General features: G+C 69.4%; 32 protein-coding genes and 2 pseudogenes. 23 read left to right on the top strand and 11 right to left on the bottom strand.

Annotated features, from left to right (window positions below; genetic code table 11):
- Positions 1–61: 61 nt before the first annotated feature.
- From yjfF to FGD71_RS11435, 5 genes are all read right to left on the bottom strand, one after another.
- On the bottom strand, positions 62–1,084 hold the full coding sequence (gene yjfF, locus FGD71_RS11455; protein WP_119100297.1) for a galactofuranose ABC transporter, permease protein YjfF: 1,023 nt from the start codon (positions 1,082–1,084) through the stop codon (positions 62–64).
- The gene (locus FGD71_RS11450; protein ID WP_119100296.1) at positions 1,084–2,193 is read right to left on the bottom strand and encodes an ABC transporter permease; all 1,110 of its coding nucleotides are present in this window, start codon (positions 2,191–2,193) and stop codon (positions 1,084–1,086) included. The genes yjfF and FGD71_RS11450 overlap by 1 nt, the downstream gene beginning before the upstream one ends.
- Positions 2,190–3,728 carry a sugar ABC transporter ATP-binding protein gene (locus tag FGD71_RS11445; RefSeq protein WP_119100295.1) on the bottom strand — a complete coding sequence of 513 codons (1,539 nt, stop codon included), beginning with the start codon at positions 3,726–3,728 and terminating at the stop codon, positions 2,190–2,192. The genes FGD71_RS11450 and FGD71_RS11445 overlap by 4 nt, the downstream gene beginning before the upstream one ends.
- 95 nt (positions 3,729–3,823) lie before the next feature.
- Positions 3,824–4,831 (bottom strand): ABC transporter substrate-binding protein, encoded by a 1,008-nt coding sequence (locus FGD71_RS11440; RefSeq protein WP_119100294.1) that lies wholly within the window; start codon positions 4,829–4,831, stop codon positions 3,824–3,826.
- A gap of 140 nt (positions 4,832–4,971) precedes the next feature.
- Entirely contained in the window at positions 4,972–6,018 is a 1,047-nt protein-coding gene (locus tag FGD71_RS11435; RefSeq protein WP_119100293.1) for a LacI family DNA-binding transcriptional regulator, read from the bottom strand.
- Between the two features lie 1,059 nt (positions 6,019–7,077).
- Here FGD71_RS11435 and FGD71_RS11430 point away from each other — a divergent pair.
- From FGD71_RS11430 to FGD71_RS11400, 7 genes are all read left to right on the top strand, one after another.
- Positions 7,078–8,385: an ABC transporter substrate-binding protein gene (locus tag FGD71_RS11430; protein ID WP_240436530.1), complete on the top strand. Its 1,308-nt coding sequence runs from the start codon at positions 7,078–7,080 to the stop codon at positions 8,383–8,385.
- A 70-nt stretch (positions 8,386–8,455) separates the two neighbouring features.
- Complete coding sequence (locus FGD71_RS11425) at positions 8,456–9,406, top strand: carbohydrate ABC transporter permease (RefSeq protein ID WP_119100292.1); 951 nt, start codon at positions 8,456–8,458, stop codon at positions 9,404–9,406.
- Positions 9,406–10,239 (top strand): carbohydrate ABC transporter permease, encoded by an 834-nt coding sequence (locus tag FGD71_RS11420; RefSeq protein ID WP_119100291.1) that lies wholly within the window; start codon positions 9,406–9,408, stop codon positions 10,237–10,239. Before FGD71_RS11425 ends, FGD71_RS11420 begins: the two co-directional genes overlap by 1 nt.
- Before the next feature lie 39 nt (positions 10,240–10,278).
- Positions 10,279–11,466: an ABC transporter ATP-binding protein gene (locus FGD71_RS11415; RefSeq protein WP_119100290.1), complete on the top strand. Its 1,188-nt coding sequence runs from the start codon at positions 10,279–10,281 to the stop codon at positions 11,464–11,466.
- A gap of 104 nt (positions 11,467–11,570) precedes the next feature.
- A complete protein-coding gene (locus tag FGD71_RS11410) occupies positions 11,571–12,134 on the top strand; it encodes a TetR/AcrR family transcriptional regulator (protein WP_240436529.1) in 564 nt (187 codons plus the stop codon).
- The gene (locus FGD71_RS11405) at positions 12,131–13,750 is read left to right on the top strand and encodes a CocE/NonD family hydrolase (protein ID WP_119100289.1); all 1,620 of its coding nucleotides are present in this window, start codon (positions 12,131–12,133) and stop codon (positions 13,748–13,750) included. Before FGD71_RS11410 ends, FGD71_RS11405 begins: the two co-directional genes overlap by 4 nt.
- A gap of 10 nt (positions 13,751–13,760) precedes the next feature.
- Complete coding sequence (locus tag FGD71_RS11400; RefSeq protein ID WP_119100288.1) at positions 13,761–15,308, top strand: carboxylesterase/lipase family protein; 1,548 nt, start codon at positions 13,761–13,763, stop codon at positions 15,306–15,308.
- Positions 15,309–15,333: 25 nt separating this feature from the next.
- Here the strand turns inward: FGD71_RS11400 and FGD71_RS11395 are convergent, their stop codons facing one another.
- From FGD71_RS11395 to FGD71_RS11380, 5 genes and pseudogenes are all read right to left on the bottom strand, one after another.
- On the bottom strand, positions 15,334–17,301 hold the full coding sequence (locus FGD71_RS11395; RefSeq protein WP_119100287.1) for a glycoside hydrolase family 127 protein: 1,968 nt from the start codon (positions 17,299–17,301) through the stop codon (positions 15,334–15,336).
- A 51-nt stretch (positions 17,302–17,352) separates the two neighbouring features.
- Positions 17,353–17,605, bottom strand: a pseudogene (locus FGD71_RS48745) (enolase C-terminal domain-like protein); the annotation flags it as partial.
- 1 nt (position 17,606) lies between these two features.
- Positions 17,607–18,550 (bottom strand): annotated as a pseudogene (dgoD, locus tag FGD71_RS11390) (galactonate dehydratase); the annotation flags it as partial.
- 159 nt (positions 18,551–18,709) lie between these two features.
- Complete coding sequence (locus tag FGD71_RS11385) at positions 18,710–19,474, bottom strand: SDR family NAD(P)-dependent oxidoreductase (RefSeq protein ID WP_119100285.1); 765 nt, start codon at positions 19,472–19,474, stop codon at positions 18,710–18,712.
- Positions 19,471–20,511, bottom strand: a complete 1,041-nt coding sequence (locus tag FGD71_RS11380) for a LacI family DNA-binding transcriptional regulator (protein ID WP_119100284.1) — start codon at positions 20,509–20,511, stop codon at positions 19,471–19,473. Before FGD71_RS11380 ends, FGD71_RS11385 begins: the two co-directional genes overlap by 4 nt.
- Before the next feature lie 243 nt (positions 20,512–20,754).
- On the opposite strand from FGD71_RS11380, the gene FGD71_RS11375 reads away from it, so the two are divergent.
- The 10 genes from FGD71_RS11375 to FGD71_RS11330 all read left to right on the top strand — a co-directional run bounded on the left by FGD71_RS11375 (position 20,755) and on the right by FGD71_RS11330 (position 31,940).
- A complete protein-coding gene (locus FGD71_RS11375; RefSeq protein WP_119100283.1) occupies positions 20,755–21,426 on the top strand; it encodes a bifunctional 4-hydroxy-2-oxoglutarate aldolase/2-dehydro-3-deoxy-phosphogluconate aldolase in 672 nt (223 codons plus the stop codon).
- Between the two features lie 86 nt (positions 21,427–21,512).
- Positions 21,513–22,442, top strand: a complete 930-nt coding sequence (locus tag FGD71_RS11370; RefSeq protein ID WP_162931097.1) for a sugar kinase — start codon at positions 21,513–21,515, stop codon at positions 22,440–22,442.
- 15 nt (positions 22,443–22,457) lie between these two features.
- Positions 22,458–23,531 carry a lactonase family protein gene (locus FGD71_RS11365; RefSeq protein ID WP_119100281.1) on the top strand — a complete coding sequence of 358 codons (1,074 nt, stop codon included), beginning with the start codon at positions 22,458–22,460 and terminating at the stop codon, positions 23,529–23,531.
- Positions 23,532–23,618: 87 nt separating this feature from the next.
- On the top strand, positions 23,619–25,145 hold the full coding sequence (gene arfA, locus FGD71_RS11360; RefSeq protein WP_119100280.1) for an arabinosylfuranosidase ArfA: 1,527 nt from the start codon (positions 23,619–23,621) through the stop codon (positions 25,143–25,145).
- Positions 25,146–25,277: 132 nt separating this feature from the next.
- On the top strand, positions 25,278–26,147 hold the full coding sequence (locus tag FGD71_RS11355) for an SCO6745 family protein (protein WP_162931096.1): 870 nt from the start codon (positions 25,278–25,280) through the stop codon (positions 26,145–26,147).
- Positions 26,148–27,090: 943 nt separating this feature from the next.
- A complete protein-coding gene (locus FGD71_RS11350) occupies positions 27,091–28,176 on the top strand; it encodes an S-(hydroxymethyl)mycothiol dehydrogenase (protein ID WP_119100278.1) in 1,086 nt (361 codons plus the stop codon).
- Positions 28,173–28,808, top strand: coding sequence for an MBL fold metallo-hydrolase (locus tag FGD71_RS11345; RefSeq protein ID WP_119100277.1), 636 nt, complete (start codon positions 28,173–28,175; stop codon positions 28,806–28,808). The genes FGD71_RS11350 and FGD71_RS11345 overlap by 4 nt, the downstream gene beginning before the upstream one ends.
- Before the next feature lie 306 nt (positions 28,809–29,114).
- Complete coding sequence (locus FGD71_RS11340) at positions 29,115–29,477, top strand: bifunctional 3-phenylpropionate/cinnamic acid dioxygenase ferredoxin subunit (protein ID WP_119100276.1); 363 nt, start codon at positions 29,115–29,117, stop codon at positions 29,475–29,477.
- A complete protein-coding gene (locus FGD71_RS11335; protein WP_119100275.1) occupies positions 29,474–30,676 on the top strand; it encodes an NAD(P)/FAD-dependent oxidoreductase in 1,203 nt (400 codons plus the stop codon). The genes FGD71_RS11340 and FGD71_RS11335 overlap by 4 nt, the downstream gene beginning before the upstream one ends.
- 130 nt (positions 30,677–30,806) lie before the next feature.
- Positions 30,807–31,940, top strand: coding sequence for an aromatic ring-hydroxylating oxygenase subunit alpha (locus FGD71_RS11330; RefSeq protein ID WP_119100274.1), 1,134 nt, complete (start codon positions 30,807–30,809; stop codon positions 31,938–31,940).
- Positions 31,941–32,013: 73 nt separating this feature from the next.
- On the opposite strand, the gene FGD71_RS11325 is transcribed toward FGD71_RS11330, so the two are convergent.
- A complete protein-coding gene (locus FGD71_RS11325) occupies positions 32,014–32,760 on the bottom strand; it encodes an IclR family transcriptional regulator (RefSeq protein WP_119100273.1) in 747 nt (248 codons plus the stop codon).
- Positions 32,761–32,962: 202 nt separating this feature from the next.
- Between FGD71_RS11325 and betA the strand changes: the two genes are divergently transcribed.
- From betA to FGD71_RS11290, 6 genes are all read left to right on the top strand, one after another.
- Complete coding sequence (betA, locus tag FGD71_RS11320) at positions 32,963–34,630, top strand: choline dehydrogenase (protein WP_425329665.1); 1,668 nt, start codon at positions 32,963–32,965, stop codon at positions 34,628–34,630.
- Positions 34,631–34,633: 3 nt separating this feature from the next.
- A complete protein-coding gene (locus FGD71_RS11315; RefSeq protein WP_119100272.1) occupies positions 34,634–35,470 on the top strand; it encodes a methylenetetrahydrofolate reductase in 837 nt (278 codons plus the stop codon).
- A 579-nt stretch (positions 35,471–36,049) separates the two neighbouring features.
- Positions 36,050–37,519, top strand: a complete 1,470-nt coding sequence (locus tag FGD71_RS11305) for an aldehyde dehydrogenase family protein (RefSeq protein WP_119100271.1) — start codon at positions 36,050–36,052, stop codon at positions 37,517–37,519.
- A gap of 20 nt (positions 37,520–37,539) precedes the next feature.
- On the top strand, positions 37,540–38,628 hold the full coding sequence (locus FGD71_RS11300; RefSeq protein WP_119100270.1) for a quaternary amine ABC transporter ATP-binding protein: 1,089 nt from the start codon (positions 37,540–37,542) through the stop codon (positions 38,626–38,628).
- Complete coding sequence (locus tag FGD71_RS11295; RefSeq protein ID WP_119100269.1) at positions 38,628–40,628, top strand: ABC transporter permease; 2,001 nt, start codon at positions 38,628–38,630, stop codon at positions 40,626–40,628. Before FGD71_RS11300 ends, FGD71_RS11295 begins: the two co-directional genes overlap by 1 nt.
- A gap of 14 nt (positions 40,629–40,642) precedes the next feature.
- Positions 40,643–41,620: an ABC transporter substrate-binding protein gene (locus FGD71_RS11290; RefSeq protein WP_119100268.1), complete on the top strand. Its 978-nt coding sequence runs from the start codon at positions 40,643–40,645 to the stop codon at positions 41,618–41,620.
- Positions 41,621–41,671: the final 51 nt, after the last annotated feature.

Here is a 41,671-nt window from a genome sequence, read left to right as displayed (position 1 = left end):
CGACGGCCCGCCTCCGCACGCGCGGAGGCGGGCCGTCGGCGCCAGGGGGCGACCTGGCGGGTCAGGTTTTCTTCCGTGCCGTCATGGCGCGCTGGATCAGGATGAAGGCGCACAGCAGCACGCCGGTGGCGATCTTCGTCCACCAGGAGCTGAGCGTGCCCTCGAACTGGATGATGCTCTTGATCAGACCGAGCACCAGCACACCGAACAGGGTGCCCAGCACATAGCCGGAGCCGCCGGTCAGCAGCGTGCCGCCGATGACGACCGCGGCGATCGCGTCGAGTTCCATGCCGGTGGCGTGCAGCGGGTCACCGGACTGGATGTACAGGGTGAACAACAGGCCCGCCAGCGCCGAGCAGAAACCGCTCATGGTGTACACGGCGATCTTCGTGCCGCCCTGCGGAAGGCCCATCAGCAAGGCCGACTGTTCGTTGCCGCCGATGGCGTACACCCGGCGTCCGAAGCGGGTGTAGTGCAGGATGTAGAACGCCGCCGCGAGGACGACCAGCGCGACGATGGCTCCCACCGACAAGAACGCCCCGCCCAGCGACACCTGAGCCTGGGCCATGCTGCTCACCGAGGCGTCGCCGATGGAGATCGACTCCTTGCTGATGACCAGGCACAGGCCCCGGAAGAGGAACAGACCGGCGAGGGTCACGATGAAGGGCTGGATCTCGAAGTTGTGGATCACATAGCCCATCAGGAAGCCGCCGAAGGCACCCACGGCCAGTGCCATGGGGATCACGACCAGGATCGGCAGGCCCTGACGCTCCACCAGCCAAGCCGTGAACATGGTGGTGAAGCCGATCACGGAGCCCACGGACAGGTCGATCCCGCCCGACAGGATGACGAAGGTGGCACCGACGGCGGCGACCAGCAGATAGCCGTTGTCGATGAACAGGTTCATGAACACCTGTGTTTCGGCGAACCCGTAGTTCTGATACCGGCTCAGGCCCGCGATGTACATCGCGAGGAAGAGCAGGGCCGTTACCAGGACGGGCAGACGCCGGTCGCCGAGCAGGCGCGCGGCCTTGGACGGGGTACGGCTGTCCGGCGCCGTGGGGCTTTGGGTGGTCGTGCTCATCACGACACCTCCATCTTGGGAGCGGCCTCGGTCGCGGCGGCGGGCTCCGCCGGGGCCGCGGCCGGCTTACCGCCACCCTTCGCACCGAACTTGGCGCCGAGCTTGGTGCCGAAGACCTTGGCGCGGAACTTCGGGGACTGCAGCAGGCAGACGACGATGACGACGGCGGCCTTGAAGACCAGGTTGGTCTGGGTGGGCACACCAATGGTGTAGATCGTGGTGGTCAGGGTCTGGATGACCAGGGCGCCGACCACCGTGCCGCCGATGGAGAACCGGCCGCCCAGAAGCGAGGTACCACCGATCACCACGGCGAGGATCGCGTCGAGTTCGATCCACAGGCCGGCGTTGTTGCCGTCCGCGGCCGAGGTGTTGGAGCTGATCATCAGGCCCGCGATGCCCGCGCACAGCGCGCAGAACACGTACACCATGATCTTGATGCGCAGGGACCGGATACCCACCAGCCGGCTGGCCTCGGCGTTGCCGCCGACCGATTCGACCAGCAGGCCGAGCGCCGTGCGGCGGGTCAGTACCACGGTGACGGCGACGACGGCGGCCACCACGAAGATGGAGAAGGGCAGCGTCAGCCAGTAGCCGCCGCCGATCAGCTTGTACGGCTTGCTGTTGATGGTGATGATCTGGCCGTCGGTGATCAGCTGGGCGACACCGCGGCCGGCGACCATGATGATCAGCGTGGCGATGATCGGCTGGATGCCCATCCTGGCGACCAGGAAGCCGTTCCACAGGCCGCAGATGACCGCGGCCAGCAGTCCGATGCCCATGGCGAGCAGCACCGCCGAGAGGGCGCTCTGGTCGGCCTGGTCGCTGATGTACGAACAGGCCAGGGCTCCGGTGATGGCGACCACGGCACCGACGGACAGGTCGATGCCGCCGGTGGCGATGACCAGGGTCATGCCGACCGCCACCAGGATGAGCGGCGAGCCGAACAGCACGATCGAGACGAGACTGCCGTGGAGGTGGCCGTTCGTCATCCCGACCGAGAAGAAGTCAGGGGTGAAGGGAACGTTGACGAGCAGCAGGACGACCAGGACCGCTACCGGCCAGAAGAGGTTGTGGTGCGTCAGCGCTCGCCATCGGGAAGAGGTGGTCACTGGTGCTCTCCGCTCGCGATGGTCTCCAGGATCCGGCTGGGAGTGATCTCGGGCCCGTTGGCGATCTGCGCCACCAGCCGGCGGTCGCGCAGCACTCCGATGGTGTGACTGAGCCGGAGTACCTCCTCCAGCTCGGCCGCGATGTACAGCACGGACATGCCGTCCTCGGAGAGGGAGACCACGAGCTTCTGGATCTCGGCCTTCGCGCCGACGTCGATGCCGCGCGTGGGCTCGTCCAGGATCAGCAGCTTCGGCTGGGTGATCAGCCAGCGGGCGAGCAGTACCTTCTGCTGGTTGCCGCCGCTGAGCTGGCCGACACGGGCCTCAGGGTTGGCGGGACGGATGTCCAGCGCCTTGATGTACTTCGCGACGAGTTCGTCGCGCTGGGCGACCGGGATGGGCCGGGTCCAGCCGCGCGCCGCCTGCAGGGCGAGGATGATGTTCTCCCGCACCGTCAGATCGGGGACCAGACCCTCGGTCTTGCGGTTCTCCGAGCAGAACGCGACACCGGCGTCGATCCCGTCGTTCGGGGCGCTCATCGAGACCTGCTTGCCGCCGATGGACACCGTGCCGCTGTCCGGCTGGTCGGCGCCGAAGAGCAGCCGGGCGAGTTCGGTCCGGCCGGAGCCGAGCAGGCCGGCCAGTCCGAGGACCTCGCCCTTCTTGATCTCCAGATCGAAGGGGGCGATGCCGCCCGTCCTGCCGAGACCGTCCGCCTGGACCAAGGTCTCGCCGACGTCGGAGTGCAGCTGGTGCTCGTGGAGCCCCTCGAGCTGGTCCAGGGCCTTGCCGATCATGAGCTGGATCAGTCCGACCTGGTCGAGCTCGCTCACCATGTGCTCGCCGACGAGGGTGCCGTTGCGCAGGACCGTCATCCGGTCGCAGATCTCGTAGATCTGGTCGAGGAAGTGGGAGACGAACAGGATCGCGACTCCCTCGTCCCTCAACTGCCGCATCAGGCGGAACAGTTCGAGGACCTCGTCGCGGTCGAGGCTGGACGTCGGCTCGTCCAGGACCAGCACCTTGGTGCCCGATCCCTCGCCGTCACTGTCACCGGTGCCCACCGACCGCACGATCGCGACCAGTTGCTGCACGGCCAGCGGGTACGAGGACAGGGGAGCGGTGACGTCGATGTCGAGGCCGAGCCGGTCGACCAGCTCCGCCGCCTCCTTGCGCATCCGCTTCCACTGGATGCGGCCCGCGCGCGTGGGTTCACGTCCGATGAAGATGTTCTCCGCCACCGACAGGTTGGGGCAGAGATTGACCTCCTGGTAGACCGTGCTGATGCCGGCCTGCTGCGCCTGCAGCGGGCTGGCGATCCGCACGGACTTCCCGTCGAGGGTGATCGTGCCGCCGTCCAGGGAGTAGACCCCCGTCAGCACCTTGATGAGGGTGGACTTCCCCGCACCGTTCTCGCCCATCAGGGCGTGGATCTCGCCGGGGAAGAGCCGGAAGTCGACGCCCGACAGAGCCCGTACCCCCGGAAACTCTTTGACTATGCCCGCCATCTCCAGGACGGGCCGCGGCTCTGCCATGGCAGTGCTCCTCATGCAGTTGGTTCAGGCCCGCAGGGAGCCCCGGGACCGGGGGGCCGGTCGGCCGGGGGCTCCCTGCCAGTGGGTGCGGTCGGTCAGTACTTGCGGGTCGGGAGCGCTTCCTTGGCCTGGTCCTGCATGAAGTCGCTCTCCTTGGTCTTGATCCAGCGCTCGACCGTCTCGCCGTCCTTGACCTTCTTCACGACCTCCATCAGCTGGGGGCCGAGCAGCGGGTTGCACTCGACGATGGCGTTGATCTTGCCCTCGGACATGGCGACGAAGCCGTCCTTCACGCCGTCGACCGTGACGATCAGGATGTCCTTGCCGGGCTTCTTGCCGGCCGCCTCGATGGCCTGGATGGCGCCGATGCCCATGTCGTCGTTGTGCGCGAACAGCACGTCGATGTCCGGGTTGGACTGCAGGAAGGCCGCCATGACCTGCTTGCCGCCGGCGCGGGTGAAGTCACCGGTCTGGCTGACGACGATCTTCCAGTCGTCCTTGTGGTCCGCGTCCATGACCTCCTTGAAGCCCTTGGCGCGCTCGATCGCGGGAGCGGCGCCGGTGGTGCCCTCCAGCTGAGCGATCTTCACGGGGCCCTTGTGGCCGGCCTTCTCGAGGACCTTCTCCAGGATCTTGGCCGCGCGCCGGCCCTCGTCCGTGAAGTCGGAGCCGACCAGGGTCACGAACAGGGACTCGTCGGAGGTCTCGACGGAACGGTCGGTGAGGACGACCGGGATCTTCTTGGCCTTGGCCTCCTTCAGCACCGCGTCCCAGCCGGTGACGACCACCGGCGAGAAGGCTATGACGTCCACCTTCTGGGCGATGAAGCTGCGGATCGCGGAGATCTGGTTCTCCTGCTTCTGCTGCGCGTCGGAGAACTTGAGGGTGTACCCCGCCTCCTTGGCCGCTTCCTTCACCGAGTCGGTGTTGGCGGAACGCCAGCCGCTCTCCGAGCCGACCTGGGAGAAGCCCAGGGTGATCGCCTTGCTGCCGCCCTCGGAGGAGGAGCTGGAGGAGCTGTCGTCCTCCTTGGCGCAGGCCGCCAGGCCGCCCGCAGCCGCAACGCCGACCGCCGCAGTGAGGAAGTTCCGTCTGTTGAGCATGTTTCTTCTCCTTTGAAGAGCCGGTCCGGGGATGGACCCGCTGGTACTCGTTGGGACCGGCCGTACTACGTCCAGCCTGTCGATCATTGTTCGAAATGCCGGTCGCAAGGGTGCAGGGCATGCGACCGGTTGATGCCGCGTCAGCCGGGCGAGCCCCCCGGTTGAGGGGTGTACGGAAACGTACTGGCGCGGACGACCAGTTGGGGTTCGATGGCGATCCGGGGTGTCCCGGAGGGGGCCCGACCCTCGATGAGATCCAGCAACTGGGCGATGCCCTGCTGGCCCACCGCCGAGAAGTCCTGCCGGACGGTGGTGAGCGGCGGAGCGAAGAACTCCGACTCCGGGATGTCGTCGAAGCCGACCACCGCGACGTCCTGGGGAGTTCTGACGCCCGCTTCACGCAGGGCCCGCAACACCCCCAGTGCCATCTGGTCGTTGGCGACGAAGACCGCGGTCAGCCCCCGGCCCACCCAGCCGGCCAGTTCCTGGCCCGCCCGGTAGCCCGACAGCGGACTCCAGTCCCCCCGCAGCGACAACGGCGGCTCGATGCCCGCCGCTTCGAGCGTGGCCCGCCAGCCGGCTTCCCGGTCTGCTGCCTCCTGCCAGTCCTCGGGCCCGGCGAGATGCCAGACCTGGCGGTGGCCGGCGGCCAGCAGATGGCCGGTTGCCAGCCGCGCGCCCAGGTGTTGGTCCACAGCGACGCTGGGGATCTCCACACCGGACCCGCTGCCGACGGTCACCACCGGGAACGGGTGGCGGAGTTCGGCGAGGGCCTCGACCGCCGACCGCTGCGGGGCGATGGCGAGCACCCCCTCCACTCCGCCCTCGCTGAGGTGGTCCAGAGCCTCGGAGAGCTTCTCGACGGTCAGTTTGCGCAGGCTGACCGTGGAGACAAGGTACCCCTCGGCGCGTGCCGCCTCCTCCAGCGCGAACAGCGTGCTGGCCGGGCCGTAGAGGGTGGTGTCGGAAGCGACCACACCCAGGGTCCGGGTGCGCCGAGTGGCCAGGGCTCGCGCCGAGGAGTTGCGGCGGTAGCCCATCTCCTCGATCGCGCGCAGGACTTTGGTGCGGGTCTCCTCCCGCACGTGGGGGTGGTCCCCCAGCACTCGGGAAACCGTCTGGTGGGACACCCCTGCCAGTCGTGCGACGTCGGCCATGGTGGGCGGCCGAAGCTGTGGTTGTGCCATGGCCGCACCTCCTTGGCGGTCGTCGGCGGATGTGATGTGTGAGGTGGCTGGACGGCTCCACGTGCTCGAAGTCATGTCCCCCACCGCGATGACCGACTTGTGCGGGTTGCCGCCGGATGCCTCATGGCATCGGCCATGGAGGCGAGTTGCGGTGCTGTGGACACCATGGTCGTACCTCCCTGGATGTCACTCGGCTGTCGGCTCGTGAATGCGAAGGTCATTGTGAGCGCTAACAATTCATGGTGGTCAAGGGGTCCCGCAGCAGGAAGTCGTCACGTTTGAGTAACGCGACAAAGGCCTTGACGCGCTCGCGTCGCGGGCCTATTTTCGGACCGAAACTTCGAACCGTGTGCGAAATACCGGATGTGAGCGTCAGTGATGGATGGTGGTCGGCGGCCGACTCCACGAGGGGTTTCGATGTGCCGATCCCAACGCGTAGGCGCAGTAGCGCAGTTGCCCCTCACCGGCCCGCCTGGCCCGCCTGGCCCGGCCCGTGAGCATACTGAGGGGCCCGCGCGGTAGCTTGCGCCTCTGAAGGCCCTTCGCGCCACTGGCGCGACACGCCGATTCGCCCGCGATGTGTGCGCGGGCCCGCCACTGTCGGTCGCCGGCAGCAGGGCCGCTGTGGCGGCGCGACTCCATGGCTGCCGAGTCCACGTATCGGTTGTGCGGGCGGGCGGTCCGCCGCGGGTCGTCAGCCGTCGGCGCTCAGCCGTCAGCCGTCAGCCGTCTGTCGTCGGTCGGCGCGACGGTCGGACTGTAGAGCGGTTCGGTCCATCGGGATGAGCCCGGTCGTCGCCCCCGTCTACCCCTCGTCCCTCATCAAAGCCATGGCGCGGCAGCCGGCCCCGGCGCCCGCCGGTGCGTACTGATGCTGTAGCCCTTTCTGGCGCTCGGCGCTCGGCGCCCCGCGCCCCGCAGGCGAATGATCGAAATCGACGTTTCGTAGCCGTATGTCCTTGATGTCTACTTATGGAGTGTTTAGCGTTCTTTGCGCGGAGAGCGGACGCGGGGTCCGATGTCCCGTGCCCACCGGCCCGGAAGCGAGGTGTGGAGCGCGTGCACGCGAAGTCCGGCTTCCGGCCGGTTGCGGGGAAGCGTCGTCCCAAGGGGACGCGACGGCTGCGGATGCTGGCCGTACTGCCCCTGCTGGCGTCGATGCTCGCCGCGTGCGGCGACGACGAGGCCGCCGGCCGGCCCACCTTGAACTGGTACAACTTCCCCGACGACTCCGGCGCGCTCCAGAAGGCGGCCGACCGGTGCAGCCAGGCATCCAACGGCCGCTACACGATCAGCTACAACAAGCTCCCGCGCGCCGCCGACGGCCAGCGTCAGCAGATGGTCCGCAGGCTCGCAGCCGAGGACGACTCGCTCGACATCCTGGGTCTGGATGTCACCTGGGCCGCCGAGTTCGCCGAGGCGCGCTGGATCCGCGAGTGGACCGGAGCGGCGAAGGAGCAGGCCACCGAGGGCACCCTGCGCGTACCGCTGCAGACCTCCACGTGGAAGGACAAGCTGTACGCCGTCCCGTACAACACGAACACCCAGCTGCTGTGGTACCGGAAGGACCTGGTGCCCACCCCGCCCAAGACCTGGTCCGAGATGGTGGACATGGCCAGCGAGCTGGCTCGGCAGGGCAAGCCCCACTACGTGGAGATCCAGGGCGCTCAGTACGAGGGCCTGACCGTCTGGTTCAACACCATGATCAACAGCGCGGGCGGCTCCATCCTCAACCCGAGCGCGACCGAACCCTCCCTCGGCCCTCCTGCCGTAAGGGCCGCAGGACTCATGCGTGACCTGGCGAACTCTCCGGCCGCGGACCCCTCCCTGTCCAACCAGATGGAGGACCAGAACCGCCTCGCCATGGAGTCGGGGGTGGCCGCGTTCGAACTCAATTACCCGTTCGTCTATCCGTCGATGCAGGCGAACAACCCCGAGCTGTTCAAGAACTTCCGGTGGGCGCCGTACCCCCGGGTCGACGCGAACCAGGTGGCGCGGCCCACCATCGGCGGCATCAACCTGGCTGTGAGCGCGTACTCGCGCTACCCCGACCTGGCCTTCGAAGCGGCCCTGTGCCTGCGCAACCGGGAGAACCAGCTCACCGCCGCGGTCGAGGGCGGACTGCCGCCCACCCTGCGCAGCCTGTACGACGAGCCGTCGCTCATCAAGGCGTACCCGTTCGCCGAGGACGTGCTGGCCGCCCTGGAGTCGGCGAGCGTGCGCCCGCTCACTCCGGCGTACCAGAACATCTCGATCGCGATCTCGCACACGCTGTCCCCGCCGTCCGGGATCAAGCCGGAGAGCGCGGTCGACACCATCAGGGAACAGATCGACGAGGCTCTGCGATCCGAGGGCGTGATCCCGTGAACCACCACCTCCCGCACCACCCCGCCGGCCGGCGCCCCCGTGCGCGGGTCTCACTCCCGGGCGGTCCGAGATGAGCATGCAGGCGGAACCGGCCGGAGCCCCGCCGCCCCCGGAAGCGGAGCAGGCGCGGAAGGGGCGTGCGGCGTCGGCGGGCGCGCGGCAGGAGCGGCGGCTCGGCTGGCTGCTGTGCGCGCCGGCCGTCGTCGTCATGCTCGCGGTGACCGCGTACCCCATCGGGTACGCCATCTACCTCTCCCTTCAGCGGTACGACCTGCGCTTCCCGGCGGAGGCGAAGTGGGTGGGCCTGAGCAACTACGGGGCCGTACTGACCTCCCCGTTCTGGTGGGACGCCTTCTGGGTCACGCTGTTCGTCACCGGAGTGTCGGTCGCCATCGAGCTGGTCCTCGGCATGGCGATCGCCATGGTGATGCACCGGGCGATCTTCGGGCGCGGCACCGTCCGCACCATGGTCCTCATCCCGTACGGCATCGTCACCGTGGTCGCCGCCTTCTCCTGGCAGTACGCCTGGACGCCCGAGCTCGGATACCTGGCCGAGCTGCTGCCCAGCGGAGAGGCCCCGCTGACCGAGCAGTGGCCCGCCCTGTGGATCATCGTCCTCGCCGAGGTGTGGAAGACGACCCCGTTCATGGCCCTGCTGCTGCTCGCGGGTCTGGCGCTGGTCCCCGAGGAGACCCTGAAAGCGGCCATGGTGGACGGTGCCAGCGCCTGGCAGCGCTTCATCAGGGTCATCGTTCCGCTGATGAAGCCGGCCATCCTGGTGGCGCTGCTCTTCCGCACACTGGACGCGTTCCGGATCTTCGACAACATCTACATCCTGACCGCGGGCGCCCAGGACACCGGCTCCGTCTCCATCCTCGGCTACGACAACCTGTTCACCGCGCTGAACCTCGGCATCGGCTCGGCGATCTCGGTCCTGATCTTCATCTGTGTCGGGATCATCGCCTTCGCCTTCGTCAAACTGTTCGGCGCGGCCGCACCGGGCGCGGAGGTGAAGCGCTGATGGCCGCCGTAGGGAAGACGCACGCCACCCGGTGGACCGTCATCAACGTGCTGGTGGTGCTGTACGCCCTGTTCCCGGTGTGGTGGATCGCCGCGCTGTCGTTCAAGGACCCCAGCACCCTCACGGACGGCAACTACATCCCCAGGAAGTGGACCTGGGAGAACTACCGCGGCATCTTCGACACCTCCGAATTCACCCGCGCACTGATCAACTCGATCGGTATCGCCCTGATCGCCACGGCGATCGCGGTGGTGCTGGGCACCATGGCCGCCTACGCGGTGGCCAGACTGCGGTTCCCCGGCAAGCGGGTGCTCATCGGTATGTCGCTGCTGATCGCCATGTTCCCGCCGATCTCCCTTGTGTCACCGCTGTTCAACATCGAGCGGATCATCGGGATCTTCGACACCTGGGTCGGGCTGATCATCCCGTACATGACCTTCTCGCTGCCGCTGGCGATCTACACCCTGTCGGCGTTCTTCCGGGAGATCCCCTGGGACCTGGAGAAGGCCGCCAAGGTCGACGGGGCCACGCCCGCGCAGGCCTTCCGCATGGTCATCGCGCCACTGGCCGCGCCGGGCGTGTTCACCACGGCGATCCTCGTCTTCATCTTCTGCTGGAACGACTTCCTCTTCGCGATCTCGCTGACCTCCACCGAGGCCGCGCGGACCGTGCCCGCCGCGATCGCGTTCTTCACCGGGAGTTCGCAGTTCCAGCAGCCCACCGGGTCGATCGCCGCGGCAGCCGTGGTGATCACCATCCCGATCATCATTTTCGTTCTGTTCTTCCAGCGGCGAATCGTCGCCGGACTGACCTCCGGTGCGGTCAAGGGGTGACCGCACCCGGACGTCACGCAAGGCAAGGAGGCACCACCCATGGCTGAGATCATCCTTGAGGGAGTCACCAAGCGCTTTCCCGACGGAGCCCTCGCCGTGAAGGACGTGGACCTCGACATCGCCGATGGCGAGTTCGTGATCCTGGTCGGCCCGTCCGGATGCGGCAAGTCCACCACCCTGAACATGATCGCCGGGCTGGAGGACATCACCGACGGCACCCTGCGCATCGGTGACCGCGTCGTCAACGACCTCGCGCCCAAGGAGCGCGACGTCGCCATGGTGTTCCAGAGCTATGCCCTGTACCCGCACATGAGTGTCCGGGAGAACATGGGCTTCCCGCTGCGCCTGGCGGGAGTGGACAAGGCCACCATCAACACCAAGGTCGAGGAGGCCGCCCGAGTCCTCGATCTGACGGAGCACCTGGACCGCAAGCCCGCGCAGCTCTCGGGCGGTCAGCGCCAGCGGGTGGCCATGGGACGGGCGATCGTCCGCGATCCCAAGGCGTTCCTGATGGACGAGCCGCTGTCCAACCTGGACGCCAAACTCCGGGTGCAGATGCGCACCCAGATCTCCCGGCTGCAACGGCGCCTCGGTACGACGACCGTGTACGTCACCCACGACCAGACCGAGGCGATGACCCTCGGAGACCGGGTCGTGGTGATGCGGCAGGGGCTGGTCCAGCAGATCGGCACGCCCGCGCAGCTCTACGACCTGCCGCGCAACCTCTTCGTCGCGGGCTTCATCGGCTCCCCGGCGATGAACTTCGTGAACGCCACCCTGGAGGGGAACGTCCTGCGCTCGCCCCTGGGTGATCTGCCCGTCGACGACCGTACGCGGCAGTCGCTGGAACGGCAGAACGCGCCCCGTGAGCTCATCGTCGGCCTGCGGCCCGAGGCCTTCGGGGATGTGGCCCTGGCGCCCGACCGAGGCCGTGACGGCCCACTCCTGACCGTCACCGTCGACGTACTGGAGTCGCTGGGCTCCGATGTGTACGTGTACTTCACCGCGGAGGGCGGGCCCGCGACAACCGCCGAACTGGAGGAACTGGCCGCGGACTCGGGGGTGCGCGACACCGGCGCCGGGGGTGCCCAGCACATCGTGGCCCGCCTCGACGCCGCCACGCGTGCCCGCGAGGGCGAACCTCTGGAGCTGCGGGTCGACATGTCCAAGGCGCACGTCTTCGACCCGTCGACCGGAGCGAACCTCACGCACCCCGAGCGCGCCTGAGAATTCAGGAGCTCTGTTTGACACTTGTATAGTTATTAACAGCTGTATATCTTCGGCGTGTGCAACGCAATTCATCGCAGGAGCCCCGAACCCAGGACCGGAGGGTGCAGCGCTCACGCGCCGCGCTGATGGCGGCCGCCGTACGCCTGGTGTCCGAGCGCGGTACGACGGCTCTCCCCGTCACCGACCTCGCCGAGGCGGCGGACGTGAGCCGGCAGCTGGTCTACCTGCAGTTCGGTGACCGTGACGCGCTCCTCGTGGCGGCCGCGGCCGATCTGGTCGAGCGGGAGTTCCTTCCGCTGACCGGCGAGGGCAAGGACACCTTCCAGCAGGTGCTGGCCATGGCACAGCACTTCGCGGAGCACCGGCCCTTCTACCGCGCGATGCTCACCGGATCGTGCGCCTTCGCCATGACCAGGACGCTGAACAGCCTGTTCGGCTCCCTCAACCAGAAGGCCGTACGGCGGCTCTTCGGTGAGCTGGACCAGGAGACGGTGGCGGACCTGGCGGCGTTCGTCGCGGGCGGGACCGGCGCCGTCGTCAACGAATGGCTGATCGACGGCGACGATCCCCTGGATCCCGAGCAGTTGGCGCAACGTCTGCTGCGCCTCTGGGCGGTCTTCGCCGGCAGCTCTCACTCGCCCGCAGACGGAGGTCGCATCCCATGAGCGTGGGCAGTCATCTCATCCAGCGCATATTGCGCCTCCCTCCACCGTCGACGAGGGATCTGGTCGTCGAACGCGGACTGCGCGTGCCGATGCGCGACGGAGCCGTCCTGCTGGCCGACCGCTGGGCACCCAGAAAGGGGGCCCACGGCCTGCCGACCGCGCTTTTGCGCATCCCTTACGGCAGGGAAGGCATGATCGGCGCGCAGATGGTCAGGCCGCTGGCCGAGCGCGGTTACCAGGTCCTGATCCAGAGCACGCGCGGCACGTTCGGTTCCGGAGGCGACTTCGACCCGCTGCGGTGCGAGCGCGAGGACGGGCTGGACACCCTGGACTGGGTGGTCAAGCAGCCCTGGTTCGGCGCGTCACTGGTGCTGTACGGGGGCAGCTATCTCGGCTTCGCCCAGTGGGCGGTGGCCGACCAGCTGCCGCCCCAGGTCAAGGCGATGATCCCGTCGGTGTCCGAGTCGGCCTTCACCCTGGAGTTCCTCCGCAAGGACGGATACTCCCTGGAGGCAACATTCAACTGGGGCGTCCAGGTCGCCGGCCAGGAACGCCGGGGGGCGATGCTGCGTCAGCTGCTGGGGATGCGGCGGCAGCGGCGCGCCCTGCACACGCTGCCGCTCAACCAGGCCGACACCGCCGCCATGGGCCGCAAGTCGGACTACTTCCAGGACTGCCTGGCCCACGACGCCGACACGCCGTACTGGTCGGTCCTCGACCACAGCGAACGGGTGGCCGGCATCACCGTGCCGGTCAGCTCGATCGGTGGCTGGTACGACATCTTCCTGCCCGGCCAACTCCGCGATCATCAGGCACTGCAGGCGGCCGGCCGGCAGGCCCGGCTGACGGTGGGGCCCTGGGCGCACATCTCCATGGGCGTGGGGCGGACGGCGACCGGCGAGGCCCTCGACTTCGGGCTGGCCCACGCCCGGGGCGAGCAGCCGGCCGACCGTGCGCCGGTGCGCCTGTTCGTCATGGGGGAGGGGGCCTGGCGCGACTTCCCGTCCTGGCCGCCGCCGGGATACCCGGCCCAGCGCTTCCACCTCCTCTCCGGTGGCTCCCTGGCCGCCGCCCCGCCCGGCGAGTCGGCCCCGGACGGCTACCGCTACGACCCGGCCGATCCCACCCCGGCGGTCGGCGGAGTCCGCATGGCCATCGGCACCAAGGCGGGCGCCGTGGACAACACCGCGCTGGAAGCAAGGTCCGACGTCCTCACCTACACAACTCCCGTACTGGACAAGGACGTCGAGGTGATCGGCGAGGTGAGCGCGGAGGTCTGGTTCCGCTCCAGCCTGCCGTACGCGGATGTGTTCGTCCGGCTGTGCGACGTCGACGAGAAGGGCCGATCGTTCAACGTGTGCGACGGCCTGGTCGGCCTGACCGGCGCCGACGAGACCTCGTGCGCCACCGTGCGGCTGTGGCCGACGGCGTACCGCTTCAAGCGCGGCCACCGCATCCGGCTTCAGGTCTCCAGCGGCGCGTTCCCCCGCTACAACCGCAATCCCGGCACGGGCGAGCCCCGGGGGACCGCCACCACCTTGCGCGCCGCGGACCAGGAGGTCTTCCACGATCCCGCCCACCCGTCCGCGGTGATCCTGCCCGTCCGGCAACTCTGAGGAGTCAACGATGACCACAGTCGAGTCCCGTGAGCCCCGCGGGTCCGCCGAGCCCGAGGTCCGTACCGCCGCCGGCGCGGTGCGCGGCCGCCGGGAGGACGGCCTGGCCGTGTTCCGCGGTATCCCGTTCGCCGAGCCGCCGGTGGGCGCGGCACGGTTCGCGGCGCCGCGGCCCGTGCGCGCCTGGGACGGGGTGCGGGAGGCGTTCTCCTTCGGCCCGCCGGCCCCGCAGGATTCGGTGATGGCCGGGCGGTCCGGCGGGCCGGAACTGCCGACAGGGGACGACTGGCTGACGGTCAATGTCTGGACCCCGGACCCGGACCCGGCGGCCCGCCGCCCGGTGATGGTGTGGATCCACGGCGGCGCCTACAAGCTCGGCTTCTCCGGCAGCCCCGGCTACGACGCCCGGCACATCGCCCACGAAGGCGACCTCGTCGTGGTCACCCTCAACTACCGGCTCGGCATCGAGGGGTTCACGCACATCGACGGGGCGCCCGCCAATCGCGGCCTGCTCGACCAGATCGCCGCCCTGGAGTGGGTACGGGAGAACATAGCGGCCTTCGGCGGCGACCCCGACCAGGTCACCGTCGTCGGGGAATCGGCCGGCGCCGGATCCATCGCCGCGCTGCTGGCCATGCCGGGCGCGGCGGGGCTGTTCGGGCGGGCCATCGCGCAGAGCGTGCCGGGTACGTTCCTCTCCGACGCAGTGGCCCGGGACGTCGCCACCGCCATCGCCGCCGAGCTGGGGCTGCGCCCGACGGTCGAGGACCTGTCCGGGGTGGACCCACGGCAACTGCCCGCGGCCGGGGAGGCGTTGAGCCCCAAGATGCGTCAGTACGAGGACCGCTGGGGACGGCTCGCACACACGCTGAATCCCTTCTCACCCGTGGTCGACGGCGAGGTGCTGCCGACCACTCCCTGGCAGGCGCTGGCCGATGGCGCGGCGCGGGACATCGAGCTGATAGTCGGTCACAACCAGGACGAGTTCCGGCTGTTCGTCGCACTCTCCGGGCAACTCGGGAAGATCGGCGACGAACAGGCGGCGCGGGCGCTGCGCGTGTTCGGCCCGGCGCCGGACGGCGAGCGCGCCTACCGCGAGGCCTTCCCGGAGGCTTCGGCGGCAGAGCTGTACGAACTGGTCCAGTCCGACTGGCTGTTCCGTATGCCCGTGCTGCACCTGGCCGATGCCCAGGTCGCAGGCGGCGGTCGCGCGCACGTGTACGAGCTGACCTGGCAGACCCCGGGCAGCTCAGGCGCGCTGGGCGCCTGCCACGGCCTGGACGGGCCGCTGCTGTTCGGGACCCTCGACGCCCACCTCGGCCCGGTGCTGCTCGGCCCCGAACCCTCCTCCGAGGCCCGGGCGCTGTCGGCCCGCTTCCGCTCGGCCTGGACCGCCTTCGCCGCCACTGGCGACCCGGGCTGGCCCGCGTACGACACCCAGCGCCGTACGGTCCAGATCTTCGACGCGGACCCGCGGGTGGCCCCCTACCCGGAGGAGACCTCCCGGAGCCTCTGGCAGGACCACACCTTCGGGGCCCTGCCGCTGTCGAACGCGTAGCGCCGAAGCGTGAGCGGTGCGTGGGTCAGGACGTGGGCAGCCAGACGCGCATGCTGCCGTTCTGCCGGTTGGCCCACGCGTAGTAGGGGATCGCCGTCAGTGCGACCTGCTCGTCCGTCGCCGGAGCGGCGTCGTGGGCGGTGTCCTCGGCGGGGCGGTAGGGCCACCAGCCGGCGTCGGGGATGTGCCGGCGGTGGCCGGTGGCCACGACGGTGGTGACACCGCCGAGCAGGTCGGGACGGTGCCGCTCGGCCAGCGGGCGCGTGGTGTCGAGGACGATGCCGTCCAGGCCCGTGCCGGGGTGGTCCACCTGTTCCAGGCAGTACACGAGCGGGCCGCGTTCGATCGCCACACAGCCGCGCACCGCGTCCACCCGGGGGTCGGCCGCGGTGAGCCGGGGTTCGAGGCCGAGCTCCAGCACCACCTCGTCGCCCGGAGCCCAGGTGCGCTCCCATCGCAGCCAGCCGTCGGTCACCGGGGCGTCCGACTGGTCGTACGTCTCGGTGCCGCAGCGGACCCGGTACGCGCGGCACCACTGCGGGATCCGCAAGGACAAAGTCCAGGGCCGGTCGCGTGGACTCTCGTCGACGGTGAAGGCGACGGTGCCCTGCCACGGGTAGTCGGTGTGGGCGCTCACAGCGACGGGGAGGCCGTCGAGGTCGCCCCGGTAGCTGCCGGTGACGTACTGGTGGATCTGCAGGCCGCGCGCGTCGCTGGAGGCGAGGTAGTGCTGAAGTGCGGCCAGTAGGCGCATGACGTTCGGGGGACAGCAGGCGCAGCTGAACCAGCGGGTGCGCCGGGCCGACTGATCGCCACCGGAGTCGGTGTGACCGTCCCGGACCTGCAGGGGGTTGACGTAGAGCCAGCTCTCTCCGTCCAGGGAGACGCCGGCGAGGAAGCCGTTGAACAAGGTGCGTTCGATCAGGTCGCTGTAGCGGGCCTCGCCGGTGAGCAGGGCCATGCGCCAGCTCCACTGGATCGAGGCGATGGCGGCGCAAGTCTCGCAGTAGGCACGTTCGTTGGGCAGCTCGAACGGGTCGCCGAAGTCCTCCCTGGCGTGATGCGCGCCGAGCCCACCGGTCAGATGCGTCTTGGTGGTGGTCATCGCCTGCCACAACCGCTCGCAGGCGGCGAGCAGTTCGGCGTCGCCCGTCTCGGCGGCCAGGTCGGCCGCGCCCGCCAGGAGATAGAGCTGGCGTACGGCGTGTCCTTCGACGGTGTCCGCGGAGCGCAGCGGCACGCGGTCCTGGGAGTACGCTTGGCCGCCGAGCTTGCCGTGGCCGTAGCAGTCGACGAAGTAGCCCGCGAGATCCAGGTAGCGCTGCTCCCCGGTCTCCCGGTACAGCTCGACCAGGGCGGTCTCGATCTCGGGGTGGCCGTCGACGCCGTCGATGGGCTTCCCACTGCCGGGGGGACCGAAGACTGAGTCGATGTGATCGGCGAACCGGCGTGCGACATCGAGAAGTTCGTCGCGTCCGGTGGACCGGTGGTGGGCCACCGCCGCCTGGATCAGATGCCCCGCGCAGTACAGCTCGTGGCCCCAGCGCAGATCCTGGTAGCGCTCGCCGCCCCGGCGGACCTGGAACCAGGTGTTCAGGTACCCGTCGCTCTGCTGAGCCTCGGTGACGAGGGAGATGATCCGGTGCACATCCGCGGCGAGTCTGCGCCCCTCGGGGCCTTCCTCTCCGGGCACCGCCTGGGCGAGTTGCCAGGAGGCGGCCTCCAGCCATTTGTAGACGTCCGAGTCCACGAAGGGGAAGTCGCCCTGGTATTCGCCCTGCGCGGTGCCCGCCACCAGGCGCAGGTTGTGCAGGTTTCCCGCGGACTCCAGCAGACCGGGGCCCTGCGGCACCGAAGTGCGTGCGTTGACCTCGCGGCGCGTGTGCCAGAAGCCCGCGTGCACCTCGGCGGTGGCGGGGTGCAGCGTGACCTGCGCGTCACGGCCGGGGCGGACCGGGCCGGCGGCCGACTGGGCGGGGCGTGAGTGAGGCATGTGTCTCCGAAGGGTTTGCGGGCGTGTCACGACATCTTGGCCTCGGCGCTGTTACCAGGCAGCCAGCGAGCCGTCGGTGTTGCGCCACACGGGATTGCGCCAGCGGTGCCCGCGTTCGGCGGCCGCACGCACCGCGTCCTCGTCGATGGTGATGCCCAGGCCGGGTTCGGTCAGGCGGTCGATGTAGCCGTCGCGGAATGTGAAGGGCTCGGTGTCGACGAGATAGTCCAGCAGCCCGCTGCTGTCGCCGTACCCGATGCCGAGCGCCTGCTCCTGGATGAGGAAGTTGGGGATCGCGAAGTCCNCCGATGCCGAGCGCCTGCTCCTGGATGAGGAAGTTGGGGATCGCGAAGTCCAGTTGCAGGCTGGCGGCCAGCGCGATCGGGCCGAGCGGGCAGTGCGGTGCGACCAGGACGTCGTACGTCTCGGCCATCGCCGCGATCCGCCGGGTCTCGGAGATCCCCCCGGCATGGCTGATGTCCGGCTGGGCCACCGCGATCCCGTCCGAGAGGACGGACCGGAAGTCCCAGCGGGAGTAGAGCCGTTCGCCGGTGGCGATGGGAATCGAGGTGGACCGCACCACGGCGCCGAGGTCCTGGGAGAACTCCGGCAGCACCGGTTCCTCCACGAACATGGGCAGCAGCGGCTCGAGCAGCGGCAGTACGCGACGGGACATCGCCCCGCTGAAGCGGCCGTGGAAGTCCAGCGCCAGATCACACTCCGGGCCGATGGCCTCGCGCACCGCCGTCACCCCGTCCACGATGGCGTGAATCGCGGCAGGCGTGTCGAGCGGCTCCAGCTGCCCGCAGGGGTTGAGCTTGACGGCGGTCAGGCCCTTGGCGACCTGCTCGGCGGCCGACTCGCCCAGCTTCTGCGGGTTCTCCCCGCCGACCCAGCCGTAGATGCGCACCCGGTCGCGCACATGGCCGCCGAGCAGTTGGTGCACGGGGACGCCGTGGGTCTTGCCGGCGATGTCCCACAGGGCCTGGTCGATGCCGGCCAGGGCGCTGTTGAGTACGACGCCCCCGCGGTAGAAGCCGCCCTTGGCGAGCATCTGCCAGTGCTCCTCGATGCGGGCGGGGTCCTGCCCCACGAGATGGTCGAACATCTCCTCGACGCAACGGGCGACGGTGTGCGCCTTGCCCTCGACGATGGGCTCTCCCCAGCCGGAAATGCCCTCGTCGGTGTCGATGCGCAGGAAGAGCCAGCGCGGTTCGACGAGGAAGAGTTCGTATCCAGTGATCTTCACGAGGCGGACCTCCGGGGCCTGGCGCACGGCCCGGGGGCCGACGGCTGCGGGAGATGAGAAGCGAGGGCTGGTGGGGGAGTGGGGGCGGCGGCCGGCGGTGGGACAGCGGCTTCGGGCCGGCGGCTACGGGGTGATGGCGGCAGGGGGAAGCGCGATCGGCTACTCGTGGGAGCTGATGCTGCGGCCGCCGTCCACGAGGAGGTTGTGGCCCGTGATGAAGGAGGCGTCATCGGAGGCGAGTAAAGCGACGGCGGCCGCGATGTCCTCGGGGGTCCCGAGCCTGCCGGCCGGTGTCCGTGCGATGGTTTCGGCACGGTACTCCGGTGACACATGCGCCCACAGGGCCGTGTCCACCGCCCCGGGCACGACGGCGTTGAACCTGATCCGCCCGCCGTATTCCACGGCGAGTTGGCGGACCAGGGCGCTGATCCCGCCCTTGGCCGCCGCGTACGCGGGGAAGCCCTTGAATCCGATGGCCGCGTGCACGGACGAGGTGATGACCACGGCGCCCCGGGCGGCCGTGAGCAGGGGCACCGTGGCCCGGACACCGAAGAAGACAGAGTCGAGGGCGAGCCGCAGCTGGCCGTGCCATGAGGCGTCGTCCAGTTCGTGCGCCGCTCCGGGCAGGTTCCGGCCGGCGTTGAGATGCAGTACGTCGAGGTGCCCGGTCCAGGAGGCGGTCTCCTCGACGGCGGCCGCCCACTCGTCCGGCGAGGTGACGTCGAGCCGGTGGTCCCGGGCCTGACCGCCGCCCGCGCGGATCTCCTCGGCCACCCGGTGAGCACCCTCGGCGTCCGCGTCGGTGACGACCACACGCGCCCCCTCGGCGGCCAGGCGGTGCGCGGTCGCCTCTCCGATCCCGGAGGCGGCCGCGGTGAGCAGGGCCGTGCGGCCGGTGATGCGTGCCGGCGCGGCGGCGGTCATGGTGATTCTCCGGGTCCTGCCGTGGAGCGGCGCAGTACGAGGCGTGGTTCGGTGGGTACGACGACGTCTCCCGATGGCCCTCCTTCGATGGTGGCCACCAGGGCGTCCACGGCCGCGGTCCCCAGTTCGTACAGCGGCATCGCCACCGTGGTCAGCGGGGGGTGGAGGTGCCCGGCGACGGGCAGGTCGTCGTTGCCGATGACGGAAATGTCCTCCGGGATCCGCAGGCCGAGGTCCCGGATCGCGGCCATGGCGCCGATCGCCTGGGCAAGCGAACTGGTGTAGATCGCGGTGATCGGCCGGCGCCCGGCGCCGTCGGCCGGACGCAGCAGTTCCCGCGTCGCGGACACGCCGCCGTCCTCCGTGAAGTCCCCGGACGCGACCGGCGCGGCGGACAGCCCGAGCTCCCCGGCATGCCGGAGGAACGCCTGCTTGCGGACCTCGCTGGGGGCTATGCCGGGCGGGCCCGCGACATGACCGACCGCACGGTGGCCGAGGCTGTGGAGGTGGTCGAGGGCGGTGACGCTGGAACGGGCCACATCCATGGTGACGTTGCGGCCTGATCCCTCCACCGACCGGTTGAGGAAGACATGCGGGACCCGGCTGCGGCTCAGGGCGTCCAGCAACGGGTGACCGGGACGGGCGGAGGCGATGAGCAGTCCGTCGACCCGTCCCGCCTGCACCAGCTCGTTGAAGGACTCGTCGGCTTCATGCCCGTCGAAGTCCTCGGCCAGCAGGGAGAGATAGCCCAGTTCGCGAGCCCGCTGGTAGGCGCCGCGCGCGATGGTGACGTACGTGGGGTTGGCGAGGGCGGGGACCAGCAGGGCCAGGGCGTGAGTGCCGGCGCCGGCGAGGGCACGCGCCCCCGAGTGGGGGCGGTACTCCAGCGTTTCGGCGGCCTCGTGGACACGCCGCCGGGTCTCCGGCCTGACGGACAGGTCCTGCCGGTCGTTGAGCACCTTGGACACGGTGGCCTTGGAGACCCCGGCCGCCCGTGCGACGTCCACCAGCCTGGCCCTGACGGGCTGTTCCGGCACCTGTTCCCCTCTCTTGACACCTTCTGGCGCCGCAACCTAACGTTCGCCGCAGCTTCAGTCAACCGGTTTCCTAGGTCGTGCATAAGCGATACGGATGGGCAGAGGCGAAAGAAACGAACCAACCGCTCATACCTCACTTGTCGGGGAAAGCCACCGACGGGTGAGGTGTGTCCTGGAGCGCTCCGGAAGGTTTCATATGGCCGACCATCAGGACACCCTCATGTTCCCCGCGGTGGTGGGGCCATGACGGAGCGTCCTGCCCTCACCCCGCAACTGGGCCGGACCCGGGTCATGGCCATCCTCCGGTCGGCCGACGCCTCGGGACTGCCCGCCGCGGCCCGGGCCCTCGCCGCCGGTGGCATCACCTGCCTGGAGGTGACCCTCACGACCTCGGGCGCGCTCGACGCCGTGGCCGCCATCCAGGAGGATCTCGGTCCCGAGGTGGCGGTCGGAGCCGGCACCGTGATCACCACCGGTCAGGCCCGGGACGCGCTGGCGGCCGGTGCCGGGTTCCTGGTGGCACCCGTGGTGGACATCGATGTCATCCGCGGCGCCGCCGAGAGAGGCGTCCCGTGCTACCCGGGCGCCTGGACGCCGACCGAGGTGTCCGCCGCCTGGCAGGCGGGCGCCGCGGCGGTCAAGCTGTTCCCGGCGAGCACCGGAGGCCCCGCTCACCTGCGCCAGTTGAAGGCTCCCCTGCCGGAGATACCACTCATAGCCGTCGGCGGAGTCGGCCTCGACCAGGCGCGGGGCTACCTCGAAGCGGGCGCCCGTGCCGTGGGCATCGGCTCCCCGCTGCTGCGCGGAGCGGACCGCAACCCGGACCCGGCGGCCCTGGAGTCCCTCACCGTCAGGGCGCGTACGGTGCTGGAGGCGGTCGGCGCCACCGCGTGGGCCGAGGAGGCGGGGCGGTGAGCGGTCCGTCTCAGCAGCGCCCCTCTCAGGAGCGCCCCTCTCAGGAGCGCCCGTCTCAGCAACGCCCGTCTCAGGAGCGCCGTCTCGTGACCGTCGGCGAGGTCCTCGCGGTCCTGGCCGCACCGGATCCCGGACCGCTGGCCCTCGGCGCCGGGCTGCGCCTCGGGCTCGCCGGAGCGGAGTCGAACGTCGCCGTCGGGGTCAGCCGCCTCGGAGGATCCGCCACCTGGATCGGCCGCGTCGGCGAGGACGAACTCGGCGAACTCGTCCTCCGCGAACTCCGGGCGGAAGGGGTCACCACCGTCGCCGTCCGGGACCCCGCCCCCACGTCACTCCTGCTGAAGGAACGACGTACCTCCACCCACAGCCGTACGCGCTACTACCGCACCCACACGGCCGGTTCCCGGCTGTCCGCCGAGGACATCCCCGAGCACATCGTGGCCTCCGCGGCGGTCCTGCACATCACCGGGATCACTCCGGCGCTCGGTGAGGGCCCCGCCCAGGCCGTCACCCGGGCCGTGGACCTCGCCGTCGAGGCCGGAGCCACGGTCTCCCTGGACATCAACTTCCGCTTCCTGCTGTGGAACGAGGCCGACGCCAGGCGCACCTTGCTGCCCCTGCTGCGCAGAAGCGACCTCGTCTTCGCGGGCCCCCACGAGGCCCGGCTCGCGGTGCCCGACGCGGACGAACCGGAGGAACTCGCCCAGGGCATCTGCGATCTCGGGCCCGACGGGGCCGTGATCAAACTGGGCGCCGAGGGAGCCTATGCCCTCCTCGACGGTCAGGAGTACCGGCAGCCCGCCGTGCCGGTCCAGGTGCACGACACCGTGGGAGCGGGGGACGCGTTCGCCGCCGGGTATCTGGCCGAACTGCTCGCGGGCGAACCCCCGGAGCGGCGGCTGAGGACTGCGGCTCTGCTCGGCGCGTTCGCGGTCAGCACCACCGGTGACTGGGAGGGGCTGCCACGCCGCTCCGAGCTGGGACTGCTGGACCACCACGATGACATCGTCCGCTGAATTCAAGGAACTTCCATGTCCACGCGTTCCTCCGCCGACGGCATCCTCGTCCTCACCGGCTCCTACACCCCGGACACCGGTGGTGACGGCGCCGGGCTCGCCGCCCTGCGGCTCGACGCGGCGGCAGGCCACCTGGCGTACGAGAGGCGTCTGCCGCCGGTGCCCGTCAGCGGAGCCTCCTTCCTGGCGGCGCACCCTTCCCTGGACGTCGTCTACAGCACGAACGAGACCGACCCCGGAACCGTCAGTGCCGTCGCCCGGCAGAGCGACGGTGCTCTGACCCCGCTGGGAGCACCGGTCGGCACCGGCGGCGCGAACCCCTGCCATCTCACCGTCCACCCCGGTGGGGGCTGGCTGCTGACCGCGAACTACGGGAGCGACACCGCGCCCGGCAGCGTGTCCGTCCACCGGCTCGACGCGGACGGGCAGGTCGGCGAACTGACCGACGTCGCCATCCACGAGGGATCCGGTCCGGTCGCCGGACGGCAGGAGGGCAGCCACGCCCATCAGGTCCTCGTCGATCCGGCGGGCCGCTTCGTGCTGGCCACCGACCTGGGGGCGGACGCGGTGTTCGCATACCGGCTCGACACCTGGTCCGGGACGCTGAAGCAGACCGCGGTGAGCCTGTTGCGCGCGGGAAGCGGTCCTCGTCATCTCGCGTTCGCGCCCGGCGGTGAGCTGGTGTTCAGCGCGAACGAGCTGTCGTCGACCGTCACCTGCCACCGCTATGACGCCGAGACGGGCATGCTGGCCGCGCTCTCCACCGTGCCCGCCACAGAGGCCGGGGACGTCATCAACCAGCCCGGTGGAATCGTCGCCTCGCCCTGCGGGCGCTTCGTGTGGGTGAGCAACCGCGGCGCGGACACGGTGGCCGCGTTCCTGGTCACCGGCACCGCGCTGGAACCGATCGGCGAGATCCCCAGCGGCGGCACGTGGCCGCGTGGCCTGACCCTGGCGGCCGGGCATCTGCTCGTCGCCAACCAGCACAGCGGCACCGTCGCCGCGCTGCGCGTCCTGGACGGGGGACACCTCCAGCAGGCCGGCCCGGCCGCATCCGTTCCCTCGGTCGTCTGCGCGCTCGTCCTCTGACAGTCCTCTCATCTCAGTCCCGCGAACCCGTCGTCGTACGTCACGAAAGCCGTACGCGATCAAAGGCGTACGCCATGAAAGGCAGTCATGTCCGACCCAGGCACGACCCCCGCACGGTTCACCCTCGACTCGGCCTTCGGTATCGGCGCCGTCAACCCCCGGCTGTACGGATCGTTCGTCGAGCACCTGGGCCGCTGTGTCTACACCGGCATTCATGAACCGGGCCATCCGGCGGCCGATGCCGACGGCCTGCGCCAGGACGTCCTCGAACTGGTCAGGGAGCTGGGCGTCACCACTGTCCGCTACCCGGGCGGCAACTTCGTCTCCGGCTACCGCTGGGAGGACAGCGTGGGACCGCGCGAGCAGCGCCCGGTCCGGCTGGACCTCGCCTGGCGGTCCACCGAGACCAATGAGTTCGGCCTCCACGAGTTCATGGATTTCTGCCGCAAGACCGGTACGGAGCCCATGATGGCCGTCAACCTCGGCACCCGTGGGGTGGAGGACGCGCTGCGGCTTCTGGAGTACGCCAACCACCGGGGCGGCACCGAGCTGTCCGACCTGCGTGTCGCCCACGGCGCCAAGGATCCGTACGACATCCGGATGTGGTGCCTGGGCAACGAGATGGACGGCCCCTGGCAGACCGGTCACAAGACGGCCGAGGAGTACGGGCGGCTCGCCGCCGAGACCGCCCGCGCCATGCGGATGATCGACCCCGGCCTCGAACTGGTCGCCTGCGGCAGCTCGTCCTCCTCCATGCCGACCTTCGGCTCCTGGGAGGCGACCGTCCTGGAAGCCGCCTACGACCTGGTCGACTACGTCTCGCTGCACGCCTATTACGAAGAGATCGACGGCGACCGGGACTCCTTCCTCGCCTCCGCCGTCGACATGGAGCACTTCATCGACTCCGTGGTCGCCACCTGCGATCACGTCGGCGCCCGGCTCAAGTCCAAGAAGCGCGTCAACCTCTCCTTCGACGAGTGGAACGTCTGGTACCAGGCCCGTTTCCATGCCGCGACCCCGCCGGACTGGGACAAGGCGCCCCGGTTGCTGGAGGACGGCTACTCGGTCACCGACGCCGTGGTCTTCGGCTCCCTGCTCATCGCGCTGCTCCGGCACGCCGACCGGGTCACCGCAGCATCGCTCGCCCAGCTCGTCAACGTCATCGCGCCGATCATGACCGAGCCCGGCGGGCCCGCCTGGCGGCAGACGACGTTCTTCCCCTTCGCCCAGGCCTCCCGGTACGGGCGCGGGCGGGTGCTGCGCGTCGAGGTGGACAGCCCCCTGTACACCACCGCCCGGTTCGGTGAGGTGCCGCTGCTGCACGCCACCGCCGTGGCCGACGACGAGACCGGTGACGTCACTGTCTTCGCCGTCAACCGTGGCCAGGACGCCGCCCTGCCGCTGGAGATCGACCTGCGGGGAGTCGACGCCCGCGCCGTGGCGGAGCACCTGGTCCTGTCCGACGCCGATGCCGAGGCCCGGAACACCCTGGACGACCCCGAGCGCGTCACCCCGCACGCCGCGGCCGGCACCACGGTCACGGGCGGGGTCCTGCGCGCCGAACTCGAGCCCTGCTCCTGGAACATGATCCGTCTGTCGCGCGCACAGAGCTGACGGACGATCAGGGCCGACGTGTCGGGACGCGTACTGGACCGAGCATGCGTGCCATGTCGGGATGAGCGGGGGGGGGGGAGAGAGGGAACCCCCGGGGCAGAGGCGTAACGACCGGTCGGTAACCTGCCGGGCATGACTACTGCCGCCCTCGAGCCGCGCGCCGGTCGACGCTGTCACAACCCGCTCAACTCCCTGCACGCGACGCACTACTTCTCGCCCGATCTGGGACGGGAGGTGGGTGCTCTCGGGATCACCCACCCCAAGGCCGTGAACTTCGCTGTACGGGCGGCCGCGCTGGGGCCGGTCGGGGCGGGCGCGGTGACGGCGACCTTCTACAACTACAAGCACGACCTCGTGGCCCGGCACGTGCCCGCGGTGTGGTCGATCGCCACCCCCGCGGACGTGCTCGCGGCACGCACGCGTGCCGTCGACGCGACCCTGCGGCGGCTGCTGGGAGAGGAGGCCGTGGCGTCCGCGGAGATGGCGGAGGCCGCGCGGCTGGCGTTGCGCGCCGCCGAAGCCTGTGGGCGCAGCGCCCGGCCGCTGTACTCGGCGCACGCCGACCTTCCCGTCCCCGACGAGCCGCACCTCGCGTACTGGCACGGGGCGACGCTGCTGCGCGAGCACCGGGGGGACGGGCACCTGGCCGTGCTGATGTCCGCGGGCCTCGACGGGCTGGAGGCGATGGTGACCCACACCGCCACGGGCAAGGGCATGACACCGAAGTGGGTGGCGACCACCCGTGGCTGGACCCAGGACGACTGGAATGCGGCGACGGCCCGACTGCGGGACCGCGGGCTGCTGGACAGCACCGGCGAACTCACCGAGCGAGGCGTCGCGCTCCGCGAGGACATCGAGCAGGAGACCGACCGCCTGGACCGGGCTCCGTACGAGCACCTCGGCCCGGAGGGCGTGGCACGCCTGACGGCCCTCGGGACGACGTTCGCCCAGGCCGCGGTGGCCGCGGGGGCGTTTCCGGCGGATTTGATCGGCAAGCGGTGACGCTGCTGGCCGGGACCGCTCGGCAGAGAGGCTGGAAGCTGCGGGACCTGAACGGCACCGGGTGGTGCGGAGAGCCGGTCAGGACCTGATCTGCATGGGAACGACACGGGGAAATGATGGGGCTTTGGTCGGCAGGGCCGTGTGGACGGGCGCCGACCGCTGGGCCCGATACTCGGCTCGACGCGGCCGGCCGACACCAGGAACTGCCTGCCGGGGTACCGCTGCCTGGTGGATTCCGGTGGCGCCCGGTGATGGCGGGGGCGACAGCAGTCTGTGACGGGGGACCGGCGGGCAGCCCCAGCACGGCGGGGCGACAGCAGGACGGCAGGCATCCATAACGCCAGGACGGCAGGCATCCATAACGCGGGCTGGCAGCAGCCCGCAACGCGGCGCGGGTGGCAGTCGGGCGGCTGGGCGCAGCCGGGGTTCTGCCGGGCGGGCGCGTACGGCACGTGCTGACGCGGCGCGGGGCTGCGCCGGCACTGCGCCGTGCGCTGCGGCGTCTACAACGGCCACGCCGACGCCGTGGACCTATCAGGTAGAAGAGTCTTCGGACCGGGTCATCCGAGGCACCTTCCGCAACGGGTGTGCGCAAGGGGGCCAAGAACGCATCCCCCGCGATCGGTGGTGAGCCGACGAAACCGACGCTGATGAAACCGTGCTGCTCGGCGTAGGCGAAGCCCATGGATCTGTGCTCGTTTGGGCGTTGAGCAGGCACTCCGTCGTAAGACCGGCGAGGCCTGTGCCGCGTCGACCGGCAATCGGCAGCAGGGACGCGGCCACTTGACCGGTCTGGATTGTCGGGTGCATGCCCTGCGCAGTGTGCTGCTTGTCCAATCCTTGACCCGCAGTCGGCGCTCCATGATGCTGTGTTGCGACACGCGAGATGCGTACCGCATTGAGCAACATCGAACCCAGGTCTTGTATCAGCCGAGGAGTGGCCATGGCTCACCAGGTCCGTGCTGTCGTCGCGCGGGGGAAGGGCGCCCCCGTCAGTCTGGAAACGATCATCGTGCCTGATCCCGGCCCGGGTGAGGCGCTGGTGAAGATCGAGGCCTGCGGGGTCTGTCACACCGATCTGCACTATCGGGAGGGTGGCATCAACGACGAGTTCCCCTTCCTGCTGGGCCACGAGGCCGCGGGTGTCGTGGAGTCGGTGGGGGAGGGGGTCACTGACGTCGCCCCCGGTGACTTCGTCATCCTCAACTGGCGTGCGGTGTGCGGGCAGTGCCGTGCATGTCTGCGCGGACGGCCGTGGTACTGCTTCAGCACCCACAACGCGAAGCAGAAGATGACCTTGACCGACGGCACCGAGCTGTCGCCGGCGCTGGGTATCGGTGCCTTCGCGGAGAAGACGCTGGTGGCGGCGGGGCAGTGCACGAAGGTCGACCGGGCAGCGTCGGCGGCCGCCGCCGGTCTGCTGGGGTGTGGGGTGATGGCGGGCATCGGCGCGGCCATCAACACCGGCAACGTCGGACGCGGTGACAGCGTGGCGGTCATCGGCTGTGGCGGCGTCGGGGCCGCGGCGGTCGTCGGGTCGAACCTGGCGGGCGCGGCGAAGATCATCGCGGTGGACATCGACGACGCCAAGCTGGACACCGCCAAGAAGCTGGGAGCGACCCACACCGTCAACTCCAAGGACGCCGACCCGGTCGAGGCGATCCGCGATCTGACCGGCGGCTTCGGAGCCGATGTGGTCATCGAGGCGGTGGGCCGCCCGGAGACGTACAAGCAGGCGTTCTACGCCCGCGACCTGGCGGGCACGGTCGTCCTCGTCGGCGTACCGACCCCGGAGATGAAGCTGGAACTGCCGCTGCTGGACGTCTTCGGCCGGGGCGGCGCGCTGAAGTCGTCCTGGTACGGCGACTGCCTGCCGAGCCGGGACTTCCCGATGCTCATCGATCTCTATCTGCAGGGCCGTCTGGACCTGGACGCCTTCGTCACGGAGACCATCGCCCTGGACGAGGTCGAGAAGGCCTTCGAGCGGATGCACCGCGGCGACGTGCTGCGTTCGGTGGTGGTCCTGTGACGGTCGGCGCCCGCATCGAACATCTCGTCACCTCGGGGACGTTCTCGCTGGACGGCGGCACCTGGGACGTCGACAACAACGTGTGGATCATTGGCGACGAGAACGAGGCCGTCGTCATCGACGCCGCGCATGACGCGGAGGCGATCGTCGAAGCCCTCGGCGCTCGCACCCTGCGGGCCATCGTGTGCACGCACGCCCACAACGATCACATCGACGCCGCGCCCGAACTCGCTGCGCGCACAGGTGCCCAGATCCTGCTCCACGGCGACGACCTGCCGCTGTGGAAGCAGACCCACCCCGACCGAATGCCCGATGGCGACCTGACCGACGGCCAGGTGCTCACTGTGGCCGGTATCGAGCTGACCGTGCTGCACACCCCCGGCCATGCTCCCGGGGCGGTGTGTCTGTACGCGCCGAGCCTGACGGCGCTCTTCAGCGGTGACACGCTCTTCGCGGGCGGCCCGGGGGCGACGGGGAGGTCGTACAGCGACTTCCCGACCATCGTCGGTTCCATCCGGGACCGGCTGCTGACTCTGCCGGGCGACACCGTCGTACACACCGGCCACGGGGAGACGACCACCATCGCCGCCGAGGCCCCGCACCTTCAGGATTGGATCGACCGGGGCTTCTGAGCGCGCCCAATCGAACAGCGCACGCCCGCTCTCGGCCAATGCAGGCCGACGAGGCGGGCGTGCGTGCGTCCGCACGGCGATCTGGGGGGCCCGACGGCTGGGCACCCCCTTTGAGCAGGTCGAAGACGCTGATTCCGCGTTGCTCCCCTCCCCTTCTGAGTTTCATATTGCGCTCTTGGTTGCGTGATGAGAGACGTCAAACGGTGACTCATCCGGCCTTCTGAACGCCTTGACAAGGGTTCTGGGCCGACCTCAGACTGATGTTGCGCTAACCGCAATCCGTTTCGCTATACGCACCGAGGTGTGATGATGATTCCCGCGTGCCGTCTCGCGGATCTCCCGCGAGGCGAGGCCCTCCGGCTCGACATCGACCCGCCGGTCTCGGTGTTCCACACCGACGACGGCGAGATCTTCGCCATCGACGACACATGCACCCACCAGGACGCCTCGCTCGCCGACGGCTGGCTGGAGGGCTGCGAGGTGGAATGCCCGCTGCATGCGTCGAAGTTCAACCTGAAGACCGGTGCCGTCGACGCCCCGCCGGCCAAGCGTCCCGTCCGGACCCATGAGGTCGTTGTCGAGGACGGCATGATCTACGTCCGGCTGTCCACGGCTGCCCCCAACCTGCCGCCCTGCGTCGCAGCCCGGCTCGCGGGGGCTCCCGCGTGAGGACAGTGGCCGTGGTGGGTGCCTCGCTGGCCGGGTTGTCGGCGGCGCGCTCGCTGCGGAGACAGGGCTACGACGGGCGGCTGGTCGTCCTGGGGGACGAGCTCCACCGCCCGTACGACAGGCCCCCGCTGTCCAAGGAGTTCCTGGCCGGCACCATCGGTGAAGAGGAACTCGCGCTGGAGTCGGACGACGAGGACCTGCAGGCGGAGTGGCTGCTCGGCGTCCGCGCCACCGGACTCGACAGTGCGGACCGCGCCGTCCGGCTCGCCGACGGCCGGGAGATCCGCGCCGACGGATTCGTCATCGCGACCGGCGCCGCCGCGCGCACCCTGCCCGGATCCGAAGGTCTGGCCGGCGTGCACGTCCTGCGCACCGTGGACGACGCCCGCGCTCTACGGGACGAACTGGCCGGTGGCGGACGGCTGGTGGTGATCGGCGGCGGGTTCATCGGCGGCGAGGTCGCCTCCACCGCATGCGCCCTCGGGCTCGACGTGACGGTCATCGAGGCGGCACCGACACCGCTGGCCGGACCCCTCGGCGAAACCATGGGCGGCATAGTCTCCGCTCTCCACGCGGACCACGGCGTACGGCTGTTGTGCGGTGTGGGCGTCAAGGGGCTGAGCGGGGACGAGCGAAGCGATACGAGGGTCTCCCCGGACGGAGTCCGGGGGAGGGTGGACGCGGTCCTGCTCGAGGACGGCCGCAGCATCCCCGCCGACATCGTCGTGGTCGGTGTGGGCGCACGACCGTGCGTCGACTGGCTGGAGGGGTCCGGCGTGGCGCTCGACAACGGCGTCACATGCGGTGCGGACGGCCGTACCAGCCGGGCCGGCGTGGTCGCGGTCGGTGACTGCGCCAACTGGTACGACCCCCGTGTGGGCGCCCATCGCCGCGTCGAACACTGGACCGGTGCGCGCGAGCGCGCCGATGCGGCCGTCCGGACGCTGCTGTCCTGGGGTGCGGCGGAACCGGGCGTGCCGCGGCCTCCGTACTTCTGGTCGGATCAGTACGGCGTCAAGATCCAGTTCGTAGGTCATGCGGCCGGCGCCGACAGCGTGACGATCGAGGAAGGCGCCGCGGACGACCGCAACGTCCTGGCCGTCTACCGGCGTGCCGGTCATCCGGTCGCCGCGCTCGGGATGAACCAGCCGCGGCTGTTCACCCGCTGGCGCAAGCAACTGGCCCTCGCGGCATCTTGACACCGCCCCTGAGGCATCCCATGCTGCGGTTTCAAATAGCGCGCAGCGTTGCTCAATGCACAACGCCGTCCGGAGTCGCTCTTCCCGGCGCGTGAACGACCGATCCACGACGTTTCCCGAGGAGTGCACCGTGACCTCGACCAGCCTGCCGAACAGCCTGATCGCCACCCTCCCCGGCGCCTCCTACACCGATCCCGGGATCTTCGCCCAGGAGCAGGAGCGCATATTCGAGACCATGTGGTTCTGCGCCGCGCGCTCGTCCGACCTGGCGAAGCCCGGCGCCTTCCGGACCGTCGACGTGGGCCGCGAAAGCATCCTGATCACCCGCGCCCGGGACAACTCCGTCCGCGCCTACTTCAACGTCTGCCGGCACCGCGGAGCCAAGCTCTGCGTGGAGAGCAGCGGCGAGGTCAAGCGGGCCTTCCAGTGTCCGTACCACGCCTGGACGTACGACCTGACGGGCAAGCTCGTCGCGGCACCCAACCTCACCAAGATGCCCGACGTCGGCCGCACCGAATACGGCCTGGCGAATGTGGCCACCCACGAATGGCTCGGCTACGTCTGGGTCTGTCTGGCGGAGAACCCGCCCTCCTTCGAGGAGGAGGTGATCGGCGATGTCGTCAGCCGTCTCGGCGACGCGGAGTCGATCGAGCGCTACGACATCGCGGGCCTCTCGATCGGAAAGCGGATCGTCTATGACGTCAAGGCGAACTGGAAGCTCATCATCGAGAACTTCATGGAGTGCTACCACTGCGCCACGATCCACCCCGAACTCACCGAGGTGCTCCCCGAGTTCGCCGACGGCTTCGCCGCCCAGTACTACGTCGGTCACGGCGCCGAGTTCGGCGGGGAGGTCCAGGGTTTCACCATCGACGGCTCCGAGGGCCTGGACCGCATTCCGGGCGTCGCCGAGGAGCAGGACCGCCGCTACTACGCGATCACTGTCAAGCCGCAGGTTTTCATCAACCTCGTCCCCGACCACGTGATCTTCCACCGTATGTACCCGGTGGCCGTCGACCGCACGATCGTCGAGTGTGACTGGCTCTACCTGCCGCACGTCGTCGACAGCGGCAAGGACGTCAGCCGGTCCGTGGAGCTCTTCGACCGGGTCAACCGTCAGGACTTCGATGCATGCGAGCGCACGCAGCCCGGGATGCACTCCCGGATGTATGCCAAGGGAGGCGTACTGGTACCCAGCGAGCACCACATCGGTGCCTTCCACGACTGGGTGCAGGAGCGCCTGGGTGCACGACTGCCCCAGTAGCGCTGGTCACTTGTGCGGCCCGCGCATCGCCGTACGTCCCCGGCGCGGGCGGTACCGGCGGTGGACGGGCCGCTCAGCCCAGGTACCCCATGCGGTGGCTGATCTCGTCCGCTCCCTTGATCAGCACTGGAGCGAGCTCGTGCAGGCGCTCCTTCGTGAGCCGGTACGCGGGCCCGGAGGCGCTCAGTGCCGCGACGACCTCTCCGTCCCGGTTGCGGATCGGAGCGGCCATGGCGTGGAGGCCCAGCTCCAGCTCCTCAAGGGCCCAGGCGTAGCCACTCTCGCGGACGTCGACGAGGTTCTTCTCGAGCTTCGTCTTCGCGGTGATGGTGTGCTGGGTGACCTTCTTCAGGCCGGACTCGGCCAGCACCGCGGCGCGTTCCTTGGCGGGGAGATAGGCCAGCAGGACCTTGCCGCTGGAGGTGGCGTGCGGCGGGGTCAGTTGGCCGACCCAGTTCTGTGCGGTGACGGCCCCGGGGCCACGGACCTGGTAGAGGTTGACCGCGTAGTACTCCTGCAACACGGCGATGTTGACGGTCTCGCCGATCTCCTCGGCCAGCTCCTCGCAGACCGGTCGGCCCTGCTGGGTGATGTCGATGCGTCCCGTGACCGCACCGGCCAGGCGTACGATGCCGAAGCCGAGGCGGTACTTGCCGCGCTCGCCCGCCTGCTCCACCAGGCCGCGCGCTTCCAGTGCGCCGAGCAGGCGGAACGCCGTGGATTTGTGAACTTCGATCTCGGCCGCCACCTCGCTGACGCCTGACTCGCCGCGGCGGGCCAGTATCTCGAGGACGCTGATGGCGCGGTCGACCGACTGCACTCCTCCAGCGTGTGAATTTGAGGTTGCGGAACCAAGGTTGTAGTTGCTCACAACGGAACTATACCCGCAGTAAACAACGCTACTGCAAGTAACGATGGCGGGACGGGGGTCCTGCAAGTTGCGTGTCCCGCAACCTGGTGCGTATAGCGGTACTGGTATTACCATGCTTCGCATATCTACGGCGCGAGCGAGACGAGGCATCATGGCCCAGCAATACGACTTCGTCATCGTCGGCGGCGGATCGGCCGGCAGTGCACTGGCGAACAGACTCTCCGCGGACCCGGCGAACCGGGTGCTGGTACTGGAGGCCGGCCGGTCCGACTACCCGTGGGATGTCTTCATCCACATGCCCGCGGCCCTGACCTATCCGATCGGCAGCCGGTTCTACGACTGGAAGTACGAGTCCGAGCCCGAACCCCACATGGGCGGCAGGCGTATCTATCACGCGCGGGGCAAGGTGCTGGGCGGCTCCAGCAGCATCAACGGCATGATCTTCCAGCGCGGCAACCCCATGGACTACGAGCGCTGGGCGGCCGAACCCGGGATGGAGAGTTGGGACTACGCCCACTGTCTGCCGTACTTCCAGCGGATGGAGAACTGTCTCGCGGCAGACCCGGACGACGAGTTCCGTGGTCATGACGGTCCCCTCGTCCTCGAACGTGGCCCGGCCACCAACCCGCTGTTCACCGCCTTCCTGGAAGCGGTCCAGGAGGCCGGTTACGCCCGCACCGACGACGTCAACGGCTATCGCCAAGAAGGTTTCGCCCCGTTCGACCGCAATGTCCACCGCGGACGTCGTCTGTCGGCCTCGAAGGCGTACCTCAAGCCCGTCAAGAAGAGGCCCAACCTCACGGTCACCACCCGCGCCTTCGTCACACGCGTGCTCTTCGAGGGCAAGCGGGCCGTGGGCGTCGAGTACCGGCGCGGCCGTGGCGAGGCCCAGCAGGTCCGCGCCGGGGAGGTCATCCTCTGCGGCGGTGCGATCAACTCCCCGCAGTTGCTGCAGCTCTCCGGCGTCGGCAACGCCGAGGAGCTCAGCGCCCTCGGTGTCGATGTCGTCCACGACCTCCCGGGCGTCGGCGAGAACATGCAGGACCACCTGGAGGTCTACGTCCAGTACGCCTGCAAGCAACCCGTCTCCATGCAGCCTTACATGGCGAAGTGGCGCGCCCCCTTCATCGGACTGCAGTGGCTCTTCCGCAAGGGCCCCGCCGCCACCAACCACTTCGAGGCCGGCGGCTTCGCCCGCAGCAACGAGGACGTGGACTACCCCAACCTGATGTTCCACTTCCTGCCCGTCGCGGTCCGCTACGACGGCTCCTCACCCACCGGTGGCCACGGCTTCCAGGTGCACGTGGGCCCCATGTACTCCGACGCCATAGGCTCAGTGAAGATCAAGAGCAAGGATCCGCACGAGCACCCGGCGCTCCGCTTCAACTACCTCTCCACCGAGCAGGACCGCCGCGAATGGGTCGAGGCGATCCGAGTGTCCCGCAAGCTCCTCAATCAGGCCGCGCTCGCCCCCTACAACGGCGGGGAGATCTCGCCCGGGCCGAAGGTGGAATCCGACGAGGAGATCCTCGCCTGGGTCGCGAAGGAGGGCGAGACCGCCCTGCACCCGTCCTGCACCTGCAAGATGGGCACCGACGAGATGTCCGTCGTCGATCCGGGCAGCATGCGGGTGCACGGACTGGAGGGGCTGCGCGTCGTGGACGCCTCCGTCATGCCCTATGTCACCAACGGCAACATCTACGCACCGGTGATGATGATCGCCGAGAAGGCCGCCGACCTGATCCTCGGCAAGGAGCCGGCGGCACCGTCGAAGGCCGCGTACTACCGTCACCGCGACGCCCAGAAGCAGGCGGGGTAGACGTTGGGTGGCGCAGGGCTCCGGGCGCTGCTGCGCAGCGTCCGCTACGAGGTGCTGCCCGCGAAGGCGACCGAGGACAAGGTCGTCGCCCATGTCCCGCGCGACGTCGTCGTCACCGTGACGGCGTCGCCGGTCAAGGGCCTGGAGCCGACGCTCGACCTCGTCACCAGGCTCGCGGCACACGGCTACCGAGTCGTCCCGCACGTCCCCGCGCGGCTACTGCGGGACGACGGGCACGTGAAGGAAGTCGTCGACCGGGTCCGTGAGGCGGGCGTGGACGACATCTTCGTGCCGGCGGGCGACGCGAACCCGCCGGCCGGGGGCTACGACGGGGCACTGCCGGTGCTGCGCAGACTGAGCGAGCTGGGCAGGCCCTTCACCCACGTCGGCGTCACCGGTTATCCCGAGAGCCATCCGCTCATCCACGACGACGTCACCATCCAGTCGATGTGGGACAAGCGTGAGCACGCCACGTACATCGTGAGCAACCTCTGTTTCGATCCCCGTGTGCTGGGACAGTGGATCGCCCGGATACGGCGCCGGGACATCCCCCTGCCCATCCATGTGGGCGTCGCGGGGCCTGTGCAGCGGGCGAAGCTGCTGTCCATGGCGGCGAAGATCGGGGTGGGGGAGTCGACGCGCTTCCTGACGAAGCACGCCTCGTGGTTCCTGCGCTTCGCGGCACCCGGGGGATACTCCCCCGAGAGGCTGCTGGCACGCACCGAGGAGGAGCTCACCGCGCCTTCGGCGGGGGTGGCCGGCCTGCACCTGTTCACGTTCAACCAGATCGCCGAGACGGAGCGGTGGCGCTGCGCTGTGCTGGAGCGGCTTGAGGGCTGAGCGTCGGAGTCATGTGTACGGGGCTGCCGTGGGCCGTGCTGGGGGCTGCCCGCCCCCAGGTCCCCGCTTCGGCCTGAACGGCCTCGTCCTCCATCGCCGGACGGGCTGGTTTTGCCGGCCTGTGTCCACAAGCCGCCCAAGCCGCCGACAAGCCGCCCGAGCCGCCCAGCGCGCTCGTTGCGCCTCCGGGTGTATACAACGCGGGGCGGGACCGGAATCCGGTCCCGCCCCGCGTTCACCTGTCTCTCAGCGGAAGCCCACCGTGCGGTTGTCGTCCACCGTCACGCGGCGCTCGCTGTGCCACTTCACCGCGTGCGCGAGTACCTGCGCCTCCACGTCCCTGAAGCTTCGAGGGGGCATCGGCGCGCCTCCGTCGGTTCGTAATGCGCAACTCGATGAGCTATGTGAAACATGCCTCAAGTCGGCGGGGTCCTCGGTCGAGAGGGAAAGGCAAACGGGCCCCTTGCGAAATCGTCATCCGTCTACCTCTTGACGTCTGCCTGGGCATTGGTCAGGGTGTTCCACCACAAGCAATTGAATGCACGATGCGCAACGAAATTCCATTGAAGGGCTTGGCGCGTGGCAGACCTGTATGTGGGCGGAGGATGGCGGGAACCGGTGGCCGGAGGCCGCCGGGAAATCCGCTGTCCCGCTGACGGCTCGCTCACCGCGACTGTTTCGGAAGGGACGCGTCCCGACGCCGAGGCGGCGATCGCCGCAGCCCGACATGCCTTCGACCAGGGGCCCTGGCCGCACACCCCGGAGCGGGAGCGCGGTGCGCTGCTGCTGCGCACCGCCGACATCATCGAGCGCGACGCCAAGGCATTCGCCCGCGCCGAATCGCTGGACACCGGCAAGCGGCTGGTGGAGAGCGAGTACGACATCGCCGATGTGGTGTCCTGCTTCCGCTACTACGGCGGGATCGGGGGCACCGACGCCGGCCGCGTGATCGACACCGGCCGCGACGACGCCGTCAGCCGCGTCGTCCATGAACCGATCGGCGTGTGCGGCCTGATCACCCCCTGGAACTACCCGCTGCTCCAGGCGTCCTGGAAGGTCGCACCCGCCCTCCTCGCGGGCAACACCATCGTCCTCAAGCCCAGCGAGCTCACCCCCTCCACCTCGATCCTGCTGATGAAGGCACTTCAGGAGGCCGGTCTCCCCGCCGGCGCCGCCAATCTCGTCCTGGGCACCGGCCCGGAGGTGGGCGCCCCGCTGTCCGCGGACCCGGCCGTCGACATGGTCTCCTTCACCGGAGGTCTGGAGACCGGCAAGCGGATCATGGCCACGGCCGCGGCGACCGTGAAGAAGGTGGCGCTGGAGCTCGGCGGCAAGAACCCCAACGTCGTCTTCGCCGACGCCGACTTCGAGGCGGCCGTGGACTTCGCCCTCACCGCCGTCTTCCTGCACTCCGGGCAGGTCTGCTCGGCAGGGGCCAGGCTGATCGTCGAAGCCTCCCTCCATGACGCCTTCGTCGACGAGGTCGTCCGCCGCGCCCGGCAGATCCGCCTCGGCGGCCCCTTCGACCCCGAGGCCGAGACCGGATCGCTGATCTCCGCACAGCACCGGGCGAAGGTCGAGGCGTATGTCGCGGCCGGCATGGCCGAAGGCGCCGTCCTGCGCTGCGGCGGCACGCGCCCGGAGGACCCCGCGCTGGCGAACGGCTATTACTACCCGCCGACCGTGCTCGACGAGTGCCGCCGGGACATGCGGGTGGTGCACGAGGAGTCCTTCGGACCCGTGCTCACCGTGGAGCGCTTCACCGACGAGAACGACGCCGTGCGCGTCGCCAACGACACCGAGTACGGCCTGGCCGGAGCCGTCTGGACGCAGGACGCCGGCAAGGCCCAGCGAGTCGCCCGGCGGCTGCGCCACGGCACGGTGTGGATCAACGACTACCACCCCTATGTGCCGCAAGCGGAATGGGGTGGCTTCGGGCACTCGGGCGTGGGCCGGGAGTTGGGACCGACCGGCCTGGACGAGTACCGAGAGCCCAAGCACATCTGGCAGAACATCCAACCCCGGCCGCAGCACTGGTTCCGCGGCTGAACGCCGAAAAGAGGTCGATCGTGACCCCAGTACAGACTGAGGTGCCGCAGCGGCGCGGCACACCCCAGGACTCGGACGGCACGCCGGTCGTGTCCGTGCGCAAGCTGTGGAAGGTGTTCGGGCCGAAGGCCGAGCGGGTGCCGGACTCCGAGGAGTTGTGCGGGCTCACCCGCCGGGAGCTCATGGACCGTACGGGATGCACCGCCGCCGTACGTGACGTGAACTTCGAGGTGTCGCGGGGCGAGGTCTTCGTCGTCATGGGCCTGTCCGGCTCGGGCAAGTCCACCCTGGTGAGATGTCTTACCCGGCTGATCGAACCCACCGCCGGTGAGGTCGTCTTCGAGGGCGAGGACATCCGCGGCGCGGACCACAAGCGTCTGCGCGAACTGCGGCGCCGCAAGTTCTCCATGGTCTTCCAGCACTTCGGGCTGCTGCCCCATCGCCGCGTCCTCGACAACGTGAGCTTCGGCCTGGAGATCCGCGGCATGAGCAAGGCGGAGCGCACCAAACGGGCCATGGAGGTCGTCGAACTGGTCGGCCTCGCCGGTTACGAGAACTCCTACCCCGACCAGCTCTCCGGCGGCATGCAGCAGCGCGTCGGTCTCGCCCGGGCGCTGGCCGGTGATCCGGACGTCCTCTTCTTCGACGAGCCGTTCTCGGCGCTCGACCCGCTGATCCGCCGGGACATGCAGAACGAGGTGATACGGCTGCACCACGAGGTCGGCAAGACGATGGTGTTCATCACCCACGACCTCTCCGAGGCGCTCAAGCTGGGCGACCGCATCCTGATCATGCGCGACGGCAAGATGGTCCAGTGCGGCACGGGCGACGAGCTGGTCGGCGCCCCGGCCGATGACTACGTACGCGAATTCGTCAAGGACGTGCCGCGCGGCGACGTGCTCACCCTGCGGTGGATCATGCGCCCGGCGGAGCCCGACGACGCACTGGACGGTCCCGAGCTGGGCCCGGACGTCGTGGTGAAGGAAGCCACCCGGGCGGTACTGGCGGCCGACAAGCCGGTCAAGGTCGTCGAGAACGGCAAGCTGCTCGGCATCGTCGGCGACGAGGAGATCCTCGCGGTGGTCGCTGGGCAGGAAGGCGACATGTGATGACCGTCGCGATGGAGAAACCGGAGAAGACCAAGACCGCGGAACGGGCCGAGCCCGCCGAGGGCGTACGCAGAGTCAGCCGGGGCATGGTGGTTGCCGCGATCCTGGTCGTCTGGCTGGTGCTGTTCGCCGTACTGCGCGGGAAGCAGACCCTGTCGCTCGCGGCGGCGGACCTCACCGATCTGCACCGGTGGCTGAACGACGTCAACGACTCGGTCGGTGCGAACCGCAACTCCAACCCGTTGTTCCTCTACTTCTTCAACGAGATCCGTCTGGTCATCGACAACCTGGTGACCTTCGTGCAGAGCCTGATCTCGCAGCCCACCGGAGCTCGCCCCGTACCGCAGATCGGGTGGCTCGGCGTGGTCGGTGTCGCCGGCTTCGTCTCCTGGGCCGTGGGCAACTGGCGGGTCGCGCTGCTGGCCGTGGCCGGGTTCACCTTCATGGGGCTGCAGGGCCTGTGGCAGGAGAGCATGGACACCCTGGCGCTGACCCTCTCCGCGGTCTTCGTGGCGCTGCTGTTCGCGATCCCGCTGGGCGTGTGGGCGGGGCTGTCCGACCGGTTCAACCGGATCATGACGCCCTTCCTGGACTTCATGCAGACGATGCCGACCTTCGTCTACCTGGCCCCACTGACGCTGATCTTCCTCATCGGCGGGGCATCCGCCACCATCGCCACCGTGATCTACGCGGCACCGCCGGCGATCCGCATCACCGCGCATGCCATCCGGTCGGTACCGGAGACGACCGTCGAGGCGGCCGAATCGTTGGGCGCGACGCGGCGCCAGTCGCTGCTCAAGGTCCTGCTGCCGATGTCCAAGCGGACCGTGGTGATGGGCGTCAACCAGACCATCATGGCCGCCCTGGCCATGGTGACGATCGCGGCCCTGATCGACGCGCCCGGCCTCGGAAAAACCGTCATCCAGGCCCTGCAGTCGCTCGATGTCGGCACGGCCTTCAACGCGGGGCTCGCCATCGTCATCATGGCCATCGTCCTCGACCGGGTCACGACCGCGGCGAGCGGACGCGAGGAGGCAGCCCGGCGCTCGGGCAGCCGCTTCCTCACCTGGCGGCGGCCGCTGCTCGGGGCGGGAGCGGTGGTCACGGCAGTCCTGATTTACATGTCGCACACCTATGTATGGGCGGCGGAGTTCCCCGGCGAGGGCGACATCGGCAGCTCCATCGCGCGCGCCGCCGACACCGCGACCACCTGGACGCAGGACAGCCTGTCGGGCCTCACCACGGCCTTCCGCGACGCCATCAGCACCGGCCTGCTCAACCCGTTCCAGTCGCTGCTCACCGAGTCCCCCTGGTGGCTCGTCGGCGCGGCCCTGATCGGGCTCGGTGCGGTGCTCGGCGGCTGGCGGGCCGGGGCCACCGCGGCCGTGTGCGTCGGCCTGCTGCTCGCCACCGGCGTGTGGTCGGACAGCATGACGACGCTGGCATCCACGATGGTGGCCACGATCATGGTGATGGCGCTGGGCATCGTCTTCGGGGTGTGGATGGGGCGCAGCATGCTCGTGGACCGGCTGCTCAGGCCCACTCTGGACGCGGCACAGGTCATGCCGCCGTTCGTCTATCTCGTGCCGTTCCTCGCGCTGTTCGGCGCGACACGCTTCACGGCGATCGTCGCCGCCGTCGTCTACGCGGCACCCGTCGCCATGAAGATCATCGCGGACGGCGTGCGGAACGTGCCCGCGGCCACCGTGGAGGCGGCCACCTCCGCCGGGTGCAACACCTGGCAGATCATCACCAAGGTTCAACTGCCGATGGCACGCAGCGCCCTGACTCTCGCCACCAACCAGGGCCTGATCTATGTGCTGTCGATGGTTGTTGTGGGCGGCCTGGTAGGCGCGGGCGCCCTCGGCTACGACGTCGTGGCCGGTTTCTCGCAGGGCCAGCTGTACGGGAAGGGGCTTGCCGCGGGGCTGGCCATCGTCCTTCTCGGAGTCATGTTCGACCGGATCACACAGGCAGCGGCGCGGCGTACCAGCGCGTAAGGAGCTACTGAACCATGGCAAGGCAAGCAAGACAGTGGAGACTCGGCGCGGCCGGTATAGCGGTGCTCGGCCTCACCCTCACCGCCTGCGGCGGTGCGAAGGTCGGTGACGACTCGTCGGGATCCGGCGGCTCAGGCAGCTCCGGCAAGTGCGGCAACTTCAACCTCGCGGTCAACCCGTGGGTGGGTTATGAGGCCAACGCGGCGGTCATCGCCTACGTCGCGGAACAGGACCTCGGCTGCAAGGTGGAGAAGAAGGACCTGAAGGAAGAGATCGCCTGGCAGGGCTTCGGGACGGGCGAGGTCGACGCCGTCGTCGAGAACTGGGGTCACGACGACCTGAAGAAGAAGTACATCACCGACCAGAAGACTGCCGCCGATGCCGGCCCGACCGGAAACGAAGGCCTCATCGGCTGGTACGTGCCGCCGTGGCTGGCCAAGGCGCACCCGGACATCCTCGACTGGAAGAACCTGAACAAGTACGCCGCCAAGTTCAAGACCTCCGAGTCGGGCAGCAAGGGCCAGCTCCTCGACGGTGACCCGTCGTTCGTCACCAACGACGCGGCTCTGGTGAAGAACCTGAAGCTGGACTACAAGGTGGTGTACGCGGGCAGTGAGACCGCCCTCATCCAGGCCTTCCGCAAGGCGGAGAAGAACAAGGAATGGGTGATCGGCTACTTCTACGAGCCGCAGTGGTTCATGTCCGAGGTGCCGCTGAAGAAGGTCAGCCTGCCCGAGTACAAGGAGGGCTGCGACGCCGACACGGAGAAGGTCGCGTGCGACTACCCCGTGTACAAGCTCGACAAGATCGTCAGCGCCAAGTTCGCCGAGTCGGGCAGCCCGGCCTATGACCTGGTGAAGAACTTCACCTGGACGAACGAGGACCAGAACACCGTGGCCAAGTACATCGCGGTGGACAAGATGTCCCCCGAGGCGGCGGCGAAGAAGTGGGTCGAGGCCAACCGCGACAAGGTGGACGCCTGGCTGAAGTAGGGCCGAAGCCGAAGCCAAAGCCGGTCGAATGTGCCGGGGGGCGGAGCGCAC

The organism is Streptomyces sporangiiformans (assembly GCF_005768555.2).
GTDB lineage: Bacteria > Actinomycetota > Actinomycetes > Streptomycetales > Streptomycetaceae > Streptomyces > Streptomyces sporangiiformans.
The sequence above is the reverse complement of the archived record's forward strand: the minus strand, read 5'-3'. Positions and strand labels throughout refer to the sequence as shown.

What these genes read in the sequence shown, in the direction of transcription:
- yjfF (WP_119100297.1), bottom strand. Translation starts at nt 1,084, where the DNA reads ATGAGCACGACCACCCAAAGCCCCACGGCGCCGGACAGCCGTACCCCG.
- FGD71_RS11445 (WP_119100295.1), bottom strand. Translation starts at nt 3,728, where the DNA reads ATGGCAGAGCCGCGGCCCGTCCTGGAGATGGCGGGCATAGTCAAAGAG.
- FGD71_RS11440 (WP_119100294.1), bottom strand. Translation starts at nt 4,831, where the DNA reads ATGCTCAACAGACGGAACTTCCTCACTGCGGCGGTCGGCGTTGCGGCT.
- FGD71_RS11435 (WP_119100293.1), bottom strand. Translation starts at nt 6,018, where the DNA reads ATGGCACAACCACAGCTTCGGCCGCCCACCATGGCCGACGTCGCACGA.
- FGD71_RS11425 (WP_119100292.1), top strand. Translation starts at nt 8,456, where the DNA reads ATGAGCATGCAGGCGGAACCGGCCGGAGCCCCGCCGCCCCCGGAAGCG.
- FGD71_RS11420 (WP_119100291.1), top strand. Translation starts at nt 9,406, where the DNA reads ATGGCCGCCGTAGGGAAGACGCACGCCACCCGGTGGACCGTCATCAAC.
- FGD71_RS11415 (WP_119100290.1), top strand. Translation starts at nt 10,279, where the DNA reads ATGGCTGAGATCATCCTTGAGGGAGTCACCAAGCGCTTTCCCGACGGA.
- FGD71_RS11405 (WP_119100289.1), top strand. Translation starts at nt 12,131, where the DNA reads ATGAGCGTGGGCAGTCATCTCATCCAGCGCATATTGCGCCTCCCTCCA.
- FGD71_RS11400 (WP_119100288.1), top strand. Translation starts at nt 13,761, where the DNA reads ATGACCACAGTCGAGTCCCGTGAGCCCCGCGGGTCCGCCGAGCCCGAG.
- FGD71_RS11395 (WP_119100287.1), bottom strand. Translation starts at nt 17,301, where the DNA reads ATGCCTCACTCACGCCCCGCCCAGTCGGCCGCCGGCCCGGTCCGCCCC.
- FGD71_RS11385 (WP_119100285.1), bottom strand. Translation starts at nt 19,474, where the DNA reads ATGACCGCCGCCGCGCCGGCACGCATCACCGGCCGCACGGCCCTGCTC.
- FGD71_RS11375 (WP_119100283.1), top strand. Translation starts at nt 20,755, where the DNA reads ATGACGGAGCGTCCTGCCCTCACCCCGCAACTGGGCCGGACCCGGGTC.
- FGD71_RS11365 (WP_119100281.1), top strand. Translation starts at nt 22,458, where the DNA reads ATGTCCACGCGTTCCTCCGCCGACGGCATCCTCGTCCTCACCGGCTCC.
- arfA (WP_119100280.1), top strand. Translation starts at nt 23,619, where the DNA reads ATGTCCGACCCAGGCACGACCCCCGCACGGTTCACCCTCGACTCGGCC.
- FGD71_RS11355 (WP_162931096.1), top strand. Translation starts at nt 25,278, where the DNA reads ATGACTACTGCCGCCCTCGAGCCGCGCGCCGGTCGACGCTGTCACAAC.
- FGD71_RS11350 (WP_119100278.1), top strand. Translation starts at nt 27,091, where the DNA reads ATGGCTCACCAGGTCCGTGCTGTCGTCGCGCGGGGGAAGGGCGCCCCC.
- FGD71_RS11340 (WP_119100276.1), top strand. Translation starts at nt 29,115, where the DNA reads ATGATGATTCCCGCGTGCCGTCTCGCGGATCTCCCGCGAGGCGAGGCC.
- betA (WP_425329665.1), top strand. Translation starts at nt 32,963, where the DNA reads ATGGCCCAGCAATACGACTTCGTCATCGTCGGCGGCGGATCGGCCGGC.
- FGD71_RS11295 (WP_119100269.1), top strand. Translation starts at nt 38,628, where the DNA reads ATGACCGTCGCGATGGAGAAACCGGAGAAGACCAAGACCGCGGAACGG.
- FGD71_RS11290 (WP_119100268.1), top strand. Translation starts at nt 40,643, where the DNA reads ATGGCAAGGCAAGCAAGACAGTGGAGACTCGGCGCGGCCGGTATAGCG.